The organism is Streptomyces sp. NPDC051976, assembly GCF_040680795.1.
In the GTDB taxonomy this organism is placed as follows: domain Bacteria; phylum Actinomycetota; class Actinomycetes; order Streptomycetales; family Streptomycetaceae; genus Actinacidiphila.
In genome coordinates this window covers 56,574-97,760 of sequence record NZ_JBFAXL010000035.1, presented here as the reverse complement: position 1 = coordinate 97,760, position 41,187 = coordinate 56,574, and the positions used below count along the sequence as shown (strand labels likewise).

The following is a 41,187-nucleotide window of genomic DNA, read 5'->3' as shown; positions in this document are numbered from 1 at the left end:
AGCGTTAGGGAAACGCCCGGTTACATTCCGAACCCGGAAGCTAAGCCTTTCAGCGCCGATGGTACTGCAGGGGGGACCCTGTGGGAGAGTAGGACACCGCCGAACAATCTTTCAGGACCCTTGGTCCCGGCCTAAGCGCTGGGATCAAGGGTCCTTTTTTCGTTGTTCCCCCGGTGCGCGTCCAGCCCAGCTCTTTGGGAGACTTGCACTACAGCAGTACGATCCGACAGGAGTCACGTCGAATGTCCAACTCGCCAGAAGACAGGCCCGAGCGCCCCGAGCGCCGGGACTCGCGCCCGAACGGCGGCGGCGACCGCGGCGGCTACCGCAGCGGCGGACCGCGGAGGGACGGTGACCGTCCCAGTGGCGGCTTCCGTCGCGACGATCGACGTGACGACCGTCCCCGCGGCCCGCGCCGCGAGGACGACCGCGGCGGCCCCCGTCGCGACGACCGTCCCGGTGGCGCCGGCGGCGGCTTCCGTCCGCGCGATGACCGTCCGCGTCAGGACCGTCCCCGTGACGACCGCGCCGGTGGTGGCGGTGGCTTCCGCCCCCGTGACGACCGTCGCGATGACCGCCCGCGCTACGACCGTCCCCGTGACGACCGTCCCGGTGGCGCCGGCGGTGGCTTCCGCCGTGACGACCGCCCTCGTCAGGACCGTCCCCGTTTCGACGGCCCGCGTGACGACCGTCCCCGTGGCCCGCGCCGTGACGACGACCGTGGCGGCCCCCGCCGTGACGACCGTCCCGGTGGCACCGGAGGCGGTTTCCGCCGCGACGACCGCCCCCGTCAGGACCGCCCCCGCGACGACCGCTCCGGTGGTGGCGGCGGCTTCCGTCCCCGTGACGACAGGCCCCGTTACGACCGTCCGCGCGATGACCGCCGTGACGACCGCCCCCGTGGCCCGCGCCGTGAGGACGACCGTGGCGGCCCCCGTCGTGACGACCGTCCCGGTGGCGCCGGCGGCGGTGGTGGCTTCCGTCCCCGTGACGACAGGCCCCGTTACGACCGTCCCCGCGATGACCGTCCCCGCGATGACCGTCCGCGCTACGACCGTCCGCGCGATGACCGTCCCCGTGACGACCGGCGCGATGACCGTCCGCGTTACGACCGCCCCCGTGATGACCGTCCCGGTGGTGGTGGCGGCGGTGGCTTCCGTCCGCGCGATGACCGTCCGCGTCAGGACCGTCCCCGTTTCGACGGCCCGCGTGACGACCGTCCCCGCGGCCCGCGCCGCGAGGACGACCGTGGCGGCTTCCGCCGCGACGACCGCCGTGACGACCGGCCCCGCTACGACCGTCCCCGTGACGACCGGCGCGACGACCGCCGTGACGACCGGCCGCGTTTCGACGGGCCGCGTGACGACCGTCCCCGTGGCCCGCGCCGCGACGGCGACCAGGACCGCGGCTACGGGCGGCGCCCGGTGGTCGAGGGCCGCGGGCGGTTCGAGAACCGCGGCCGTGACGACCGGCGCGAGGAGCGGGAGCCCGTCAAGCGGCTGCCGATCCCGGACGAGGTCACCGGCCAGGAGATCGACCCCAGCGTGCGCCAGGAGCTGATGAGCCTGCCGAAGACGCTCGCCGAGGACGTGGCTCGCAACCTCGTCATGGTGGCGCGGCTGCTGGACGAGGACCCCGAGCGGGCCTACGCGTACTCGCGCGTCGCGCTGCGGCTGGCGTCGCGTGTCGCGGCCGTACGGGAAGCCGCGGGCTTCGCGTCGTACGCCAGCGAGCGGTACGCGGAGGCGCTGGCGGAGTTCCGTGCCACCCGGCGGATGACCGGGACCGTGGACCTGTGGCCGGTGATGGCCGACTGCGAGCGCGGTCTCGGCCGTCCGGAGCGCGCGCTGGAGATGGCGGGCGCCCCCGAGGTGCACAAGCTCGACAAGGCCGGCCAGGTGGAGATGCGCCTGGTGGCCGCCGGTGCCCGGCAGGACATGGGCCAGACCGAGGCCGCGGTCGTCACGCTGCAGAGCTCCGAACTGGCCTCCCACGCGGTGCACCCGTGGACCGCGCGACTGCGGTACGCCTACGCGGACGCGCTGCTGCTGGTCGGCCGCGAGCGTGAGGCCCGCGACTGGTTCGCCAAGGCGCTGGAGGCGGACCAGAACGGCACCACCGACGCCTCCGACCGGCTCGCCCAGCTCGACGGTGTCGAATTCGTGGACGCCTTCGACGACGAGTCCGACGACACCGACGCCGACACCGGCACCGGGTCCGACGACTCCGAGGGCGCTGCCTCCGCCCAGGACGACGCTGACGACGACTTCGACGACGAGGACGACGACGCCCGCGACGAAGACGACAACGAGGACGAGGACGACGAGGAGGACGACGTCGCGCACGAGAAGGCCGAGTCCCCCGCCGAGGAGCTGGTCGACGTGGCCGACGACGACCTTCCGCCGTCGTTCCTCGACTCGCCGTTCCGTGAGCCCGACCGCGACGACCGCGACGACGACCGGGGCGGCCGCACCGAGCGCGAAGAGGACTGACCGCGCGACGGGACTCCGTCAGTGACCGCCGAGGGCGGCACCCGCACACCGCGGGTGCCGCCCTCGGCGCGTCTAGGCGCGTAGAGGACGGGTCAGTCGAGTTGGAGGCTGCGCATCACGAGCCCGCTCGCCGGCTTGGGGCCGAAGGACGTGGACTTGCGGGGCATGGTGATGCCCTGGCGGGCGAGTTGGAGCACGACCTGCTCGTCGACCGGGTGCATGAGCACCGCGGTGCCGTGCAGATGTTCGGCCAGGCCCACGGCGGCCGCGGTGTCGTGGATGTAGCGGATGTGCTCGGGGTCGTCCGGCACCTGCCAGACGTCGTCGAGCAGCAGGCCGTGCAGGACGGCGGCGTCCAGGCGGCGCCACGCGTCGGGCCGGTCGGCGGCGACGGTGGCCAGCCGCGCGGGATCGGGCCGGTCGAGCAGGTGGAAACCGCCGTCCCCGGCGAGCAGGAACGCGTTGCCGTCCACGGAGGCGGTCGCGAGGGCATCGAGCGCCTCCTCCAGGGACCCGGGCGGCAACTGCCGTACGCGGAAGGCGTCCCGTACGGCGTCGAGCGCCGTGGCAGGCGACAGCAGCGGCAGTACGCGGTGGATGGCCCGTACCCGCAGCGGGTAGCGGGCGGTGTCCACCAGCAGGACCAGGCCGTAGTCCCAGGCGGTGCCGGGTTCGTGGGCGGCCTGCAGGCGCTGGTAGGTCGCCCAGCGGTGGTGGCCGTCGGCGATCAGCGCCTGCCGGGTCGCGAGGTCGGCGGCGACCGCCACGATCGCGGCGGGATCGGTGAGCGACCACAGCCGGTGCCGGATCCCGTCCTCGGTACGGGTCGCCAGCAGCGGCTCCTGCTCGGCGATCGTCCGCTCGATGACGCGGGCCGTCGCGTCGCCGTTGCGGTAGGCCAGCAGCAGCGGTTCGAGGTTGGCGGCGGTGGCGCGCATCAGGGCGGCCCGGTCGGCGATCGGGCCGGGCATCACGTCCTCGTGGGGCAGGACGATGCCCTCGTCCGGCGGGCTCAGCTCCAGCGCCCCGATGACGCCGCGCTGGAGGTGGTCGCCGTCGAGCTGCTCGTAGACGTAGAGCGCGGGCTCGGGGTCCGCGGCGAGCACGCCCTCGTCGAGCCAGCGGGCCAGGGTCCTGGCCGCCTTGCGGTGCCGCGCCTCCGGCGACTCCGCGTCGGGCAGGATCAGGCGTACGACATTGTGCGGGTCGGCGGTCTCCAAGTGCCGCTGGCCGTCGGGACGTACCACGACGTCGTACGGCGGAGAGGTCACGGCGGCGAGGCTGCCGACCTGTTCCCGTACGTAGCGGAGCCCGCGGAACGGCGTCAGGCGCAGGCCGTTCGCTCCGAGGTGCCCGTAGTAGGTCATCAGCGCATGCTACGGCCGCGGCGGCCATAGGGGATGATCGGGGCCGGAGTCGACACGCGAGGAGCGAGCCCGCCATGAAGGACCGGACCAGCCCGAACGGCAGCGCGGAACCACTCGACGTGGCCTACGACACGGCGCTGCTCGACCTCGACGGGGTCGTCTACGCAGGTGGCGACGCGATCGACCACGCCGTCGAGTCGCTGGACACCGCGCGCGGCCACGGCATGCGGCTGGCGTACGTGACCAACAACGCCTCGCGTACGCCGAAGGCCGTCGCCGAGCACCTCACGCACCTCGGCGTGCCCGCCGAGGCCGAGGACGTCATCACCTCGGCGCAGGCGGTGGCCCGGCTGATCGCCGACCAGGTGCCCGCCGGGGCCAAGGTGCTCGCGGTGGGCGGCGAGGGGCTGTTCGAGGCGCTGCGCGAGCGGGGGCTGACGCCGGTGGAGTCCGCGGAGGACGGGCCCGCGGCGGCCGTGCAGGGGTACGGGCCCGAGTTGCGCTGGTCGCAGCTGTCGGAGATGGCGTACGCGGTGAACCGCGGTGTGCCGTGGTTCGCGTCCAACACGGATCTCACCATTCCGAGCGCGCGGGGGATCGCGCCCGGGAACGGCGCGGCCGTCGAGGCGGTACGGATCGCCACCGGCGGTACGCCGCAGGTCGCCGGTAAGCCGCTGCCGCCGATGCACCGGGAGACGGTGCTCAGGACGGGGGCGCGGCGGCCGCTGGTGGTCGGCGACCGGCTCGACACGGACATCGAGGGGGCGTACGCCGGTGGGGTCGACTCGCTGCTGGTCCTCACCGGGGTGACCACGCCCGGGCAGTTGCTCGCCGCGGAGCCGCGGCATCGGCCGACGTATGTGGCGCCGGATCTTCGGGGGTTGCTCGTGGCGCAGCCGTCTGTGACGCGGGACGACGGGCGCTACGTGTGCGGGGGGTGGACCGCGGGCGCGACCGGGGACGCGCTCACCCTCGACGGCGAGGGGGCTCCTGCGGATGGGCTCCGCGCCCTCTGCGCTGCCGCCTGGGCGGCGGCGGGGGACGGTGCTTGCGGGCTCGACGCCGCCAAGGCGCTGGCGCGCCTGGACCTCTGAAGCGCGCCTGCGGCGCGGCTTCTCCCACCCGCCCACCCGTACAACTGAGTGGGCGGGTGCGGGCCTTCTCGCGGTGCGCTGACCGCCGTCGGCGGCTGCGGACCGTGGGTGGGCGGGTGCTCGCGGGGTCACGCCTCTGCCGTCAGCAGGTCGTCCTCCGTGGAGCCGCGGCGCCAGTAGCCGGTGAAGGTGATGGTGGGGCGGGGGTAGGTGCGGGTGTGGAGGAGGTGGCGGCGGAGGGCGCGGATGGTGGTGGCCTCGCCGGCGAGCCAGGCGTAGGGGGTGCCCTCGGGGAGGGTGGCGGCGGTGAGGGTGTCCAGGACGGTGGGTGAGGTGCCGCGGATGAGCCAGGTGATGTCGGCGTCGGCCTTGGTGGCCAGGGGGATGCGGTCGTCGGGGTGGGCGACCTCGATCCACGCCTTGACCGGGGTGCCGGTCGGCAGCCACTCCAGGATGCCCGCGACCGCGGGCAGCGCCGTCTCGTCGGCGGTGAGCAGCACCCAGTCGGTGCCCTTGGGCGGCTGGAAGTCGACACCGCCGTTGTCCGTCGCCACGGGCGCGAGCAGCGCCACCTCGTCACCGGGCCGGGCGAGCTGCGCCCAGCGGGAGGCCGGGCCGAGATCGCCGTGCAGGGCGAAGTCGACGTCCACCTCGGCCGGTTCGCGGCGCGCCTCGCGGATCGTGTAGGTGCGCATGATCCCGCGGACCGCGGGGTCGAGCGCGCGCCAGTCGGCGTACCAGTCGAGACCGAGCGGCTCGGGCAGCACCGGCGTGGACTGCCCCGGCTGCGGCAGGAAGAGCTTGAAGCGCTGGTCCCGGCCGCCGCTCACGACGGCGGCCAGCTCCTCGCCGCCGAAGACGACACGCAGCAAGGTGGGGGAGAGCCGCTCGGTGCGGACCACACGCGGGCGGAAGAAGAGATAGGGCGGCACGGCGGACATGGCGTCAGCCCACCTTCTTCGCGGTGGCGACAGCCTTGGTCAGCCCCTCGATCTGCGCGGCGCACTTGGCGTACGAGAAGATCGGCTCGCTCGGCCAGCCGGCGACCTGCCCCGCCCTGACCGCGGGCAGCCGCGCCCACGTCGGCTTCGCGGCGAGGTCCTTCGGCTGGAGGGTCGCGGTGCGGTTGTCGAGCAGGATGACGTCCGGCTCGTACTTGTCGGCCGTCTCCCAGCTCAGGGTCTCGAAGAAGCCGCCCTGCACCTTGTTCGGGACGATGAAGTCGACGCCGAGGCTCTTGTAGTAGCTCAGGTCCGCGGCGGACGCCGGGGTCGAGACGTAGAAGGCGTCGGCGGCGCCCGAGCAGGCCATCACCTTGATGCCGCCCGCCGCCTTGGCCGCCGCGCGCAGATCGGCGGACGCCTTCTCGAAGCGGGACTTGGCGGCGGCGTTGGCACCCGCGGTCATGTCGGCGCCGAGGGACGCGGCAAGTTCGGCGTACCGCTGGAGCGGGGTGGTCAGCGGGACGCCCGCGATGTTGACGCCGACGCTCGGCGCGATGCCGAGGATCTTCTTGGCGCTCTCGTCCGGCACGTACCAGAGCGTCGGCGCCTGGTACATATGGCTGACCAGCAGTTGGGGACCGAGCGACGCGTACTTCTCGATGTTGAACTCGCCCCAGGTGTTGCCGATCACCGTCAGCTTCGCGATGTCGAGGTCACCGGCCTGCGCGTCGGGTGCGCCGTCCTTGAGCTTGGTGGGGCCGAACACCCCGGTGCATGCGATGCCGTAGTCGTGCAGGGCGGCCGCGGCACCGACGTAGGCGACGATCTTGTCGGGCGTACGGTCCAGCGTGACGGCCTTCTTGCGGTCGTCGGTGAAGGTCCAGGGGCCGGAGGGCTTCTTCATGCCGCCCGCGGCCGGGGACTTGGCGCCGGAGTCGGAGCCTGAACCGGACCCGGAGTCGGAGGAGCTGCCGCACGCGGCCAGGAGCGCGCCGGCACCGGCGGCGCCGCCCATGGCCAGAAGGCCGCGGCGGGACATCGCGGGCGCTGGGCTGAATCGGGACGTGTTCATGGCGTAGCCGCTCTGCTCGAAGGGAGAGGTGGTGGAACGAAGGTTAGGCTAACCTAACTTCCGTGTTGGTTGATCGTCACTCCCCACCGGACCCACCGGACCCATCGGCCCTGTCGGCCCCGCCCGGCGCCGCCGCCCGCCGTGCCCGCGGCTCCGTCGCGCGCGGCGGCGCCACCCGCGCCGCCGGACTGCTCGCGGCGCTCGGCATCCTGCTGCTCGTCGTCGTCGCGAGCATCGCCGTCGGCGCCAAGGACATCCCCGTCGGCCAGGTCTGGCACGGCCTGTTCCACTCCACGGGCACCGACAACGACGTGGTGATCCGTCAACTACGGTTGCCGCGCACCCTGTTGGGCCTGATGGTCGGCGCCGCCCTCGGCGTCGCGGGCGCCGCCATGCAGGCCCTCACCCGCAACCCGCTCGCCGACCCCGGCCTGCTCGGCGTCAACGCGGGCGCCGCGGCCGCGGTCGTCACCGCGATCAGCTTCTTCGGCGTGACCAGCATGGACGGTTACGTGTGGTGGGCGCTGGCGGGCGCGGCCGTCGTCTCGGCGCTGGTCTACGCGGTCGGCGGCAGCCGGTCGGCCACGCCGGTACGGCTCGCGCTCGCGGGCACCGCGCTGACCGCGCTGCTCCAGGGATGGACCAGCGCCGTCGAACTCACCGACAACGTCGCCCTCGACCGGATGCGCTTCTGGCAGGTCGGCTCACTCGCCGCCGCCGACATGAGCACCGTCCGGCATGTCGCGCCCTTCCTCGCCGTCGGCGGCGTCCTGGCCCTGGCGTGCGCCCGGCCGCTCAACGCGGTCGCGCTCGGCGACGACACCGCCCGCGGCCTCGGCGCCGAACTGACCCGAACCCGCGTCCTCGTGATGATCGCCATCACCCTGCTGTGCGGTGCGGGCACCGCCGCGTGCGGGCCCATCGTCTTCGTCGGCCTGATGGTCCCGCACATCGTGCGCGGCATCACCGGCCCCGACATGCGCTGGATCCTGCCGTACGCGGCCGTCCTGTCGCCGGTGCTGCTGCTCGGCGCCGACGTGATCGGACGGTTCGCCACCCGGCCCGCCGAACTCCAGGTCGGCATCGTCACCGCCGTCCTCGGCGGCCCGGTCTTCATCGTCCTGGTCCGCCGCAGAAAGATGGCCGAGCTGTGAGAAGCGACGCGCTGACGCCCGACGCGCACCCGTCCGACGCCCGCCCGACCTCGCCCGTGGCGCGGGGCGGCGCCCTGCGCACCCGCGGCGGGCTGTCGGTCCGCGTCGACCGGCGGGCCGCCCTGGTCGGCGTCCTGCTGCTGCTCGCCGCGCTCGCCGTGTCGGTGGCGCTGATCGGCACCGGCGACTACGCCATCGGCCCGGTCGACGTGGTGCGCACCCTCGCCGGACACGGCACCGCCGGGCAGGAGTTCGTCATCCGCGAACTGCGGCTGCCGCGGGTCGTCGTGGCACTGCTGGTCGGCGCCGCGCTCGGGATGGCGGGGGCCGCGTTCCAGACGGTCTCGCGCAACCCGCTCGGCAGCCCCGACGTGATCGGCTTCGGCCAGGGCTCCGCGGCGGGCGCCCTCGTCGTCGTGGTGCTGCTGCACGGCAGCTCCTACGAGGTGTCGGCCGGGGCGGTCGGGGGCGGGCTGCTCACCGGCGTCGCCGTCTACCTCCTGGCCTGGAAGCGCGGGGTGCACGGCTACCGGCTCGTGCTCGTCGGTATCGGCGCCTCCGCGATGCTGTCCGCCGTCAACAGCTATCTGCTGGTCAAGGCCGACTTCGTGGACGCCGCCCGCGCGGTGGTGTGGCTCACCGGCTCCCTCGACGGCCGCGACTGGGACCAGGTCTGGCCGCTGCTGGGCGCCTGCGCGCTGCTGATGCCGGTGCTGCTCGCCCAGAGCCGGGCGCTGCGGATGACCGAGATGGGCGACGACGCGGCCCACGCGCTGGGTGTACGCGTCGAACGCGTACGGCTGACCACCGTGCTCGCCGCCGTACTGCTCACCGCGTCCGCGACCGCCGCGGCGGGACCGGTGGCGTTCATCGCGCTCACCGCGCCGCAGCTCGCGCGCCGCCTCACCCGCTCGCCGGGCGTCGGCCTGCTGCCGTCCGCGCTGATGGGCGCCTTCCTGACGGTCGGCGCCGACTGGGCCGCCCAACGGGCCTTCGCCTCCGGGCAGGTGCCGGTCGGTGTGGCCACCGGGGTGCTCGGCGGCGGCTATCTGCTGTGGCTGCTGGTGAGCGAGCGGAAGGCAGGCCGGATGTGACGCCGCCCCGCACCTCGCCCCGCACCTCGCTCCGCACCTCACCTCGTGCCGCCCTGGCACGTCGACTCGTCGACGTGACGCCCAGCCTTCCGATACCCCCGCAGACCTCACCCCCGGAGAGCCCCGCATGACCCGCCTCGCCGCCGCATCCGTGACCCTCGCGTACGACCAGCGGGTCATCGCCGAGGATCTGTCGGTCGCCGTCCCCGACCACTCCTTCACCGTGATCGTCGGCCCCAACGCCTGCGGTAAGTCGACATTGCTGCGTGCACTGTCGCGGCTGCTCAAGCCGGCCGCGGGCCGGGTCCTGCTGGACGGCCAGGCGATCGGCACGCTGCCCGCCAAGGCGGTGGCCCGGACGCTGGGCCTGCTGCCGCAGAGTTCCGTCGCCCCCGACGGCATCACCGTCTCCGGGCTGGTCGCCCGCGGCCGCTACCCGCACCAGGGGCTGCTGCGGCAGTGGTCCGCGGAGGACGAACGGATCGTCGACGAATCGATGGCGGCGACCGGTGTGGCCGCGCTCGCCGATCGCTATGTCGACGAACTCTCCGGCGGGCAGCGGCAACGCGTCTGGATCGCCATGGCGCTGGCGCAGCAGACGCCGCTGCTGCTGCTCGACGAGCCGACCACGTTTCTCGACATCCAGCACCAGCTCGACGTCCTCGACCTGTGCGCGAACCTGCACGAGGAGCACGGCCGCACGCTGGTCGCCGTCCTGCACGACCTCAACCAGGCCGCCCGCTACGCCACCCACCTGATCGCCATGCGCGACGGCCGGATCGAGGCGCAGGGGCCGCCCGCCGAGATCATCACCGCGGAACTGGTGGAACGCGTCTTCGGGGTGCGCTGCCGGATCATCGACGACCCGGAGAGCGGTACGCCGCTGGTGGTTCCGGCGGCGCGGCGCGCGTCCGTCGCCGCCGCGGTGAAGGCGGCTGCCGCCGCCGCTACAGCAGTGACCGCAGCCGCAGGACGTCCCGCAGGCCCGCCTGCAGCCTGACCCGGCCGCTGCCCCACGCCTTGGCGAAGTTCAGCTTCCCGCCGACCAGCGCGACCAGGTCGTCGCCCGTCATCGTCAGCCGGATCTGCGCCTTCTCCTTCGGCACGCCCGGCACGGTCGTCACGTCCTCGATCCGCCCGCCGCACAGCCGTCCCACGAACGTGATGTCCAGATCGGTGATCCGGCAGCTCAGCGAGCGGTCGAGCGCCGCAGCGTCCTTCACCCCGCCCTCGGCCTTGGCCAGGTTGGCCGCGAGCTGCCCGAGCGCGGCGCGGCACTCCTCGATGGTCGCCATCGGTGCGGTCTCCCCAGGTCGCGGTACGTCCGGACGACGGTACCGCAGCGACCGTGCTCGGGCCGCGGCGGCCGAAGGCGGTAGCGTCATGGTCACAGACGTCGAACGTCAATCGTCATACGTCAACGGTGAGGCGAGGAGTGAGGGCCATGCGGGACGCACTGCGTACGTGTCTGCAGATCGCGGGCGGGCTGACGGAGGCCACCCGGCGCCGTACGGTCGGTGCGGCCAGGGAACTGCTCGACCAGTCGGGAATAGACGTGGACGCCGTCCAGCGCAGGATCGGCTCCGCGATTCCCCCGGAGGTGCAGACGCTCGCCGACGAGTTGATGGCCTCCGGCCGGGCCAATCGCGACCTCCTCCTCGGCATCATCCGGGAGGAAGTCGACAAGGCGATGGGGCGGGTGGGTCGGCTTGCCGACGAGGTGACGAAGGTCGGGGTCGTGCTCGAAACGCTCGAGCGGCGCATCCGCAACCTCGAAACCCCCACCTCCCCGCCCCCACCCCCCTCCGAACCCGCCCCCCGCCCCACCACCGAACCCCCCCTCCACCACGTCAAGGTCGACCCGCCACCTGCCCCTCCGACGCGGCCCGCCGCCAAGAAGGCTCCCGCGGGGCGGCCCGCGGCGAAGAAGGCTCCTGCGGCGAAGCCTGGCTCGGTGGCTTCCGCCGGTGGACGGGGTGCTTCCAAGACGGCGCCCGCCAAGAAGGCCCCCGCAGCGCGGCCCGCGGCGGGCGGGGACGCCGCCGAGGCGGCTGCGCCTCAGGCGGTCGTGGGAGTTTCCGTCGGCGGACGCCCCGCTGCGAAGAAGGCACCCGCGAAGAAGGTTCCCGCGAAGAAGAGTGCGGCGAAGAAGGCCGCCGCGAGCGCTGGCGGCGGCAAGGACGCCACCGCGTCCGCTGTCTCTTCGGCCGCCGCCGGAGTGTCCGCGAGCGGACGGCCTGCGGCCAAGAAGGCGCCTGCGAAGAAGGCTCCCGCGGTGAAGCCCGGTCTCGCGGCGGCCGCTGCCGCAGGCGAGGACTCCGCCCTGGCGGCTGCGCCCGCGGCTTCCGCTGGTGGCCGGGCCGCTGCCAAGAAGGCACCTGCGAAGAAGAGTGCGGCGAAGAAGGTTCCCGCGAAGAAGACCGCCGCGAGCGCTGGCGGCGGCAAGGACGCCACCGCGTCCGCTGTCCCTCCGGCCGCCGCCGGAGTGTCCGCGAGCGGACGGCCTGCGGCCAAGAAGGCGCCTGCGAAGAAGGCTCCCGCGGTGAAGCCCGGCCTCGCGGGGGCCGCTGCCGCAGGCGAGGACTCTGCCACGGCGGCTGCGCCCGCGGCTTCCGCTGGTGGCCGGGCCGCTGCCAAGAAGACGCCTGCCAAGAAGGCGCCCGCAAAGAAGAGTGCGGCGAAGAAGACCGCAGCGGGGCAGGCCACCAAGAAGGCCGCGTCTTCAGCACGGGCCGCGGCGAAGAAGGCGCCCTCCGAGACGGCGCCCGCCAAGAAGGCGCCTGCCAAGAAGGCGCCCTCCAAGACGGCGCCCTCCAAGAAGTCCGCGCCGGTGGGGCCCGCTGTTTCGGCGGGGTCCGGGGTGCGGTCCGGGGAGGCGGGGGAGGAGCCCGCGACGAAGTCGGCGCCTGTGGGGCCCGCTGTGGGTGGGGCGAAGAAGGCCGCGGGTGGGAAGGGGGAGGGGCGGGGTGAGTGACGTGGAGGAGGAGGCCCAGGAGCAGGGGCAGGACCTCGGGGGGGTCGCGCCGTTGGGGGTGGTGGTCGAGGTGACGGGGAATGCCGAGGTCGACGCGGCGGTTGAGCGGCTGGCGGACGCCGACGGGTTGGCGACCGCCGAACACGTGGAGGTGTACGAGGATGTGCACCGCGGGCTGCGGGACGCGCTGACCGCGCTGGACGAGAACAGGAGCTGAACCGTACGTGGCACGACGCCGACTCGACGCTGAGCTGGTGCGCCGGAACCTCGCGCGCTCGCGGGAGCACGCCAGCCAGTTGATCGCCGCCGGGCGGGTGACCGTCGGCGGCGCGACCGCGACGAAGGCCGCGACGCAGGTCGAGACCAGCGCGGCCGTGGTGGTCGCCAAGGACGAGGACGAGCCCGACTACGTGTCGCGCGGCGGCCACAAGCTGGCCGGCGCCTTCGCCGCGTTCCTGCCGCGCGGCCTCGTCGTGGAGGGCCGCCGGGCGCTGGACGCGGGCGCCTCCACCGGCGGCTTCACCGATGTGCTGCTGCGCAACGGCGCCACCGAGGTCGTCGCGGTCGACGTGGGCTACGGCCAGCTCGCCTGGTCGCTGCAGAGCGACGACCGCGTCACCGTCAAGGACCGCACCAACGTACGGGAGTTGACCGTCGACCACATCGGCGGCGCCCCCGTCGACCTGATCGTCGGCGACCTCTCCTTCATCCCGCTCGGCCTGGTGCTGCCCGCCCTCGTCCGCTGCGCCGCGCCCGACGCGGACCTCGTCCTGATGGTGAAGCCGCAGTTCGAGGTGGGTAAGGAACGACTGGGCAGCGGCGGCGTCGTCCGCAGCACCCAGCTCAGGGCCGAGAGCGTACGGAAGGTCGCGGCACAGGGGGCCGAGCTGGGGCTCGGGGTGCTGGGCGTCACCGCCAGTCCACTGCCTGGACCGTCCGGAAATGTGGAGTATTTTCTGTGGCTGCGCGCCGGAGCGCCCGCTCTGGATCCGGCCGATGTCGACCGTGCTGTGGCGGAGGGGCCCCGTTGACGACGAAGAGCGAAACGCAGACCAGCCGTACCGTCTTCCTGCTCACCCACACCGGCCGTCCGGCCGCCATCCGCAGCGCCGACCGTGTGGTGACCGGGCTGCTGCGCTGCGGGATCGGGGTGCGGGTCCTGGCCGAGGAGGCCGTCGACCTGCCGCTGCCCGCCGCCGTGGAACTGGTCGCGGAGGTCGGACCCGGTGCCGTCGAGGGCTGTGAGCTGATCATCGTGCTGGGCGGCGACGGCACGCTGCTGCGCGGCGCGGAGTTCGCCCGCGCCTCGGGGGTGCCGATGCTCGGCGTCAACCTGGGCCGGGTCGGCTTCCTCGCCGAGGCCGAGCGGGACGACCTCGACAAGGTCGTGGACCGGGTCGTCACCAAGGAGTACGAGGTCGAGGAGCGGATGACCCTCGATGTGCTGGTGCGCAACGACGGCCACATCGTGCACACCGACTGGGCGCTGAACGAGGCGTCGGTGGAGAAGGCGTCCCGCGAGCGGCTGCTGGAGGTCGTCACCGAGGTCGACGGCCGCCCCGTCTCCCGCTTCGGCGGCGACGGCGTGGTCTGCGCCACCCCGACCGGCTCCACGGCGTACGCCTTCTCCGCGGGCGGCCCCGTGGTGTGGCCCGAGGTCGAGGCGCTGCTCATGGTGCCGATCAGCGCGCACGCGCTGTTCGCCAAGCCGCTGGTGACCTCGCCGCGGTCGGTGCTCGCCGTCGAGGTGCAGCCCAAGACACCGCACGGCGTGCTGTGGTGCGACGGGCGCAGGACCGTCGAACTGCCCGCCGGCGCCCGCGTCGAGGTGCGGCGCGGCGCCGTACCCGTACGGCTGGCCCGGCTCCACCACGCCTCCTTCACCGACCGCCTGGTGGCGAAGTTCGCCCTCCCGGTCGCGGGCTGGCGGGGCGCACCGCAATAACGCCCCGGACGAGGTCCGCGACCGACAGGCGTCGCGCGCCGGGCCGCAAACCTCGTATGGTCGTATCCGTGTTGGAGGAAATGCGGATCAGGTCGCTGGGAGTCATCGAGGACGCCGTGGTGGAGCTGTCACCCGGCTTCACGGCGGTGACCGGCGAGACCGGCGCGGGCAAGACCATGGTCGTGACCAGTCTCGGCCTGCTGCTGGGCGGCCGGGCCGACCCCGCGCTGGTGCGGATCGGCGCGAAGGCGGCGGTCGTCGAGGGCCGGATAACGATCGGACCCGGTGACCGGGCCTCGGTGCGCGCCGAGGAGGCCGGGGCGGAGCTCGACGACGGCGCGCTGCTGATCAGCCGTACGGTGTCGGCCGAGGGACGCTCACGGGCCCATGTCGGCGGCCGCGGCGTGCCCGTGGGGCTGCTCGCCGAACTCGCCGACGACCTCGTCGCGGTGCACGGCCAGACCGACCAGCAGGGACTGCTGCGCCCGGCCCGGCAGCGCGAGGCCCTCGACCGGTACGCGGGCGACGCCGTCGCCGTACCGCTGGACAAGTACGGGTCCGCCTACCGGCGGCTGCGCGAGGTCGCCACCGAACTCGAGGAGCTGACCACCCGGGCGCGTGAGCGCGCCCAGGAGGCCGATCTGCTGCGGTTCGGCATCGAGGAGATCGCCGCCGCCGAGCCGTACGCGGGCGAGGACACCGAACTGGCCGCCGAGGCGGCCCGGCTCGGCCACGCCGAGGCGCTGGCGTCCGCCGCGACCCTCGCGCACGCGGCGCTCGCCGGGAACCCCGAGGACCCCGAGGGCGTGGAAGCGGGCACCCTGGTGGCCGGTGCGCAGCGCGCGCTGGACACCGTCAGCGCCCACGACCCCGAGCTGGCCACGCTCGCCGCCCGGCTGGGCGAGATCGGCATCCTGCTCGGCGACGTCGCCGGGGAGCTGGCCGGATACGCCGACAACCTGGACGCCGACCCGCTGCGGCTGGCGGCCGTCGAGGAGCGCAGGGCCGTGCTCGCGCACCTCACCCGCAAGTACGGCACCGACATCGACGGTGTGCTGGCCTGGGCCGAGCAGAGCGCCGCGCGGCTGGGCGAACTCGAGGGCGACGACGACCGGATCGCCGAGCTGACCGTGGAGCGGGACGCGCTGCGTGCCGAACTCGGCGCGCTCGCCCAGGGGCTGACCGACGCGCGGGGCGAGGCGGCGGACCGTTTCGCCGCGGCCGTCACCGCGGAACTCGCCGAGCTGGCCATGCCGCACGCCAGGGTCGGGGTGGCCATCCGGCAGACCGAGAGCGCCGACGCGGAGTCCGGTATCGAGGTCGGCGGCCGTCCGGTGGCCTTCGGGCCGACCGGCGCCGACGAGGTGGAACTCCAGCTCGCCCCGCACCCCGGCGCCCCCGCCCGGCCCATCGCCAAGGGCGCCTCGGGCGGTGAGCTGTCCCGGGTGATGCTCGCCGTCGAGGTGGTCTTCGCCGGGTCGGACCCGGTGCCGACATACCTCTTCGACGAGGTCGACGCGGGTGTCGGCGGCAAGGCGGCGGTCGAGGTCGGCCGGCGGCTGGCCCGGCTCGCGCGCACCGCGCAGGTCATCGTCGTCACCCACCTGCCCCAGGTCGCCGCCTTCGCCGACCGCCAGCTCCTGGTCGAGAAGACCAACGACGGCTCGGTCACCCGCAGCGGCGTCACCGTCCTCGACGGCGAGGAGCGCGTCAAGGAGCTCTCCCGCATGCTCGCCGGCCTGGAGGACTCCGAACTCGGCCGCGCCCACGCCGAGGAACTGCTCGCCGCCGCGAAGGCGTCCCGCTGAACAGCCCCGCGCGGGGCGGCGGTACGGGCGGGCCGCCCGTGCCCCGCGTGGGAGGCACGGCCGCGGGCCGTGGCGGGCCAGAGGCCGGTGCCCCGGAAGGACGGAAGGCGCGGCCCACGAGCGGTCGCGCACGGGCGGCGGCTCCAGGGGCGGCGCCCGGGCACGGCGGAACGGCGCGGCGGGACGTACGGCGCGTCGTCGCGGGAGCTTCGCCCGCGGTGGTGGCGACGGTGGCGGGTGCGTGCCGCCGGGCCGGACGGCTGTCGTCGTGGGGCGCCGGCGTCCTGTGTGAGGGAGTGGTGCGGGCGGGCAGGACTCGACGACGGGACGGGGAGGCAGCGCGATGAGTGGACGCGGTAGGAAGGGGCAGGCCGGACGGGTCTCCGTGGCGATGGCCGCGGCGGGGGCCACCCGGGCCGCCTACGAGCAGTTGCGCAGGAAACCCCCGGTCGAGGCGCGGCTGTGGCAGCGCACCAACCACGCGGGCCGCGGCGTCGAGCTGTTCGGCGGGCTGGCGGTGGCGGCCGGGGCGGCGGCCGCGATGGCGGGGGCCCGCGGGGTGAGCGTACGGGCCAGGATCGCCTCGGTCGGCGCGGCGCTGGCCGCCGGGGCGTGCGGCGCCTACGACGACCAGCGGGGCAGCGCCGCGGAGCGCGGATTCGGCGCCCATCTGCGGGCACTCGGCGAGGGGCGGCTCACCTCCGGCGCCGTCAAGCTCTTCGGGATCGGCGCCGCGGGACTGGCCGCGGGCACCCTGCTCAAGGTGCGGCCCGCCGACCAGCTGCTCGCCGCGGTGGTGATCGCCGGCACCGCCCACGCGGTGAACCTGGTCGACATGAAGCCCGGCCGGGCCGCGAAGGCGGTCATCGCGGCGGGCGCGCCCGGCCTGCTGCGGTCCGGCCCCGCCGCGGTGCTCGTGGCGGCACCGGTCGGCGCCGCGGCCGCGGTCCTCGGCGACGACCTCAGCGAGCGGACGATGCTCGGCGACGCGGGCGCCCACGCGCTCGGCGCGGCCCTGGGCACGGCCATCGTGATGGCCAACGGGCGGGCGGGCCTGCTGCTGCACGCCACGGTGCTGATCGCCATGACCGCGGCGGGGGACCGGATTTCCTCCGACGAACGGTTGTGGAATGCACCGGGAGTACGGCACGTTGACTCCTGGGGCCGTGTGGCACACCCGTTTGGGTGATCCCATGGGCGTGTGAGCGGGTGGGAGCGCGTTCGGGGCCACCGAGCCGACAGCGGGGCCTGGCATCCTGGAGAGGTCACCCCCGCCCGTACGGCCCAACACCCGCCGTCCCGTGCCCAGTCAGGAGCAACTCCCCGCGTGAGCAGCATGTCGATTCCCCGCCAGGGGCCGCTGCACGCCGTGCACGTCCTGGGCGCGGCGTCGGGCGCGCATGTCAGCTCACTGGCGGGCGGCCTGGTGGCGCGCGGCGTCGAGGTGACGGTCTGCGGCCCCGCGGCGGCCGAGTCGGACTACGCCTTCCCCGGCACCGGCGCCCGCTTCGTACCCGTGGACATCGGCCGCGGCACCAACGCCGCCGCCGACGCCCCGGCGGTCGGCGCACTGCGCACGGTCTTCGCGGGCGCCGCGGTCGTCCACGCCCACGGCCTGCGGGCCGGACTGCTCGCCGCCGTCGCCCTCGGCGGCCGCCACACCCCGCTGGTGGTGAGCTGGCACGACGGCGACGCGCCCGTCGAGAGCGGGGGCGGCGGACACGGCGGCCTGCTGATGCGCTGGCTGGAACGCCGGGCGCTGCGCGGCGCCACCGTCGTCCTCGGCGTCTCCTCGGAACTCGTCGACCGGGCCCGCGGCCACGGCGCCCGCGACGTCCGGCTGGCCCCGGCCGCCGTCCCGCGCCCGGCGCCGCGCCCGCCGCGCCCTCCCGGTGACGCCGAGCGGCGGCGGCAGAAGACCCGGGCCGAGTTCGGAGCCAACGACCGCCCGCTGCTGCTCGCCGTCGGCCGCCTGGAGCAGCGGCAGGGGTACGACACACTGCTGGACGCCGCAGCCCGCTGGGCCGGACTCGACCCGTCACCCCTGGTCGCCGTGGCCGGTGAGGGCGACCACCGCGCCGCGCTGGAACGCCGTATCGACGCCGAACACCTGCCGGTCCTGCTGCTCGGCAGCCGCGACGACGTGCCGGAACTGCTCACCGCCGCCGACCTGGTGGTGCTGCCCAGCCGCTGGGAGGCCCGCGCGCTGATCGCCCAGGAGGCGCTGCACGCGGGCGTGCCGCTGGTCGCCACCGCCGTCGGCGGCACCCCCGAACTCGTCGGCGAGGCCGCGATGCTGGTGCCGTACGGCGACGGAGTGGCCCTCGCCGACGCCGTCACCGCACTGCTCCGCGATCCCGCCCGCCGTACGGCCCTGGCCGCCGCCGGACGCGCGCAGGCCGCCACCTGGCCCACCGAGGACGACACGGTGGCCCAGGTGCTCAGCGTCTACGACGAGTTGACCGAGTAGGACCGACGACCGGCGGCCCGCACGGCCCTCAGCCGCGGAACGCCCCGCAGGCCGTGAGCCGCAGCGCGGTGTCGATCAGCGGGACATGGCTGAACGCCTGCGGGAAGTTGCCCACCTGCCGCTTGCGGCGCGGGTCCCACTCCTCGGCCAGCAGCCCCAGGTCGTTGCGCAGGTCCAGCAGCTTCTCGAACAGCCTGCGGGCCTCGTCGACCCGGCCGATCATCGCCAGGTCGTCGGCGAGCCAGAACGAGCAGGCCAGGAAGGCCCCTTCGTCACCGGGCAGCCCGTCGAGGTTCTCGTCGCCCGTCGCGTCGCCGCTGGAGGTCGGGTAGCGCAGCACGAAGCCGTCCTCGGTGGACAGCTCGCGCTGGATCGCCTCGATGGTGCCGATCACCCGCTTGTCGTCCGGCGGCAGGAAACCCATCTGCGGGATCAGCAGCAGCGAGGCGTCCAGCTCCCGCGAACCGTAGGACTGGGTGAAGGTGTTGCGCTCCCGGTCGTAGCCCTTCTCGCACACGTCGGAGTGGATCTCGTCGCGCAGCTCGCGCAGCCGCTCCAGCGGGCCGTCGACCTCGCCGGACTCGATGAGCTTCACCGTGCGGTCGACGGCGACCCACGCCATCACCTTGGAGTGCACGAAGTGCCGGCGCGGGCCGCGGACCTCCCAGATGCCCTCGTCCGGCTCGTTCCAGTGCTTCTCCAGGTAGCGGATCAGCTTGAGCTGCAGCACGCTCGCGTAGTCGTTGCGGGCGAGCCCGGTCATGTGGCCCAGGTGCAGCGCCTCGGTGACCTCGCCGTACACGTCGAGCTGGAGCTGGTGCGCCGCCCCGTTGCCGATCCGCACCGGGGTGGAGCCCTCGTAACCCGGCAGCCAGTGCAGCTCGTTCTCGCCCAGCTCGCGCTCGCCCGCGATGCCGTACATGATCTGCAGGTTCTCCGGGTCGCCCGCGACCGCGCGCAGCAGCCACTCGCGCCAGGCCCGGGCCTCCTCGCGGTAGCCGGTGCGCAGCAGCGACGACAGGGTGATGGCCGCGTCCCGCAGCCAGGTGAAGCGGTAGTCCCAGTTCCGCACCCCGCCGATGTCCTCCGGCAACGATGTCGTGGGCGCCGCGACGATCCCGCCGGTCGGGCCGTAGGTCAGCGCCTTCAGCGTGATCAGCGACCGGATCACCGCCTCGCGGTACGGGCCGGTGTACGTGCACTGCTCGACCCACTCGCGCCAGAAGTCCTCGGTGTTCGCCAGCGCGACCTCGGGCTCGGGCAGCGACGGCTGCGGCTTGTGCGAGGGCTCCCAGCTGATGGTGAACGCCACCCGGTCGCCCGGCGCCACGGTGAACTCGGAGTACGTCGTCAGGTCCTTGCCGTAGGTGTCGACCTCGGTGTCCAGCCACACCGAGTCGGGCCCGGCCACCGCCACCGTACGGTCGCCGACCTTGTGCACCCACGGCACGACCTGCCCGTACGCGAAACGCATCCGCAAGCTGGACCGCATCGGCACCCGCCCGCTGACGCCCTCCACGATCCGGATGAGCTGCGGGGCGCCGTCACGCGGCGGCATGAAGTCGATGACCCGGACCGTGCCGCGGTCGGTGTCCCACTCGGACTCCAGTACGAGCGAGTCCCCCCGGTAGCGTCGGCGCGTCGCGTCCGGCGGGTCGGCGGAGCCGGAGTGCGCGGGACCGAGCCGCCAGAAGCCGTGCTGCTCGGTGCCGAGCAGCCCGGCGAACACCGCCGGTGAGTCGAAGCGGGGCAGGCACAGCCAGTCGACCGTGCCTTCCCGGCAGACCAGTGCGGCGGTCTGCATGTCACCGATGAGTGCGTAGTCCTCGATGCGCCCGGCCACGTGCAACTCCAGTCGAACGACGGCGCCGCCCCTGCCCGGGGGGCGGTCTTGCGGTCAGGGAATATTCGACGAGCTCATGATCCGGGAGCGGGCGGGGATGGTGCCGTGCCGGCCGGCTCGCAGCAATGCGTCCGAGCAGGATACGACGTCGGGGCGGGACGTGCGCATGTTCGGCGATCTTCACTGCGCCGGTCGGGTGTACGCCCGACACATGTGCCGCACCCGCCCGGCGCGCCCCTCCCGAGCAGCCAAAAGCCGTCCGCCGGCCGCGCCGCCCGACGCCGCTGTGGAGGAGCGCGGCCCAGTCGCTGTTACCCTGGTAGCCCGTGGGCCGGTGGGCTGAACCACTGAACCGCCGCGACGGCGCTCCCCGTACGAGCACCGTCCCGACCCTCACCTCGCGACCACGGGAGCCCCCTCTTGGCAACTGCGCCGAAATCCACGACGACCAAGCACATCTTCGTCACCGGCGGTGTGGCCTCCTCGCTCGGCAAGGGGCTGACGGCCTCCAGCCTCGGCGCGCTGCTCAAGGCGCGCGGCCTGCGGGTCACCATGCAGAAGCTCGACCCGTACCTCAACGTGGACCCGGGCACCATGAACCCGTTCCAGCACGGTGAGGTCTTCGTCACCGACGACGGCGCCGAGACGGACCTGGACATCGGCCACTACGAGCGCTTCCTCGACGTGAACCTCGCGGGCTCCGCGAACGTCACCACCGGCCAGATCTACTCCACGGTCATCGCCAAGGAGCGGCGCGGCGAGTACCTGGGCGACACCGTGCAGGTCATCCCGCACATCACCAACGAGATCAAGTCCCGTATCCGGCGGATGGCCGCCGACGACGTGGACGTGGTCATCACCGAGGTCGGCGGCACCGTCGGCGACATCGAGTCGCTGCCGTTCCTGGAGTCGGTCCGCCAGGTGCGCCACGAGGTCGGCCGCGACAACGTGTTCGTCGTGCACATCTCCCTGCTGCCGTACATCGGCCCGTCGGGCGAACTGAAGACCAAGCCCACCCAGCACTCGGTCGCGGCGCTGCGCAACATCGGTATCCAGCCCGACGCGATCGTGCTGCGCGCCGACCGCGACGTGCCGACCGCGATCAAGCGGAAGATCTCCCTGATGTGCGACGTCGACGAGGACGCGGTGGTCGCCGCGATCGACGCGCCGTCGATCTACGACATCCCCAAGGTGCTGCACACCGAGGGCCTGGACGCGTACGTCGTCCGGCGGCTGGACCTGCCCTTCCGGGATGTGGACTGGACGCAGTGGGACGACCTGCTCAAGCGGGTCCACGAGCCCGCGCACGAGGTGAAGGTGGCGCTGGTCGGCAAGTACATCGACCTGCCCGACGCCTATCTGTCGGTGACCGAGGCGCTGCGCGCGGGCGGTTTCGCCAACAACGCGCGGGTCCAGATCAAGTGGGTCACCTCGGACGAGTGCAAGACCCCGGCCGGCGCGGCGGCGCAGCTCGGCGAGGTCGACGCGGTCTGCGTGCCCGGCGGCTTCGGCGACCGCGGTGTGGAGGGCAAGGTCGCGGCCATCACCTTCGCCCGTGAGAACGGCATCCCGCTGCTCGGACTCTGCCTGGGCCTGCAGTGCGTCGTCATCGAGGCGGCCCGCAACCTCGCGGGCATCGCCGACGCGAACTCCACCGAGTTCGACCCGGCCACCGGCCACCCGGTCATCTCCACCATGGCCGAGCAGCTCGACATCGTCGGCGGCAAGGGCGACCTGGGCGGCACCATGCGGCTCGGCACCTACCCGGCGAAGCTCGCCGAGGGCTCCATCGTCCGCGAGGTCTACGGCGACCAGCCGTACGTCGAGGAGCGGCACCGGCACCGCTACGAGGTCAACAACGCCTACCGCGCGGAGCTGGAGAAGAGCGCCGGGATCGTCTTCTCGGGCGTCTCGCCCGACAACAAGCTCGTCGAGTACGTCGAGTACCCGCGCGAGGTGCACCCGTACCTCGTCGCGACCCAGGCGCACCCCGAGCTGAAGTCCCGGCCGACCCGCCCGCACCCGCTCTTCGCCGGGCTGGTCAAGGCCGCGGTCGCGCGCCAGCAGGGCTGAGCTGGACCAGACAGGCGTTCGAGGTATTCCGTTCGAGAGGCGCAGCATGCTGAAGGACACCCCGGAGGAGTGGCGCGTCACGGCGACCGCCACGCCGTTCACCGGCAAGAAGACGAGTGTCGCCACCGACGAGGTCGTCATGCCGGACGGCACCACCGCGACCCGCGACTACCAGGTCCACCCGGGCTCGGTGGCCGTGCTCGCGCTCGACGAGGAGGGCCGGGTGCTGGTCCTGCGCCAGTACCGGCACCCCGTACGCCACAAGCTGTGGGAGATCCCCGCGGGACTGCTCGACATCCCCGGGGAGAACCCGCTGCACGCGGCGCAGCGCGAGCTGTACGAGGAGGCGCACGTCAAGGCCGAGGACTGGCGGGTCCTCATCGACGTGTTCACCTCACCGGGCGGCTCGGACGAGGCGGTACGGGTCTTCCTGGCGCGGAACGTGTCCGAGGCGGACGGCGAGCGGTTCGACGTCTCCGAGGAGGAGGCGGACATGGAGGTGGCCCGGGTGCCGCTGGCGGACCTGGTCCGCGGCGCCCTGGCGGGCGAGCTGCACAACGCCTGTCTGATCATCGGCGTCCTCGCGCTCCAGGCCGCGCTCGACGGGGAGGGCCCCGAGGCGCTCCGGGCGGCGGAGGCGCCGTGGCCCGCCCGTCCGTTCACTGTCTGATGATCCGATGGGGTGATCATTGAGGCCCCTGGCCGCGTCACTCCCGCCGCGGCCCGGGGCCGGGTCGCTCAGGTGAACTAGGCTCGACGCGGTAGCCGCGAAGCAGCGCCCCAGGCGGCCTGCTGCGCGGACGTCCCCGAGTGAGCCGGGAGCGTGTGTCGTGACGGACCAGGCGCTGGACCCCCCCACCGCCCCCACCCCGCCCTCGCCCCCCGACCCCGAAACCCCCCGCAAAACCCGAAGGAAGCCCCCCGGGTCGGGCCGCAAGACGCGCCGCTCCGGGAGCGAGGCGAGCACGGAAGAGCCGGCGAGCCAGAAGCCCGCCACCGGCCGGTCCGCCGAAAACCCCGCACCACACGGCGAGGCCGCCACCCCCTCCCACCCCGCGCCGCCTGCCGCCCCCAAGCCAGCCGCGGCGGCCGCGCCGCCTGCCCGGTCCACGCCGCCCGCGCCGCCCGGCGGATCGACGCCGCCCGCGGCGCCTGCCGCCCCCAAGCCAGCCGCCGCCCCCACGGCGCCTGCCGCGGTGCCCTCCACCTTGCCGGTGGCAGCCGGCGTCTTTGTGGGGCGGGAGCGGGAGTTGGAGGGGTTGCGGGGGGATATCGGGCGGGCGGGGCTGGGGCGGACGGTGAGCCGGCGGGCGCGGGTGCTGCTCGTGGCGGGGCGGCCGGGGGCGGGACGGACCGCGGTGGCGCTGCGGCTGGCGGGCGAGGTCGAGGAGCGGTACCGGGACGGCCGGTTCTTCGTACGGCTGACCGGTGACGACGGCGAGCCCGTGCCCGCCGCGCAGACGGCCCGTACGCTGCTGCGCGCGATGGGCGCGCCCGAGGCCGAGGACACCGCTGACCCCGCGGCGGCGCTGCGCGCCGCGGCTGCCGACCGCAGGATGCTGTTCGTCCTCGACGACGTCGTGCGCGCCGACCAGCTCGAAGGACTGCTCCCCGACGCGCCCGACAGCCTCGTCGTGGCCACCTCGGACGGCCCGCTCTCCGGCATCCCCGACGTCCGCCCCTGCACCCTCGGCGGCCTCGACACCCCCGCCGCCGTCGAACTGCTCTCGCACGTCATCGGCTCCACCCGGGTGACCTGCGACCCGCGCGCCGCCGAGACCCTGGTCCAGGAGGTCGGCGGCCATCCGACCGCGCTGCGCCTGGTCGCCTCCTGGCTCGCCGCCCTCCCGCGGCTCTCCGTCGCCGACGCCGCCACCCGCCTGCGCGCGGTCTCCGCCGAGAACCCGCCCGAGCCCGCCGCCGCCCGCGCCAGCACACCCGGCGAACTCGTACGCGCCTTCCGGCTGGTGTACGAGGACCTGCCGCCGACGGCCGCCCGGATGCTGCGGCTGCTGTCGCTCGCCCCGGCCGGGATGGTGGACGCCCAGGTGGCCTCCGCGCTCGCGGGCTGCTCGGTGGCCGCCGCGCAGAGCACCCTCGACGACTTCGTCTCCGGCGCGCTGCTCACGGCAACCGGCTCCACCCCGGCCGCGCCGCCGCCGCAGTACCGGCTGCCCGGCTGCCTGGAACCGCTGCTGCGGGCGCTGCTGGAGACCGGGGACCGGCCGGAGGACGTACGCCTGGCGCGGGCCAGGATGCTGGAGCGGACCGTACGGCTGCTGCAGTCCTGCCGGGCGGCGCTGGCCGGGGAGGCGCCCGAGGCCCAGGAGGACGGCGGGGCGCCCACCGGCCTGCGGTTCGGCTCCCGGGCGGCCGCCGCCGACTGGCTGCGCTCACGGTTGCCTGCGCTGCTCGCCTCGGCGCGTGCCGCCGTCGCCGACGGCGCGCTCGACACCCTGGCCCGGCGGCTGGTGGCCGTCCTGGTCCAGGCGCTGACCGCCTTCCCCGGCGCGGGCCGGGGCGCCCGCGGTGACGCGATGGCCGCCGAGCGCTACGAACTGCACGGCCTCGTCCTCGATGTCGCCGAGCGCCGCGGCCTGCACCGCGAGAAGGCGGCGGCGCTGATCAACCTGGCCGACCTCGACGTCGCCGCGGGCCGCGGCGCCCGCGCCCTGGAGCGGTACCGGGCGGCCCTGGAACCGGCCCGCGCGGGCGCCGACCCCGAGGCCGAGGGCCGTGTCCTGGAAGCGCTCGCGGGCACCTACCAGCAGAGCGGCGACCTGCAGCGGGCCGCCGACTGGTACGGCCGGGCGCTCGCGCTGCGCCAGGCCCGCGGCGAGTCCGGCCACCAGGCCCGGCTGCACGGCAGGATCGGCGCGCTGCTCACCTACAGCGGCCGGTACGGGCCGGCGCTGCGCGAGTGGCGGGCGGCCGCCGGAATCTACCGGCGGCTCGGCGACCTGCCCGCGCAGGCCCGCGCGCTGACCGAGGCGGCCCGCGTCCAGGAGTACGCGGGCTACCCCGAGGACGCGCTGCGCAGCTGCCGCGACGCCCTGTACTGGGCCCGCAAGGCGGGGGAGCGGCGGCTGGAGGCGGCGGTGCTGCTGCGCCTGGCCGACACGCTCGACCGGCTCGGCGATCCGAGCGGCGCCGGCCTGCAGCGCGCGGCCGCGAATCAGCTGCTCAATCCGGGTCAACAACCCCAGAACTGAAGATCCCCTGCGTGCATGCCTACGAAACTGCCAATGCCCTCGGCCAAAGTAGTCACTTTGTAAGGCTAGACAGAGAGTCTTCCTTCACTAGACTGGGCACTGCCGCGGACATCGTGCTCAGGTCCGACGTGTCGTGCTTTCGTGCACCATGTCAGGACTGAGGTGTGCGGTTTCCTCCACTCCAGTCTTCGGACGTACCCGAACAGGACCGTGATCGACGTGAAGGTGGGCATCCCCCGCGAGGTCAAGAACAACGAGTTCCGCGTGGCCATCACCCCGGCCGGCGTGCACGAGCTCGTACGCAACGGACACCAGGTCTTCGTCGAGCAGGGCGCCGGCAACGGCTCGTCCATCCCCGACGAGGAGTACGTGTCGGCGGGTGCGGGCATCCTCGCCACCGCCGACGAGGTGTGGGCCACCGCCGACCTGCTGCTGAAGGTCAAGGAGCCGATCGCCGAGGAGTACCACCGGCTGCGCAAGGACCAGACGCTCTTCACCTACCTGCACCTCGCGGCCTCCCGCGAGTGCACGGACGCGCTGCTGGAGTCCGGCACCACCGCGATCGCGTACGAGACGGTGGAGACCGCCAACCGCCAGCTCCCGCTGCTGGCCCCGATGTCCGAGGTGGCCGGCCGGCTCGCCCCGCAGGTCGGCGCCTACCACCTGATGCGCTCCGCGGGCGGCCGCGGCGTGCTGCCCGGCGGCGTCCCCGGCGTGCTCGCGGGCACCGCGGTCGTCATCGGCGCCGGCGTCTCCGGCTGGCACGCGGCCACCATCGCGCTCGGCCTCGGCTTCCACGTCACCCTGCTCGACAAGGACGTCAACAAGCTGCGCGAGGCCGACAAGGTGTTCGGCAACCGGGTGCAGACGCTCGCCTCCAACACGTACGCGCTGGAGCAGGCGGTGCTCGACGCCGACCTGGTGATCGGCGCGGTGCTGATCCCCGGCGCGAAGGCGCCCAAGCTCGTCACTAACGAGCTGGTGTCGCGGATGAAGCCGGGTTCGGTACTTGTCGACATCGCGATCGACCAGGGCGGCTGCTTCGAGGACTCGCGTCCCACCACGCACGCCGAACCGACCTTCATGGTGCACGACTCGGTGTTCTACTGCGTCGCCAACATGCCGGGCGCGGTGCCCAACACCTCGACGTACGCGCTCACCAACGCCACGCTGCCCTACATCGTCGAACTGGCGAACCGCGGCTGGCGCGAGGCGCTGCGACGTGACGCGGCTCTCGCCCTCGGTCTCAACACGCATGAGGGACAGGTGGTTTACGGTCCCGTGGCCGAGGCGCACGGCCTCGACTCCGCCGACCTGCACACCCTTCTGGGCTGACCCGCACATGTGGTGACCAGGCGCGTCAACTACGCGCCCCCGGCCGGGTCTTGTGCGTCAAGACCCGGCCGTTCGTGTGCTTACGCCCTTGACAGCGGGGTGTTCGGTTGCCGACACATCATGCCGTGTCCGGCGGATTGTGTTGCTGTGAACCACCGACACGCCATAGAGTCGCGAATCGTCGGCTGTAGTCACGCTGACCTGTTGAGAAGTTTCCTGGTCACCAAGGAGGTAAGACGACTTGTGAATGAGTCGACATTTGCTCCCGGGGGTGGTCAACCAGGAATGACCGTTGGTTCCGTCGCGGTCCGCACCTTCGAATCCCGCCGGTCCGAGCCGAACACAGAGACGCAACCCGCTTACGCCATGGCGCCTTTCAACGACAACGACCTGCAGGACGGCCAGTTCTACGACCCGGACGCCGAGTACGAACCGGATCCGGAGTACGCCGCCACCCTCGCACCGGACGCGGCCCGGCAGCGCCGCGAACGCGTCGGCCCCACCGGCCGGCCCCTGCCGTACTTCCCGATCCCCAACCCGCTGAGCAACCACGGTCCCGCCAAGATCGTCGCGATGTGCAACCAGAAGGGCGGGGTCGGCAAGACCACCTCGACCATCAACCTGGGCGCCGCGCTGGCCGAGTACGGCCGCCGGGTGCTGCTCGTCGACTTCGACCCGCAGGGCGCGCTCTCGGTCGGCCTCGGGGTCAACCCGATGGAACTCGACATCACCGTCTACAACCTGCTGATGGAGCGCGGGCTGGCGGCGGACGAGGTGCTGCTGAAGACCGCGGTGCCCGGGATGGACCTGCTCCCCAGCAACATCGACCTGTCGGCCGCCGAGGTCCAGCTCGTCAGCGAGGTCGCGCGCGAGTCGACACTGCAGCGCGCCCTCAAGCCGCTGATGGCCGACTACGACTACATCGTGATCGACTGCCAGCCCTCGCTCGGCCTGCTCACCGTCAACGCGCTCACCGCGGCGCACTCGGTGATCGTGCCGCTGGAGTGCGAGTTCTTCGCGCTGCGCGGGGTCGCGCTGCTCACCGAGACCATCGAGAAGGTCCGCGAGCGGCTCAACCCCGAGCTGGAGCTCGACGGCATCCTCGCCACGATGTACGACTCGCGCACCGTGCACAGCCGCGAGGTGCTGGCCCGCGTCGTCGAGGCGTTCGACGAGCACGTCTTCCACACGGTCATCGGCCGGACCGTACGGTTCCCCGAGACCACGGTCGCCGGTGAGCCGATCACCACCTACGCGTCCAACTCCGTCGGTGCCGCCGCCTATCGTCAGCTCGCCAGGGAGGTGCTCGCCCGGTGCCACGCCGAGTGAGTCTGCCGGGCGCCGACGAACTGTTCCGTACCACCGGCGGCGCGGCGCTCCAGGCACCTCAGCCCCGGCAGCACCCCGGCGGCGAGGCGCAGAACGGGACTGCCCAGGGCGAGCGGCTGCGACCGGTCCCCGAGAGCGAGACGCAGGACGACGAGGCGGCGGCGCGGCCCGCCACCGAGGCGCCCGGTGACCGTACCGAGCACAACGGCCGGGACATCCCGCCCAACCGCAGGCCGCTCACCGCCGACCGGACCGTGGAGCGGACCGGCGAGCGGGTGGGGGCTCCCGGCGGCGGCCAGGTGCCGTCCCAGGGCCAGCCCGCGCAGGACCGGACGGCCGTGACGACCGCCCCGCAGCAGCAGGGCCCACCGCCGGTCCAGCCCCCGATCACCGCACAGCCGCAGCCCCAGGCCGCGCGGCGCAAGGCACCGCGGCCCAGCCGCCGCCCCAGCGGGCGCGAGCGGCACGACGAGAAGATCACCGTCTACGTTTCCGCCGAGGAGCTGATGGACCTCGAGCACGCCCGGCTGGTGCTGCGGGGTGAGCACGGGCTCGCCATCGACCGCGGCCGGATCGTCCGTGAGGCCGTGGCAGTCGTCCTGGCCGACCTGGAGTCCCGCGGGGACGCGAGCATCCTCGTGCGCCGCCTGCGGGGCCGCTGACCCCCGCGGGGCGCGTCCGGGGCGGGGTGACCCGGTCCGGAAGCCGGGGGAGATAGCCTGCCGTCCTGATCCCCGCACCCTGGACCGCGATGCCGACCACCCCACCCCGAGAGAACCGCCGCCGCCTCGGCAGCGGTGCGGGCGCACGCCCGCCGGAGCCCGAGGCGCCCCCGGTGGAGGTGCCCCCGGCCGAGGACATCCCCGCGCCGCGCGAGCCCGAGCCCGCCGCGGAACCGGAGCCTGCCGCGGAGCCGGAGCCCCCCGTGGAGGTGGAGCCCGAGCCCGATTCCGCGCCCGCCGCGGAGGCGGTCGCCGAGCCCGCGTCGGTCGCCGAGCCCGAGGCGATTGACGGCGGCGGCAGGTTCACCGTGCGGCTGGCGAACTTCGAGGGGCCCTTCGACCTGCTGCTCGGCCTCATCTCCAAGCACAAGATGGACGTCACGGAAGTGGCGCTGTCCAAGGTCACCAACGAGTTCATGGCGTACATCCACGCCATGGGCCCGGACTGGGACCTCGACCAGACCACCGAGTTCCTGGTCGTCGCGGCCACCCTGCTGGACCTGAAGGCGGCCCGGCTGCTGCCGTCCGCCGAGGTCGAGGACGAGGCGGACCTCGCGCTGCTGGAGGCCAGGGACCTGCTCTTCGCCCGGCTGCTGCAGTACCGGGCGTACAAGCAGATCGCGGCCATCTTCGCCGAGCGGCTGGAGAACGAGGCGCTGCGCTACCCCCGTACCGTCGGCCTGGAGCCGCAGCACGCGGAACTGCTGCCCGAGGTGGTGCTCAGCATCGGCCCCGAGCGCTTCGCCCAGCTCGCGGTGAAGGCGATGCTGCCCAAGCCCCGGCCGCAGGTGTACGTCGACCACATCCACGCCCCGCTGGTCAGCGTGCGCGAGCAGGCCGCGCATGTGATCGCGCTGCTGCGGGAGCTGGGCGCGGCGAGCTTCGGGCGGCTCACCGAGGACGCCCCGGACACGCTCACCGTCGTGGCGCGCTTCCTGGCGCTGCTGGAGCTGTACCGGGAGAAGGCGGTGGTCCTGGACCAGGAGGAGGCGCTGGGCCTGCTCCAGGTCCGCTGGACGGGCGGCGAGCAGGACGGCGCGGCCACCCCGCTGGTGACCGACGAATTCGACCAGGAGGCCGCGGCCAAGCCCGCCGCGGCCCGGAACGGAGAGCCGCAGTGACCGACGTGGCGGATGTCACCGAGACGGTCGTCGAGGTGCCGGAAACGGCCCTCCAGGCCCCGCCGACCGGCCTCCTGGCCGCGGCGACCGCCGAGCTGGAGCTGAAGCCCGCCCTGGAGGCGGTGCTCATGGTCGTCGACGAGCCCGCCACCGAGGAGCACCTCGCGAAGGTCCTGGAGCGGCCGCGACGGGCCGTCGCCAAGGCGCTGCGCGAGCTGTCCGACGACTACACCGCCGAAGGACGCGGCTTCGACCTGCGGCTGGTCGCCGGAGGCTGGCGTTTCTACACCCGGCCCGCCTTCGCGCCCGCCGTGGAGAAGTTCGTCCTCGACGGCCAGCACGCCCGCCTGACCCAGGCGGCGCTGGAGACGCTGGCGGTCGTCGCGTACCGCCAGCCGGTCAGCCGCTCAAGGGTCTCCGCGGTCCGCGGGGTGAACTGCGACGGCGTCATGCGGACCCTGTTGCAGCGCGGTCTGGTCGAGGAAGGTGGGACGGAACCCGAGACAGGTGCGATCCTGTACAGGACGACGAACTACTTCCTGGAACGTATGGGCCTGCGCAGCCTTGAAGAGCTGCCGGAACTCGCGCCGTTCCTGCCGGAGGCGGACGCGGTCGAGGCGGAGTCCCAGGAGGGCCTTCCGTCCTTCGATCCGGACGCACCGGACGACACCTCGACTACGGACACTTGATGCGAAGCAGCGACAGGAACAGCGGCGGCAACCGGAACCCCCGGGGCGGTGGCGGCGACAGGCGTGGCGGCGAAAGGCGCGGCGACGGCCGCGGCCGTGGCGACGAGGCCCAGCCGCGCAAGAGCAAGCCCCGCCCCGAGGAGCGCCGCTACGACGTCGGCACCACGGGCCAGTCCGGGGCGAACAAGCCCGGCGGCATGCCGCGCACCAAGCCCGACAGCAACCGCCCGACGGGCAACCGCGGCCGCAAGCCGGCCCCGGCCCGCCCCCGCGAGCTGGACGCCCAGATCGAGGAGCGCAACCGCGAGCGGCACAGCAAGCCGAAGCTGAACCTGCCCAAGACCTTCCCCGGCGCCGAGCAGGAGGGCGAGCGGCTGCAGAAGGTGCTGGCCAGGGCCGGTATGGGCTCCCGCAGGGCGTGCGAGGAGCTCATCGAGCAGCGGCGCGTCGAGGTCAACGGGCGGATCGTCACCGAGCAGGGCCTGCGGGTCGACACCGACAAGGACGAGGTCAAGGTCGACGGGCTGACCGTGGCCACCCAGTCGTATCTGTTCTTCGCCCTGAACAAGCCCGCCGGCGTGGTCTCCACCATGGAGGACCCCGACGGCCGCCAGTGCCTCGGCGACTACGTCACCAACCGCGAGACGCGGCTCTTCCACGTCGGGCGGCTGGACACCGAGACCGAGGGCCTGATCCTCCTCACCAACCACGGCGAGCTGGCGCACCGGCTGACGCACCCGCGGTACGGCGTCAAGAAGACCTACCTCGCGGCGATCCAGGGACCGCTGCCGCGGGACCTGGGCAAGCAGCTCAAGAACGGCATCGAGCTGGAGGACGGCTGGGCGCGCGCCGACCACTTCCGCGTGGTGCAGAACACCGGCAAGAACTACCTCGTCGAGGTGACCCTGCACGAGGGCCGCAAGCACATCGTGCGGCGGATGCTGTCGGAGGCCGGGTTCCCGGTCGACAAGCTGGTCCGCACCAGCTTCGGGCCGATCCCGCTCGGCGACCAGAAGTCGGGCTGGCTGCGCCGGCTCACCAACACCGAGGTCGGCATGCTGATGCAGGAGGTCGACCTCTAACCGCTCGCCAACGGGCCGGGGCAGCGGCTTGGATGGCCTCATGACCCTCCATGCCGACCCCCTGCGCGACGCGGGTGTACCCGACCTCAGCCCGGTCGTGGCCGAACTCCTCGGCCGCGGCCACCCGCTGCTCTTCGCGACCGTCTCCGGCGCGCATCTGTACGGGTTCCCGTCCCGCGACTCCGACGTCGACCTGCGCGGTGTGCATCTGCTGCCGCTGCCCGAGGTCATCGGGCTGCGCGAGGGCGAGCAGACACAGTCCCGAATGTGGGACCGGGGCCGCCCCACCGCCTACGACGCCCTCCACGCCCTCGTGGTCCGCACCAGGCAGGCCGCCGCATGACCGCCCCGCATGCCACCGCGACCGCCGTTCTGACGGGCCTTGCCCTCGGTGACGCCCTGGGCTTCCCGACGGAGTTCAACACCGTCGCCCAGATCGAGGCCAAGTGCGGGCCCTGGCGCGAGATGGAGCTGATCACCCCGGCGTTCGTGTCCGACGACACCCAGATGACGCTGGCGTTCGGCCGTGCCCTGCGCACCGCCGCCGGCAGCGGCTCCCTGACGCCGTCGTCGCTGGAGCGTCCGCTGCGTGAGGAGTTCGTCGCCTGGTGGCGTTCGCCGGACAACAACCGGGCGCCGGGCCGTACCTGCATGACCGCGTGCGAACTGCTCAGCAACCCCCGGCGGATCTGGCAGGAGGCCAGCCAGATCCACTCCAAGGGGTGCGGCGCCAATATGCGGGTGGCGCCCGCGGCTCTGGTGCCGGGGTTGTCCGAGCGGGCCCGGGCGGGCGTGGCGCAGTTCCAGGCGGCGGTCACGCACGGGCATCCGACCGGGCTGGCGGCGTCGGATCTGACCGGGTACGCGATCCGGCAGCTCGCCGACGGGGTGCGGCCGGCCGAACTGCCCCGGCGGCTGAGGGAGTACGCGACGGCGAACCGGTCGTACTACCACGAGTACTGGCTCGGTGATCTGTGGGCGCACGCGCAGGACCCGACGCCCGGACACTTCATCGAACGCGGCTGGGACGAGTGCCTGGCGGTGCTGGACCGGCTGGAGGCCGCGCTGGGGGCCGGGGACGAGGAGGCCGATCCGTGCTTGGTGACCGGGGCGGGGTGGGTCGCGGAGGAGGCGCTGGCGACCGGGCTGCTGTGCTTCCTGCTGTTTCCCGACGAGCCGGTCACCGCGTTGCGGCGGGCGGCGTGCAGCTCGGGGGACTCCGACTCGATCGCCTGTCTGACCGGGGCCTTCGCGGGCGCGCATCTGGGGGCCGGCGCGTGGCCCGGGGAGTGGGCGGGGCGGATCGAGTACGGGGAGGAGCTAGGCGTGCTGGGCCTGTTGTGGGAGGGCGGGGGTCAGGGTGGTGGCGGCTGAGGTGCGGCGGACGCGGAGGAGGAAGTCCTCGACGCGGGCGGTGTCGGGGTCGGCGGGCAGGGGGGTGCGGGTGGCGGCGGTGTCGGCCTCTTCGTGGAGGGTGCGCATCCAGGTGCGGACCTCGTCCCAGGTCAGTTCGCCGCGCTTGACGGACAGCAGCCGGTCGCGCTGGTCGCCCACGTCGATGGTGAGGCGGCCGGTGCGCAGCAGGTCGCGGCAGCTGATCAGCAGCCGCAGCAGGTGCATGGCGTGCTTCCAGCGCGGCTCGCCGTGGTTGCGGATGTCGGCCTCCAGCTTGCTGAGCTGCTGGGCGGCGTAGCCGCGGAAGGTGCTGTCGGCGCGCCGGGACAGGAACGCGCCGCGCAGGTCGAGCAGTTCGCGGCCGGTGTCGTCGGCGGACTCGACCAGGGGCGAGTGCAGGCACTCGAGCAGGTTGGGGTTGGCGCGCAGCGCGAGCGTGCAGAAGCGCTCCAGCTCCCAGGAGAACTGCTCGTCGCGCGGCCCGGTGACATGCGTCGGCGGCTTGTCGAAGTGCCAGTACAGCGCGGTGGGCGCGACGAAGACACCGCGCCGGTCGGTGTCGCTCCCGTCGGTGGCCAGACCGAACGCGCGCGACCCCATCACACAGGCGTAGACCGTGTGGTCGCGGACGAGAGTGTGCCCCAGAGAATCGCGCATGAGGGCGATTATCGTCATGAAGTCCGACCAAGCGCCGGAGTTTCCGGTGCTTCGCACGGTGATCACGGTGCCCGAGGGACGACGGAGGCCACCGGCCGCCGGACCGCGCCGGGGCTACGACCAGGCCGCCAGCCGCAGCGGACGGCCGTACGGATCCCGTACGACCTCCAGCATTCCGGTCACCGCCGAGCGCTCGATGGCGCCGTAGATGTGCGGAAACCTGGTGCCCTCGGGCACCCCCGGCGGCGGCTTGGGCGCCGCGGCCTCCACCCGCACCTCGGCGCGCAGCCGCTCCTCGTCGATCAGCAGCACCATCAGGGGGCCTTCCACCTCGCGGTAGAAGGCGTCGGCCACCGCCAGCACGGAGCTCTCGTCCGGCGAGCAGTGCACGAAACCCTCCTCCAGCAGCGAGGCGGGTGCGTACGGCCGGTCGGGGACGAGCAGCCAGTCGTCCAGGGGCACGAGATGGAAGAGCATGGGATGTTTCTACCGGGTCCGGCGACGCGGCGGCGAACCGCCGCCGCGTCGCCCACCTGCCCGTCTCGTCCTGCGGGCGGCCGCCTCGCCGCCGGTCGCGCGTGACTACCCTGGTCGGGCAGGTACGCGAGCAGCCGAGGGAGCAGTGACGTGGCGGTACGAGCGGTCCGCGGAGCCGTCCGATGGGAACGGGACGCGCACATCCTCGGCAAGGACATCACGCAGTGAGGACGGCGCTCGTCGTCGGCACCGGCCTGATGGGCACCTCCGCGGCGCTCGCGCTCACCAAGCGCGGCGTCGACGTCCACCTGACCGACCACGACCCGTCGGCCGCCCGTACCGCCGCCGCGATCGGCGCGGGCACCACGGACGCGCCCGACGGCCCGGTGGACCTGGTGATCGTCGCCGTGCCGCCCGCGCACGTGGCGGCCTCCCTCGCCGACGCCATGCGGCGCGGCCTGGGCCGCGGCTACCTGGACGTGGCCAGCGTCAAGGGCGGCCCGCGGCGCGAGCTGGAAGTGCTCGGCTGCGACCTCACGCACTACATCGGCACCCACCCGATGGCCGGGCGGGAGCGCTCCGGCCCGCTGGCGGGCACCGCCGACCTCTTCGACGGCCGCCCCTGGGTGCTCACCCCGACCCCGGCCACCGAGACCGAGGTGCTCAACCTCGCGCTGGAGCTGGTGGCCCTGTGCGGCGCCGTCCCCGTCGTCATGGACGCCGACGCGCACGACCGGGCCGTCGCCCTCGTCTCGCACACCCCGCAGCTCGTCTCCAGCATGGTCGCGGCCCGGCTCGAACACGCCGAGGAGACCGCGGTACGGCTGTGCGGGCAGGGGATACTCGACGTCACCCGCATCGCGGGCTCGGAGCCCGGCATGTGGATGGACATCCTGGCCGCGAACCCGGGACCGGTCGCCGACGTCCTCGCCGACGTGGCCGTCGACCTCGCCGAGACGGTGACGGCGCTGCGCGCCCTGCAGTCCGCCGACGAGGCCAAGCGGCGCGGCGGCGCGGCGGGCATCGAGGACATCCTGCGCCGCGGCAACGCGGGCCGCGCGAAGGTGCCCGGCAAGCACGGCGCCGCGCCCAAGACGTACGAGGTCGTGGCGGTCCTCATCGGCGACCAGCCGGGCGAGCTGGCCCGGATCTTCGCCGACGCGGGCATCGCGGGCGTCAACATCGAGGACGTGCGCATCGAGCACTCCACCGGGCAGCAGGCCGGTGTCATCCAGCTCATGGTCGAGCCGCGCACCGCCCCGACCCTCACCGCCGCCCTCCGCGAGAAGGGGTGGTCGATCCGGCAGTGACGCCGGATCGGCGGGCGGGCCCCCGCCCGCACGGGGCCCGGGAGGGCGTGGCGCGGCCCACAGCGCGCGGCCGGTAACCTTGAGGGATGGCATCCGGCGTCGGCCGGCCCGCCCGCCCCCGCTCCCGTGTACGAGGAAGGCCTTCCGCTGTGGAAAACCCGGTGATCGTCGCCATCGACGGCCCTTCCGGCACGGGCAAGTCCAGCACCTCCAAGGCGGTCGCGGCCAAGCTCGGGCTGAGCTACCTCGACACCGGCGCGCAGTACCGCGCGATCACCTGGTGGATGCTGAACAACGGCATCGACGTCGACGACCCGGTGGCCGTGGCCGACTCCGCGGGCAAGCCGTCGATCGTCTCGGGCAGCGACCCCGCCAACCCGACCATCACGGTGGACGGCGTGGACGCCTCGGCCCCGATCCGTACCCAGGAGGTCACCGCGGCGGTCAGCGCCGTGAGCGCGGTGCCCGAGGTGCGGACCCGGATGGTCGAGCTGCAGCGCGCCGCCGGTGCCGCGGCCCCGGCCGGGATCGTGGTGGAGGGCCGGGACATCGGCACCACCGTCTTCCCCGCCGCCACCGTCAAGATCTTCCTGACCGCCTCCGCGGAGGCCCGCGCCGCGCGCCGCAGCGGCGAGCTGAAGGGCGCGCTGAGCGTCGCCGACACCCAGGCCGCCCTGGTCAAGCGGGACGCGGCCGACTCCGGCCGCACCACCTCGCCGCTGGCCATGGCCGCCGACGCGGTCGAGGTCGACACCACGGACCTGACGCTGGAGCAGGTCATCGAGTGCATCGTCACTCTGGTCGAGGAGAAGCGGGCGCCCAGGTGACCTCCCAGCAGGACACGGTGCCGGGCCCGCGCGGAGCGGCCGTCGGGCGCCGCATCGGCATCGGTCTGATGAACGGCCTGTGGCGGCCCCGGGTGCTCGGCGCCTGGCGGCTGCCCGCGCAGGGCCCGGTCATCCTGGCGGGCAACCACTCGCACAACATCGACGGCCCGATGCTCATCGGCACCTGCCCGCGCCCGCTGCACTTCCTGGTGAAGAAGGAAGCCTTCGTCGGGCCGCTCGACCCGTTCCTGCGCGCCATCGGCCAGCTCAAGGTCGACCGGGCGAGCGCCGACCGTACCGCGATAACCGCCGCCCTCGGTGTGCTGGCGCGCGGCGGGGTGCTGGGCATCTTCCCCGAGGGCACCCGTGGCGACGGCGAGTTCGCGCAGCTGCGGGCGGGCCTCGCCTACTTCGCGGTGCGCTCCGGCGCACCCGTGGTGCCCGTCGCGGTGCTGGGCAGCACCGGCGAGGGACGCCTGGTGTCCGCGCTGCCGCCGCTGCGCAGCCGGATCGACATCGTCTACGGAGAGCCCTTCGACGCCGGTGACGGCTCGGGACGCCGTACCCGCGGCGCGCTGGACGCCGCCACGCTGCGCATCCAGGAGCGGCTCACCGCCCACCTGGCGTACGCCAAGCAAGCCACCGGCCGCTGAACCACACTGGTTACCGCAGCCACCACTGTTGATCGACGGAGAGACCTCATGGAGCACGCAAACGAGCACGGCGAGACCGGCGCGCTCGGCGACGCCGAATACGCCGAGTTCATGGAGCTCGCCGCCGAAGAGGGCTTCGACCTCGAAGAGGTGGCCGACGACCTGGCGGAGGCCGGTCACGGGCCGCTGCCGGTGCTGGCCGTGGTGGGCCGCCCCAATGTCGGCAAGTCGACGCTGGTGAACCGGATCATCGGCCGCCGCGAGGCGGTCGTCGAGGACAAGCCGGGCGTCACCCGCGACCGGGTCACGTACGAGGCGAACTGGAACGGCCGCCGCTTCAAGATCGTCGACACCGGCGGCTGGGAGCAGGACGTCCTCGGTATCGACGCCTCCGTGGCCGCGCAGGCGGAGTTCGCCATCGAGGCCGCCGACGCGGTGGTCTTCGTGGTGGACTCCACCGTCGGCGCCACCGACACCGACGAGGCCGTGGTCCGGCTGCTGCGCCGCGCGGGCAAGCCCGTCGTGCTGGCCGCCAACAAGGTCGACGGCCCGTCCGGCGAGGCGGACGCCACCGCGCTGTGGAACCTCGGCCTCGGCGAGCCCTTCCCGGTCTCCTCGCTGCACGGCCGCGGCACCGGCGACCTGCTCGACGCCATCATGGACGCGCTGCCCGAGGCGCCGGAGATGACCTTCGGCAACGTCATCGGCGGCCCCCGCAGGATCGCGCTGATCGGCCGCCCCAACGTCGGCAAGTCGTCGCTGCTGAACAAGGTGGCCAACGAGGACCGCGTGGTGGTCAACGAGATCGCGGGCACCACCCGCGACCCGGTCGACGAGCTGATCGAACTCGGCGGCGTCACCTGGAAGTTCATCGACACCGCGGGCATCCGCCGCCGTGTCCACCTCACCGAGGGCGCGGACTACTACGCGTCGCTGCGTACGGCGGCGGCGCTGGAGAAGGCCGAGGTCGCGGTGATCCTGGTGGACGCCAGCGAGATGCTGGCCGAGCAGGACACCCGGATCATCTCGATGGCCGTCGAGGCGGGCCGCGCCGTCGTCATCGCCTACAACAAGTGGGACCTGCTCGACGAGGAGCGCCGCTACTACCTCGAGCGCGAGATCGAGAAGGACCTGGTGCAGGTCCAGTGGGCGCCCCGGGTCAATGTCTCGGCGCGCACCGGGCGCCACATGGAGAAGCTGGTCCCGGCGATCGAGACCGCTCTCGCGGGCTGGGAGACCCGGGTGCCGACGGGCCGTCTGAACGCCTTCCTGGGCGAGCTGGTGGCCTCCCACCCGCACCCGATCCGCGGCGGCAAGCAGCCGCGCATCCTGTTCGGGACGCAGGCGGGCACCAAGCCGCCGCGGTTCGTGCTCTTCGCCTCCGGCTTCCTGGAGGCGGGCTACCGGCGCTTCATCGAGCGCCGGCTGCGCGAGGAGTTCGGCTTCGCCGGAACCCCGATCCAGGTGTCGGTCCGGGTCCGCGAGAAGCGCGGCCGCAAGAAGTAGTCCTCAGCGTCGGCCGGAGCCCTTCACGGGCCCGGCCGGCGATTCTCCGAGCGGCCCGGCGGCAGCGCCGCCGGGCTGTGGCCGCGATGCCGCCCCGACGAGAACGGCGGAGTGTCGTGCCAGCTCGAGAACCCGCCGAACTGCAGCGACTCCTCGCCCGACCGGTCTCCCGGGAGCGCCCGGAACAGACGGCGGTACTCGGAGTAGAGAGCGTCGTAGATGGGCGTCGCGCTGCCGCCGCCTCCTGCCGTGTCCTGCCCACTGCGCATGGACGGGATGTAACGCTGGAACGGGGGTCGGGAGGAGGCGTCAAAGGTGTGCACGTATGTGCCAACGACGTGGGATGTCCCGGGATGCGGGCTGCTGGACCGAAATGCAGATCTTTGAGCGCACTGCGGCCGGACGGCGCACGCCGAGGGGCGCGTACGTGGTTCCGTACGCGCCCCTGCGGACAGCGGTTCACTCCTGAGGGTCCCTCCGAGGGGCTCTGAGCGGCCCTTGGGCGGTCCTTGAGCGGCTCTGCGAGCCCCTGAAGCGAGCCCTCTGAGCTCCTGAGGGGGTCAGGTCCCCGCGAGCGGCATCGTGGCGGCCACCAGCAGGCCGCGGGAGCAGGCGCGGGCCAGCGCGTCGCGCATCAGGTCCTCGCGCGGCTGGCGGCCGATGGATCCGGCGGGACCGGCGTAGACGTACACCTCGTTCGTACGGTTGACCGCCGCGCGCCAGCCCTCGCTCACCTGGAGCGGCTGGTGCGCCTGCCACCACGCGGTGGACGCGGGCCCGCCGGGGCCGGGCTGCAGGACGGCGTGCAGCTTGCCGGTGGCCAGCAGCACCGACCAGCCGCCGAGCCGGGACGGCGGCGCCTCCAGGTCGAGCTGGGGCACGAAGCCCTGCTCGATCAGCAGCGGCAGGAAGTCGTCGCCCGCGCCGGTGGCGCCCACCCGGGCGACCGGTCCGGTCGGCTCGATCACCAGGGCGGGGCGCAGCGTGTCCTCGATGATGATCAGACCGCAGGTGATGCCGAGCACCGCCTGCCGGGGGGTGGGGTCGGGCATGGTGACCGGCGCGCCGCCGCCCTGCGCCATCGGCATGCCGGGAGCGCCCGGTGCGCCGGTGCCGCCCTCTTCCCCGCCCATGCTGCGTACGGCGCCCTGCAGTTGCTCCTCGGTGACGGGGACGACCTGCGAGGGGATGCACGCGGCGTGCGCGAACGCCAGCACCGCCGTCTCGTCGCCGACGAACAGCACGGTGCTGGTCCGCTCCTGCCCGGTGTCCCCGGGGGTGCGGCAGGACGTGCAGTCGTAGGTGCCGGGTGCGTTCGCCCCGGTGAGCAGCCGAGTGGTCTCCTCCTCGCCGATCTCGGCACGTACCTCGTCACTCACATCGAGCATGGGCGGCACGGGAGTCTCCTTGAAAGTGCGGTGATGCGGTCACTGATTCGGCCGAATCGCCGGGCCTGCCCCGGCGCATAGTGACAACGGACGATCTGTGGTGGGAGTCACGCTTTGCGGGGGAGGGGATTCCGCTACCGGTCGCCGAGCGTGAGATTCCCGGCCGACCGCTCACCCTGCGTCGAACAGCCGTCGGAGAGCGGCAAGTTGGACATGTGACGCTACTCACCTGATGCGCCGTTTAGATCCTTATTTACGACGATACGTGCACGCCAAGCACCCGTATTCCCGGTCTTCTTACCGCCGGTAACGCTCAACTGGCCTGCGACGTACCGGAATTGTTTGGCCCAGGGCCGTGCGGCTGTCTAGATTCGCCCGCCGTGTGCAAATCGCACCGCCCGGGTTCGGACGGGCGCCGATCCGTGGGGGAGCGGCGCCGGTTCTTGAGCACCACAGGGGGACACCCGGGTCCGTGGAGAGGAATTCCATGGTCTTGAGCTGCAAGTACCGGCATACCGCGCTCATCACCGGCGTGGCCGCCCTGGCCCCGCTGGCCGTCCTGGCCTCGGGGGGCAAGGCGACAGCCGCCGACCAGGGAGTGTGGGACCGTATCGCGCAGTGCGAGAGCGGCGGGAACTGGCACATCAACACCGGCAACGGCTACTACGGCGGACTCCAGTTCGCCGCGAGCACCTGGCGGTCCTACGGCGGCGGCAGCTACGCCTCGCGCGCCGACCTGGCCAGCCGGGAGCAGCAGATCAACATAGCGACAAAGGTCCAGCACGCCAGCGGCTGGGGCGCCTGGCCGGTCTGCTCGCGCCGCGCGGGCGCGACCGGCAGCGCACCGTCGGCAACGACGCCGTCGAAGCCCAGCAAGCCCTCCAAGCCGTCGAAGCCGGCGACCCTGTCGAGCGGGCGCTCCACAGCGGCGGCCAGGACCCGGAGCCTGGAGGCGAACGGCACGCCCGGGACCGTACGCGCCGACCGCGGTACCGCGCGCGCCCTCCTGACCGGTGGCGCCGTGTCCGTCAGCCCGACCGGGCTGGTGCCGCAGGGCGCCCCCCAGTGGTGGCCGCACTGGTGACAGGCCGCTGACGGCGGCCGCCGCGCCCCGTCCGCACCCGTGGCGACGCCTCACGAGGGCCGTGCCGTGT

General features: G+C 73.4%; 37 protein-coding genes, 1 rRNA gene and 1 pseudogene. 30 read left to right on the top strand and 9 right to left on the bottom strand.

Annotation, left to right across the window (positions count from 1 at the left end; translation table 11 throughout):
* From rrf to AB0M29_RS29270, 3 genes are all read left to right on the top strand, one after another.
* Nucleotides 1-105 (top strand): 5S ribosomal RNA (gene rrf / locus AB0M29_RS29280); the annotation flags it as partial.
* Nucleotides 106-351: 246 nt separating this feature from the next.
* Nucleotides 352-1,560, top strand: a complete 1,209-nt coding sequence (locus AB0M29_RS29275) for a hypothetical protein (protein WP_365387942.1) — start codon at nt 352-354, stop codon at nt 1,558-1,560.
* Complete coding sequence (locus tag AB0M29_RS29270; protein WP_365387940.1) at nt 1,545-2,492, top strand: hypothetical protein; 948 nt, start codon at nt 1,545-1,547, stop codon at nt 2,490-2,492. Before AB0M29_RS29275 ends, AB0M29_RS29270 begins: the two co-directional genes overlap by 16 nt.
* Nucleotides 2,493-2,584: 92 nt before the next feature.
* Here the strand turns inward: AB0M29_RS29270 and AB0M29_RS29265 are convergent, their stop codons facing one another.
* The gene (locus AB0M29_RS29265) at nt 2,585-3,859 is read right to left on the bottom strand and encodes a DUF1015 domain-containing protein (protein WP_365387939.1); all 1,275 of its coding nucleotides are present in this window, start codon (nt 3,857-3,859) and stop codon (nt 2,585-2,587) included.
* 74 nt (nt 3,860-3,933) lie between these two features.
* Here AB0M29_RS29265 and AB0M29_RS29260 point away from each other — a divergent pair, with 74 nt between their 5' ends.
* Entirely contained in the window at nt 3,934-4,953 is a 1,020-nt protein-coding gene (locus AB0M29_RS29260) for an HAD-IIA family hydrolase (protein WP_365387937.1), read from the top strand.
* Nucleotides 4,954-5,081: 128 nt separating this feature from the next.
* Here AB0M29_RS29260 and AB0M29_RS29255 read toward each other — a convergent pair whose 3' ends face one another.
* Together AB0M29_RS29255 and AB0M29_RS29250 are read right to left on the bottom strand one after the other, a co-directional pair.
* On the bottom strand, nt 5,082-5,894 hold the full coding sequence (locus tag AB0M29_RS29255) for a siderophore-interacting protein (protein WP_365387935.1): 813 nt from the start codon (nt 5,892-5,894) through the stop codon (nt 5,082-5,084).
* Nucleotides 5,895-5,898: 4 nt separating this feature from the next.
* Nucleotides 5,899-6,969 carry an ABC transporter substrate-binding protein gene (locus tag AB0M29_RS29250; protein ID WP_365387932.1) on the bottom strand — a complete coding sequence of 357 codons (1,071 nt, stop codon included), beginning with the start codon at nt 6,967-6,969 and terminating at the stop codon, nt 5,899-5,901.
* A 110-nt stretch (nt 6,970-7,079) separates the two neighbouring features.
* Between AB0M29_RS29250 and AB0M29_RS29245 the strand changes: the two genes are divergently transcribed.
* The 3 genes from AB0M29_RS29245 to AB0M29_RS29235 all read left to right on the top strand — a co-directional run bounded on the left by AB0M29_RS29245 (nt 7,080) and on the right by AB0M29_RS29235 (nt 10,217).
* Nucleotides 7,080-8,123: an iron chelate uptake ABC transporter family permease subunit gene (locus tag AB0M29_RS29245; RefSeq protein WP_365387966.1), complete on the top strand. Its 1,044-nt coding sequence runs from the start codon at nt 7,080-7,082 to the stop codon at nt 8,121-8,123.
* Nucleotides 8,124-8,179: 56 nt separating this feature from the next.
* The gene (locus tag AB0M29_RS29240; RefSeq protein WP_365387963.1) at nt 8,180-9,217 is read left to right on the top strand and encodes an iron chelate uptake ABC transporter family permease subunit; all 1,038 of its coding nucleotides are present in this window, start codon (nt 8,180-8,182) and stop codon (nt 9,215-9,217) included.
* A 127-nt stretch (nt 9,218-9,344) separates the two neighbouring features.
* Entirely contained in the window at nt 9,345-10,217 is an 873-nt protein-coding gene (locus AB0M29_RS29235; RefSeq protein ID WP_365387930.1) for an ABC transporter ATP-binding protein, read from the top strand.
* On the opposite strand, the gene AB0M29_RS29230 is transcribed toward AB0M29_RS29235, so the two are convergent.
* Entirely contained in the window at nt 10,165-10,512 is a 348-nt protein-coding gene (locus AB0M29_RS29230; RefSeq protein ID WP_365387929.1) for a sterol-binding protein, read from the bottom strand. The genes AB0M29_RS29235 and AB0M29_RS29230 overlap by 53 nt on opposite strands.
* 149 nt (nt 10,513-10,661) lie before the next feature.
* Here AB0M29_RS29230 and AB0M29_RS29225 point away from each other — a divergent pair, with 149 nt between their 5' ends.
* From AB0M29_RS29225 to AB0M29_RS29195, 7 genes are all read left to right on the top strand, one after another.
* Nucleotides 10,662-12,191, top strand: a complete 1,530-nt coding sequence (locus AB0M29_RS29225) for a hypothetical protein (RefSeq protein WP_365387927.1) — start codon at nt 10,662-10,664, stop codon at nt 12,189-12,191.
* Nucleotides 12,184-12,408 carry a hypothetical protein gene (locus tag AB0M29_RS29220; protein ID WP_365387925.1) on the top strand — a complete coding sequence of 75 codons (225 nt, stop codon included), beginning with the start codon at nt 12,184-12,186 and terminating at the stop codon, nt 12,406-12,408. Before AB0M29_RS29225 ends, AB0M29_RS29220 begins: the two co-directional genes overlap by 8 nt.
* 7 nt (nt 12,409-12,415) lie before the next feature.
* The gene (locus AB0M29_RS29215) at nt 12,416-13,222 is read left to right on the top strand and encodes a TlyA family RNA methyltransferase (protein ID WP_365387924.1); all 807 of its coding nucleotides are present in this window, start codon (nt 12,416-12,418) and stop codon (nt 13,220-13,222) included.
* Nucleotides 13,219-14,136, top strand: a complete 918-nt coding sequence (locus tag AB0M29_RS29210; RefSeq protein ID WP_365387923.1) for an NAD kinase — start codon at nt 13,219-13,221, stop codon at nt 14,134-14,136. The genes AB0M29_RS29215 and AB0M29_RS29210 overlap by 4 nt, the downstream gene beginning before the upstream one ends.
* 56 nt (nt 14,137-14,192) lie before the next feature.
* Nucleotides 14,193-15,944, top strand: a complete 1,752-nt coding sequence (gene recN / locus AB0M29_RS29205) for a DNA repair protein RecN (RefSeq protein ID WP_365387921.1) — start codon at nt 14,193-14,195, stop codon at nt 15,942-15,944.
* A gap of 343 nt (nt 15,945-16,287) precedes the next feature.
* On the top strand, nt 16,288-17,133 hold the full coding sequence (locus AB0M29_RS29200) for a hypothetical protein (RefSeq protein WP_365387918.1): 846 nt from the start codon (nt 16,288-16,290) through the stop codon (nt 17,131-17,133).
* A gap of 147 nt (nt 17,134-17,280) precedes the next feature.
* Nucleotides 17,281-18,414 carry a glycosyltransferase family 4 protein gene (locus AB0M29_RS29195; protein ID WP_365387960.1) on the top strand — a complete coding sequence of 378 codons (1,134 nt, stop codon included), beginning with the start codon at nt 17,281-17,283 and terminating at the stop codon, nt 18,412-18,414.
* Between the two features lie 28 nt (nt 18,415-18,442).
* On the opposite strand, the gene AB0M29_RS29190 is transcribed toward AB0M29_RS29195, so the two are convergent.
* Entirely contained in the window at nt 18,443-20,263 is a 1,821-nt protein-coding gene (locus AB0M29_RS29190; RefSeq protein ID WP_365387915.1) for a glycoside hydrolase family 15 protein, read from the bottom strand.
* Nucleotides 20,264-20,677: 414 nt separating this feature from the next.
* Between AB0M29_RS29190 and AB0M29_RS29185 the strand changes: the two genes are divergently transcribed.
* From AB0M29_RS29185 to AB0M29_RS29135, 11 genes and pseudogenes are all read left to right on the top strand, one after another.
* A complete protein-coding gene (locus AB0M29_RS29185; protein WP_365387913.1) occupies nt 20,678-22,330 on the top strand; it encodes a CTP synthase in 1,653 nt (550 codons plus the stop codon).
* A 46-nt stretch (nt 22,331-22,376) separates the two neighbouring features.
* Nucleotides 22,377-23,000 (top strand): NUDIX hydrolase, encoded by a 624-nt coding sequence (locus AB0M29_RS29180; protein WP_365387911.1) that lies wholly within the window; start codon nt 22,377-22,379, stop codon nt 22,998-23,000.
* 526 nt (nt 23,001-23,526) lie between these two features.
* Entirely contained in the window at nt 23,527-25,542 is a 2,016-nt protein-coding gene (locus AB0M29_RS29175) for a tetratricopeptide repeat protein (RefSeq protein ID WP_365387909.1), read from the top strand.
* 219 nt (nt 25,543-25,761) lie between these two features.
* Nucleotides 25,762-26,877, top strand: a complete 1,116-nt coding sequence (gene ald, locus AB0M29_RS29170; RefSeq protein WP_365387957.1) for an alanine dehydrogenase — start codon at nt 25,762-25,764, stop codon at nt 26,875-26,877.
* Between the two features lie 366 nt (nt 26,878-27,243).
* The gene (locus AB0M29_RS29165; RefSeq protein ID WP_365387907.1) at nt 27,244-28,206 is read left to right on the top strand and encodes a ParA family protein; all 963 of its coding nucleotides are present in this window, start codon (nt 27,244-27,246) and stop codon (nt 28,204-28,206) included.
* A complete protein-coding gene (locus AB0M29_RS29160) occupies nt 28,191-28,868 on the top strand; it encodes a hypothetical protein (RefSeq protein WP_365387905.1) in 678 nt (225 codons plus the stop codon). Before AB0M29_RS29165 ends, AB0M29_RS29160 begins: the two co-directional genes overlap by 16 nt.
* An 89-nt stretch (nt 28,869-28,957) precedes the next feature.
* The gene (locus AB0M29_RS29155; protein WP_365387903.1) at nt 28,958-30,049 is read left to right on the top strand and encodes a segregation/condensation protein A; all 1,092 of its coding nucleotides are present in this window, start codon (nt 28,958-28,960) and stop codon (nt 30,047-30,049) included.
* 74 nt (nt 30,050-30,123) lie between these two features.
* On the top strand, nt 30,124-30,738 hold the full coding sequence (gene scpB / locus AB0M29_RS29150) for an SMC-Scp complex subunit ScpB (protein WP_365387955.1): 615 nt from the start codon (nt 30,124-30,126) through the stop codon (nt 30,736-30,738).
* Nucleotides 30,738-31,820 (top strand): pseudouridine synthase, encoded by a 1,083-nt coding sequence (locus AB0M29_RS29145; protein WP_365387901.1) that lies wholly within the window; start codon nt 30,738-30,740, stop codon nt 31,818-31,820. The genes scpB and AB0M29_RS29145 overlap by 1 nt, the downstream gene beginning before the upstream one ends.
* A gap of 40 nt (nt 31,821-31,860) precedes the next feature.
* Nucleotides 31,861-32,097, top strand: a pseudogene (locus AB0M29_RS29140) (nucleotidyltransferase domain-containing protein); the annotation flags it as partial.
* 62 nt (nt 32,098-32,159) lie between these two features.
* On the top strand, nt 32,160-33,194 hold the full coding sequence (locus tag AB0M29_RS29135) for an ADP-ribosylglycohydrolase family protein (RefSeq protein ID WP_365387900.1): 1,035 nt from the start codon (nt 32,160-32,162) through the stop codon (nt 33,192-33,194).
* Here the strand turns inward: AB0M29_RS29135 and AB0M29_RS29130 are convergent.
* The gene (locus tag AB0M29_RS29130) at nt 33,141-33,872 is read right to left on the bottom strand and encodes a nucleotidyltransferase domain-containing protein (RefSeq protein WP_365387897.1); all 732 of its coding nucleotides are present in this window, start codon (nt 33,870-33,872) and stop codon (nt 33,141-33,143) included. The genes AB0M29_RS29135 and AB0M29_RS29130 overlap by 54 nt on opposite strands.
* A 114-nt stretch (nt 33,873-33,986) precedes the next feature.
* Complete coding sequence (locus AB0M29_RS29125; protein WP_365387894.1) at nt 33,987-34,349, bottom strand: DUF952 domain-containing protein; 363 nt, start codon at nt 34,347-34,349, stop codon at nt 33,987-33,989.
* A 224-nt stretch (nt 34,350-34,573) separates the two neighbouring features.
* Here AB0M29_RS29125 and AB0M29_RS29120 point away from each other — a divergent pair, with 224 nt between their 5' ends.
* The 4 genes from AB0M29_RS29120 to der all read left to right on the top strand — a co-directional run bounded on the left by AB0M29_RS29120 (nt 34,574) and on the right by der (nt 38,645).
* A complete protein-coding gene (locus AB0M29_RS29120) occupies nt 34,574-35,659 on the top strand; it encodes a prephenate dehydrogenase (RefSeq protein WP_365387891.1) in 1,086 nt (361 codons plus the stop codon).
* Between the two features lie 149 nt (nt 35,660-35,808).
* On the top strand, nt 35,809-36,486 hold the full coding sequence (cmk, locus tag AB0M29_RS29115) for a (d)CMP kinase (protein WP_365387888.1): 678 nt from the start codon (nt 35,809-35,811) through the stop codon (nt 36,484-36,486).
* Nucleotides 36,487-36,554: 68 nt separating this feature from the next.
* Entirely contained in the window at nt 36,555-37,139 is a 585-nt protein-coding gene (locus tag AB0M29_RS29110) for a lysophospholipid acyltransferase family protein (protein WP_365387951.1), read from the top strand.
* A gap of 48 nt (nt 37,140-37,187) precedes the next feature.
* Complete coding sequence (gene der / locus AB0M29_RS29105) at nt 37,188-38,645, top strand: ribosome biogenesis GTPase Der (RefSeq protein ID WP_365387885.1); 1,458 nt, start codon at nt 37,188-37,190, stop codon at nt 38,643-38,645.
* Between the two features lie 23 nt (nt 38,646-38,668).
* On the opposite strand, the gene AB0M29_RS29100 is transcribed toward der, so the two are convergent.
* Both AB0M29_RS29100 and AB0M29_RS29095 read right to left on the bottom strand, forming a co-directional pair.
* Nucleotides 38,669-38,914: a hypothetical protein gene (locus AB0M29_RS29100; protein WP_365387883.1), complete on the bottom strand. Its 246-nt coding sequence runs from the start codon at nt 38,912-38,914 to the stop codon at nt 38,669-38,671.
* Nucleotides 38,915-39,205: 291 nt separating this feature from the next.
* Nucleotides 39,206-40,042 (bottom strand): hypothetical protein, encoded by an 837-nt coding sequence (locus tag AB0M29_RS29095; RefSeq protein WP_365387882.1) that lies wholly within the window; start codon nt 40,040-40,042, stop codon nt 39,206-39,208.
* Between the two features lie 478 nt (nt 40,043-40,520).
* Here AB0M29_RS29095 and AB0M29_RS29090 point away from each other — a divergent pair, with 478 nt between their 5' ends.
* Nucleotides 40,521-41,117, top strand: coding sequence for a transglycosylase family protein (locus AB0M29_RS29090; protein WP_365387880.1), 597 nt, complete (start codon nt 40,521-40,523; stop codon nt 41,115-41,117).
* The last annotated feature ends 70 nt before the right edge of the window (nt 41,118-41,187 follow it).

What these genes read in the sequence shown, in the direction of transcription:
- AB0M29_RS29265 (WP_365387939.1), bottom strand. Translation starts at nt 3,859, where the DNA reads ATGACCTACTACGGGCACCTCGGAGCGAACGGCCTGCGCCTGACGCCG.
- AB0M29_RS29260 (WP_365387937.1), top strand. Translation starts at nt 3,934, where the DNA reads ATGAAGGACCGGACCAGCCCGAACGGCAGCGCGGAACCACTCGACGTG.
- AB0M29_RS29255 (WP_365387935.1), bottom strand. Translation starts at nt 5,894, where the DNA reads ATGTCCGCCGTGCCGCCCTATCTCTTCTTCCGCCCGCGTGTGGTCCGC.
- AB0M29_RS29250 (WP_365387932.1), bottom strand. Translation starts at nt 6,969, where the DNA reads ATGAACACGTCCCGATTCAGCCCAGCGCCCGCGATGTCCCGCCGCGGC.
- AB0M29_RS29235 (WP_365387930.1), top strand. Translation starts at nt 9,345, where the DNA reads ATGACCCGCCTCGCCGCCGCATCCGTGACCCTCGCGTACGACCAGCGG.
- AB0M29_RS29230 (WP_365387929.1), bottom strand. Translation starts at nt 10,512, where the DNA reads ATGGCGACCATCGAGGAGTGCCGCGCCGCGCTCGGGCAGCTCGCGGCC.
- AB0M29_RS29225 (WP_365387927.1), top strand. Translation starts at nt 10,662, where the DNA reads ATGCGGGACGCACTGCGTACGTGTCTGCAGATCGCGGGCGGGCTGACG.
- recN (WP_365387921.1), top strand. Translation starts at nt 14,193, where the DNA reads ATGGTCGTATCCGTGTTGGAGGAAATGCGGATCAGGTCGCTGGGAGTC.
- AB0M29_RS29200 (WP_365387918.1), top strand. Translation starts at nt 16,288, where the DNA reads ATGAGTGGACGCGGTAGGAAGGGGCAGGCCGGACGGGTCTCCGTGGCG.
- AB0M29_RS29195 (WP_365387960.1), top strand. Translation starts at nt 17,281, where the DNA reads ATGTCGATTCCCCGCCAGGGGCCGCTGCACGCCGTGCACGTCCTGGGC.
- AB0M29_RS29180 (WP_365387911.1), top strand. Translation starts at nt 22,377, where the DNA reads ATGCTGAAGGACACCCCGGAGGAGTGGCGCGTCACGGCGACCGCCACG.
- AB0M29_RS29165 (WP_365387907.1), top strand. Translation starts at nt 27,244, where the DNA reads ATGGCGCCTTTCAACGACAACGACCTGCAGGACGGCCAGTTCTACGAC.
- AB0M29_RS29155 (WP_365387903.1), top strand. Translation starts at nt 28,958, where the DNA reads ATGCCGACCACCCCACCCCGAGAGAACCGCCGCCGCCTCGGCAGCGGT.
- AB0M29_RS29145 (WP_365387901.1), top strand. Translation starts at nt 30,738, where the DNA reads ATGCGAAGCAGCGACAGGAACAGCGGCGGCAACCGGAACCCCCGGGGC.
- AB0M29_RS29135 (WP_365387900.1), top strand. Translation starts at nt 32,160, where the DNA reads ATGACCGCCCCGCATGCCACCGCGACCGCCGTTCTGACGGGCCTTGCC.
- AB0M29_RS29130 (WP_365387897.1), bottom strand. Translation starts at nt 33,872, where the DNA reads ATGCGCGATTCTCTGGGGCACACTCTCGTCCGCGACCACACGGTCTAC.
- AB0M29_RS29125 (WP_365387894.1), bottom strand. Translation starts at nt 34,349, where the DNA reads ATGCTCTTCCATCTCGTGCCCCTGGACGACTGGCTGCTCGTCCCCGAC.
- AB0M29_RS29110 (WP_365387951.1), top strand. Translation starts at nt 36,555, where the DNA reads ATGAACGGCCTGTGGCGGCCCCGGGTGCTCGGCGCCTGGCGGCTGCCC.
- der (WP_365387885.1), top strand. Translation starts at nt 37,188, where the DNA reads ATGGAGCACGCAAACGAGCACGGCGAGACCGGCGCGCTCGGCGACGCC.
- AB0M29_RS29100 (WP_365387883.1), bottom strand. Translation starts at nt 38,914, where the DNA reads ATGCGCAGTGGGCAGGACACGGCAGGAGGCGGCGGCAGCGCGACGCCC.
- AB0M29_RS29090 (WP_365387880.1), top strand. Translation starts at nt 40,521, where the DNA reads ATGGTCTTGAGCTGCAAGTACCGGCATACCGCGCTCATCACCGGCGTG.